At 63.3% G+C, this 55413-nt stretch carries 55 protein-coding genes and 1 pseudogene (1 of these 56 only partly in view); 26 read left to right on the forward strand and 30 right to left on the reverse strand.

Annotation, left to right across the window (positions count from 1 at the left end; translation table 11 throughout):
• Nucleotides 1–146 precede the first annotated feature (146 nt).
• Complete coding sequence (locus ACLFKU_RS27980) at nt 147–278, reverse strand: hypothetical protein (protein WP_410851223.1); 132 nt, start codon at nt 276–278, stop codon at nt 147–149.
• Here ACLFKU_RS27980 and ACLFKU_RS27985 point away from each other — a divergent pair.
• Nucleotides 259–492: a hypothetical protein gene (locus ACLFKU_RS27985; protein ID WP_410851224.1), complete on the forward strand. Its 234-nt coding sequence runs from the start codon at nt 259–261 to the stop codon at nt 490–492. The genes ACLFKU_RS27980 and ACLFKU_RS27985 overlap by 20 nt on opposite strands.
• Nucleotides 493–511: 19 nt before the next feature.
• Here ACLFKU_RS27985 and ACLFKU_RS27990 read toward each other — a convergent pair whose 3' ends face one another.
• A complete protein-coding gene (locus tag ACLFKU_RS27990) occupies nt 512–1015 on the reverse strand; it encodes a flavin reductase family protein (protein WP_410851225.1) in 504 nt (167 codons plus the stop codon).
• 455 nt (nt 1016–1470) lie between these two features.
• Here ACLFKU_RS27990 and ACLFKU_RS27995 point away from each other — a divergent pair, with 455 nt between their 5' ends.
• The 6 genes from ACLFKU_RS27995 (at nt 1471) to ACLFKU_RS28020 (ending at nt 6143) form a co-directional block, all read left to right on the forward strand.
• On the forward strand, nt 1471–1887 hold the full coding sequence (locus tag ACLFKU_RS27995; protein ID WP_410851226.1) for a TadE/TadG family type IV pilus assembly protein: 417 nt from the start codon (nt 1471–1473) through the stop codon (nt 1885–1887).
• 10 nt (nt 1888–1897) lie between these two features.
• Nucleotides 1898–3085, forward strand: coding sequence for a pilus assembly protein TadG-related protein (locus tag ACLFKU_RS28000; protein ID WP_410851227.1), 1188 nt, complete (start codon nt 1898–1900; stop codon nt 3083–3085).
• A gap of 571 nt (nt 3086–3656) precedes the next feature.
• Complete coding sequence (locus tag ACLFKU_RS28005) at nt 3657–4409, forward strand: lipoyl protein ligase domain-containing protein (protein WP_410851228.1); 753 nt, start codon at nt 3657–3659, stop codon at nt 4407–4409.
• A 163-nt stretch (nt 4410–4572) separates the two neighbouring features.
• Complete coding sequence (locus ACLFKU_RS28010) at nt 4573–4746, forward strand: hypothetical protein (RefSeq protein WP_410842367.1); 174 nt, start codon at nt 4573–4575, stop codon at nt 4744–4746.
• Nucleotides 4747–4819: 73 nt separating this feature from the next.
• A complete protein-coding gene (pstS, locus tag ACLFKU_RS28015; protein WP_410851229.1) occupies nt 4820–5854 on the forward strand; it encodes a phosphate ABC transporter substrate-binding protein PstS in 1035 nt (344 codons plus the stop codon).
• A 91-nt stretch (nt 5855–5945) separates the two neighbouring features.
• Entirely contained in the window at nt 5946–6143 is a 198-nt protein-coding gene (locus ACLFKU_RS28020) for a DUF3562 domain-containing protein (protein WP_410851230.1), read from the forward strand.
• Between the two features lie 11 nt (nt 6144–6154).
• Here the strand turns inward: ACLFKU_RS28020 and ACLFKU_RS28025 are convergent, their stop codons facing one another.
• On the reverse strand, nt 6155–7081 hold the full coding sequence (locus ACLFKU_RS28025; RefSeq protein ID WP_410851231.1) for a LysR family transcriptional regulator: 927 nt from the start codon (nt 7079–7081) through the stop codon (nt 6155–6157).
• 130 nt (nt 7082–7211) lie between these two features.
• On the opposite strand from ACLFKU_RS28025, the gene ACLFKU_RS28030 reads away from it, so the two are divergent.
• Complete coding sequence (locus ACLFKU_RS28030; RefSeq protein ID WP_410851232.1) at nt 7212–8606, forward strand: MFS transporter; 1395 nt, start codon at nt 7212–7214, stop codon at nt 8604–8606.
• On the opposite strand, the gene ACLFKU_RS28035 is transcribed toward ACLFKU_RS28030, so the two are convergent.
• The 3 genes from ACLFKU_RS28035 to ACLFKU_RS28045 all read right to left on the reverse strand — a co-directional run bounded on the left by ACLFKU_RS28035 (nt 8587) and on the right by ACLFKU_RS28045 (nt 15509).
• Complete coding sequence (locus ACLFKU_RS28035; RefSeq protein ID WP_410851233.1) at nt 8587–11337, reverse strand: MGH1-like glycoside hydrolase domain-containing protein; 2751 nt, start codon at nt 11335–11337, stop codon at nt 8587–8589. The two genes, ACLFKU_RS28030 and ACLFKU_RS28035, sit on opposite strands and share 20 nt — an antisense overlap.
• Nucleotides 11338–11387: 50 nt before the next feature.
• Nucleotides 11388–12728 (reverse strand): MFS transporter, encoded by a 1341-nt coding sequence (locus ACLFKU_RS28040; protein ID WP_368581258.1) that lies wholly within the window; start codon nt 12726–12728, stop codon nt 11388–11390.
• 111 nt (nt 12729–12839) lie between these two features.
• Nucleotides 12840–15509 carry an ATP-binding cassette domain-containing protein gene (locus tag ACLFKU_RS28045; RefSeq protein WP_410851234.1) on the reverse strand — a complete coding sequence of 890 codons (2670 nt, stop codon included), beginning with the start codon at nt 15507–15509 and terminating at the stop codon, nt 12840–12842.
• A 144-nt stretch (nt 15510–15653) separates the two neighbouring features.
• Between ACLFKU_RS28045 and ACLFKU_RS28050 the strand changes: the two genes are divergently transcribed.
• Nucleotides 15654–15827 (forward strand): hypothetical protein, encoded by a 174-nt coding sequence (locus ACLFKU_RS28050; protein WP_013093753.1) that lies wholly within the window; start codon nt 15654–15656, stop codon nt 15825–15827.
• Nucleotides 15828–15904: 77 nt separating this feature from the next.
• Entirely contained in the window at nt 15905–16318 is a 414-nt protein-coding gene (locus tag ACLFKU_RS28055) for a hypothetical protein (RefSeq protein ID WP_368581260.1), read from the forward strand.
• Here the strand turns inward: ACLFKU_RS28055 and ACLFKU_RS28060 are convergent.
• On the reverse strand, nt 16307–17836 hold the full coding sequence (locus ACLFKU_RS28060; protein ID WP_410851235.1) for a CHAD domain-containing protein: 1530 nt from the start codon (nt 17834–17836) through the stop codon (nt 16307–16309). The genes ACLFKU_RS28055 and ACLFKU_RS28060 overlap by 12 nt on opposite strands.
• A 288-nt stretch (nt 17837–18124) precedes the next feature.
• On the opposite strand from ACLFKU_RS28060, the gene ACLFKU_RS28065 reads away from it, so the two are divergent.
• Both ACLFKU_RS28065 and ACLFKU_RS28070 read left to right on the forward strand, forming a co-directional pair.
• Entirely contained in the window at nt 18125–18682 is a 558-nt protein-coding gene (locus tag ACLFKU_RS28065) for a TetR/AcrR family transcriptional regulator (RefSeq protein ID WP_410851236.1), read from the forward strand.
• A gap of 135 nt (nt 18683–18817) precedes the next feature.
• On the forward strand, nt 18818–19768 hold the full coding sequence (locus ACLFKU_RS28070; protein ID WP_410851237.1) for an alpha/beta fold hydrolase: 951 nt from the start codon (nt 18818–18820) through the stop codon (nt 19766–19768).
• 33 nt (nt 19769–19801) lie between these two features.
• On the opposite strand, the gene ACLFKU_RS28075 is transcribed toward ACLFKU_RS28070, so the two are convergent.
• Together ACLFKU_RS28075 and ACLFKU_RS28080 are read right to left on the reverse strand one after the other, a co-directional pair.
• Nucleotides 19802–20596 (reverse strand): DUF2182 domain-containing protein, encoded by a 795-nt coding sequence (locus tag ACLFKU_RS28075; protein WP_410851290.1) that lies wholly within the window; start codon nt 20594–20596, stop codon nt 19802–19804.
• Between the two features lie 2 nt (nt 20597–20598).
• Complete coding sequence (locus tag ACLFKU_RS28080) at nt 20599–21201, reverse strand: DUF1326 domain-containing protein (protein WP_018436175.1); 603 nt, start codon at nt 21199–21201, stop codon at nt 20599–20601.
• A 336-nt stretch (nt 21202–21537) separates the two neighbouring features.
• Here ACLFKU_RS28080 and acnB point away from each other — a divergent pair, with 336 nt between their 5' ends.
• The 3 genes from acnB (at nt 21538) to ACLFKU_RS28095 (ending at nt 26122) form a co-directional block, all read left to right on the forward strand.
• On the forward strand, nt 21538–24123 hold the full coding sequence (acnB, locus tag ACLFKU_RS28085; protein WP_410851238.1) for a bifunctional aconitate hydratase 2/2-methylisocitrate dehydratase: 2586 nt from the start codon (nt 21538–21540) through the stop codon (nt 24121–24123).
• 365 nt (nt 24124–24488) lie between these two features.
• The gene (locus ACLFKU_RS28090) at nt 24489–24857 is read left to right on the forward strand and encodes a YciI family protein (protein WP_368581265.1); all 369 of its coding nucleotides are present in this window, start codon (nt 24489–24491) and stop codon (nt 24855–24857) included.
• Nucleotides 24854–26122, forward strand: coding sequence for an RNA polymerase sigma factor (locus ACLFKU_RS28095; RefSeq protein ID WP_410851239.1), 1269 nt, complete (start codon nt 24854–24856; stop codon nt 26120–26122). Before ACLFKU_RS28090 ends, ACLFKU_RS28095 begins: the two co-directional genes overlap by 4 nt.
• 48 nt (nt 26123–26170) lie before the next feature.
• Here ACLFKU_RS28095 and ACLFKU_RS28100 read toward each other — a convergent pair whose 3' ends face one another.
• The 4 genes from ACLFKU_RS28100 to ACLFKU_RS28115 all read right to left on the reverse strand — a co-directional run bounded on the left by ACLFKU_RS28100 (nt 26171) and on the right by ACLFKU_RS28115 (nt 28225).
• Nucleotides 26171–26662, reverse strand: a complete 492-nt coding sequence (locus ACLFKU_RS28100; protein ID WP_410851240.1) for a lytic transglycosylase domain-containing protein — start codon at nt 26660–26662, stop codon at nt 26171–26173.
• A gap of 22 nt (nt 26663–26684) precedes the next feature.
• On the reverse strand, nt 26685–27023 hold the full coding sequence (locus tag ACLFKU_RS28105; RefSeq protein ID WP_410851241.1) for a hypothetical protein: 339 nt from the start codon (nt 27021–27023) through the stop codon (nt 26685–26687).
• 4 nt (nt 27024–27027) lie between these two features.
• Nucleotides 27028–27402, reverse strand: a complete 375-nt coding sequence (locus ACLFKU_RS28110; protein WP_026228832.1) for a hypothetical protein — start codon at nt 27400–27402, stop codon at nt 27028–27030.
• 208 nt (nt 27403–27610) lie between these two features.
• On the reverse strand, nt 27611–28225 hold the full coding sequence (locus tag ACLFKU_RS28115) for a TetR/AcrR family transcriptional regulator (protein ID WP_410851242.1): 615 nt from the start codon (nt 28223–28225) through the stop codon (nt 27611–27613).
• An 84-nt stretch (nt 28226–28309) separates the two neighbouring features.
• Here ACLFKU_RS28115 and ACLFKU_RS28120 point away from each other — a divergent pair, with 84 nt between their 5' ends.
• The gene (locus ACLFKU_RS28120) at nt 28310–29440 is read left to right on the forward strand and encodes an MBL fold metallo-hydrolase (RefSeq protein WP_410851243.1); all 1131 of its coding nucleotides are present in this window, start codon (nt 28310–28312) and stop codon (nt 29438–29440) included.
• 11 nt (nt 29441–29451) lie between these two features.
• Here ACLFKU_RS28120 and ACLFKU_RS28125 read toward each other — a convergent pair whose 3' ends face one another.
• On the reverse strand, nt 29452–30303 hold the full coding sequence (locus tag ACLFKU_RS28125) for a LysR substrate-binding domain-containing protein (RefSeq protein WP_026228833.1): 852 nt from the start codon (nt 30301–30303) through the stop codon (nt 29452–29454).
• A 108-nt stretch (nt 30304–30411) separates the two neighbouring features.
• Here ACLFKU_RS28125 and ACLFKU_RS28130 point away from each other — a divergent pair, with 108 nt between their 5' ends.
• Entirely contained in the window at nt 30412–31275 is an 864-nt protein-coding gene (locus ACLFKU_RS28130) for an alpha/beta fold hydrolase (protein ID WP_410851244.1), read from the forward strand.
• Between the two features lie 23 nt (nt 31276–31298).
• On the opposite strand, the gene ACLFKU_RS28135 is transcribed toward ACLFKU_RS28130, so the two are convergent.
• From ACLFKU_RS28135 to ACLFKU_RS28160, 6 genes are all read right to left on the reverse strand, one after another.
• A complete protein-coding gene (locus tag ACLFKU_RS28135; RefSeq protein WP_368581271.1) occupies nt 31299–32006 on the reverse strand; it encodes an ABC transporter ATP-binding protein in 708 nt (235 codons plus the stop codon).
• On the reverse strand, nt 31999–32763 hold the full coding sequence (locus tag ACLFKU_RS28140) for an ABC transporter ATP-binding protein (protein ID WP_368581272.1): 765 nt from the start codon (nt 32761–32763) through the stop codon (nt 31999–32001). Before ACLFKU_RS28140 ends, ACLFKU_RS28135 begins: the two co-directional genes overlap by 8 nt.
• Nucleotides 32760–33749 carry a branched-chain amino acid ABC transporter permease gene (locus ACLFKU_RS28145; protein WP_410851291.1) on the reverse strand — a complete coding sequence of 330 codons (990 nt, stop codon included), beginning with the start codon at nt 33747–33749 and terminating at the stop codon, nt 32760–32762. The genes ACLFKU_RS28140 and ACLFKU_RS28145 overlap by 4 nt, the downstream gene beginning before the upstream one ends.
• A gap of 20 nt (nt 33750–33769) precedes the next feature.
• Nucleotides 33770–34630 carry a branched-chain amino acid ABC transporter permease gene (locus ACLFKU_RS28150; protein ID WP_176111280.1) on the reverse strand — a complete coding sequence of 287 codons (861 nt, stop codon included), beginning with the start codon at nt 34628–34630 and terminating at the stop codon, nt 33770–33772.
• A gap of 96 nt (nt 34631–34726) precedes the next feature.
• Entirely contained in the window at nt 34727–35902 is a 1176-nt protein-coding gene (locus tag ACLFKU_RS28155) for an ABC transporter substrate-binding protein (RefSeq protein WP_410851245.1), read from the reverse strand.
• 788 nt (nt 35903–36690) lie between these two features.
• Nucleotides 36691–37398, reverse strand: coding sequence for a FadR/GntR family transcriptional regulator (locus ACLFKU_RS28160; RefSeq protein ID WP_410851246.1), 708 nt, complete (start codon nt 37396–37398; stop codon nt 36691–36693).
• A 131-nt stretch (nt 37399–37529) separates the two neighbouring features.
• On the opposite strand from ACLFKU_RS28160, the gene ACLFKU_RS28165 reads away from it, so the two are divergent.
• From ACLFKU_RS28165 to ACLFKU_RS28195, 7 genes are all read left to right on the forward strand, one after another.
• Nucleotides 37530–38408: a fumarylacetoacetate hydrolase family protein gene (locus tag ACLFKU_RS28165; RefSeq protein ID WP_410851247.1), complete on the forward strand. Its 879-nt coding sequence runs from the start codon at nt 37530–37532 to the stop codon at nt 38406–38408.
• A gap of 2 nt (nt 38409–38410) precedes the next feature.
• Nucleotides 38411–39196, forward strand: coding sequence for an alpha/beta fold hydrolase (locus ACLFKU_RS28170; protein ID WP_410851248.1), 786 nt, complete (start codon nt 38411–38413; stop codon nt 39194–39196).
• A gap of 149 nt (nt 39197–39345) precedes the next feature.
• On the forward strand, nt 39346–40683 hold the full coding sequence (locus tag ACLFKU_RS28175) for an amidohydrolase family protein (protein ID WP_410851249.1): 1338 nt from the start codon (nt 39346–39348) through the stop codon (nt 40681–40683).
• An 88-nt stretch (nt 40684–40771) separates the two neighbouring features.
• Nucleotides 40772–41791, forward strand: a complete 1020-nt coding sequence (locus ACLFKU_RS28180) for an ABC transporter substrate-binding protein (RefSeq protein WP_410851250.1) — start codon at nt 40772–40774, stop codon at nt 41789–41791.
• A gap of 8 nt (nt 41792–41799) precedes the next feature.
• Nucleotides 41800–43326 carry a sugar ABC transporter ATP-binding protein gene (locus tag ACLFKU_RS28185; protein WP_410851251.1) on the forward strand — a complete coding sequence of 509 codons (1527 nt, stop codon included), beginning with the start codon at nt 41800–41802 and terminating at the stop codon, nt 43324–43326.
• Nucleotides 43323–44333 carry an ABC transporter permease gene (locus tag ACLFKU_RS28190; RefSeq protein WP_410851252.1) on the forward strand — a complete coding sequence of 337 codons (1011 nt, stop codon included), beginning with the start codon at nt 43323–43325 and terminating at the stop codon, nt 44331–44333. The genes ACLFKU_RS28185 and ACLFKU_RS28190 overlap by 4 nt, the downstream gene beginning before the upstream one ends.
• Before the next feature lie 2 nt (nt 44334–44335).
• Nucleotides 44336–45292 (forward strand): ABC transporter permease, encoded by a 957-nt coding sequence (locus ACLFKU_RS28195; protein WP_410851253.1) that lies wholly within the window; start codon nt 44336–44338, stop codon nt 45290–45292.
• A 108-nt stretch (nt 45293–45400) separates the two neighbouring features.
• On the opposite strand, the pseudogene ACLFKU_RS28200 reads toward ACLFKU_RS28195, so the two are convergent.
• Nucleotides 45401–45690 (reverse strand): annotated as a pseudogene (locus tag ACLFKU_RS28200) (methyl-accepting chemotaxis protein); the annotation flags it as partial.
• Nucleotides 45691–45920: 230 nt separating this feature from the next.
• Here ACLFKU_RS28200 and ACLFKU_RS28205 point away from each other — a divergent pair.
• Entirely contained in the window at nt 45921–46292 is a 372-nt protein-coding gene (locus ACLFKU_RS28205; protein ID WP_410851254.1) for a DUF3022 domain-containing protein, read from the forward strand.
• Between the two features lie 43 nt (nt 46293–46335).
• Here ACLFKU_RS28205 and ACLFKU_RS28210 read toward each other — a convergent pair whose 3' ends face one another.
• The 9 genes from ACLFKU_RS28210 to ACLFKU_RS28250 form a co-directional block, all read right to left on the reverse strand.
• Nucleotides 46336–46590 (reverse strand): hypothetical protein, encoded by a 255-nt coding sequence (locus ACLFKU_RS28210; protein ID WP_368581283.1) that lies wholly within the window; start codon nt 46588–46590, stop codon nt 46336–46338.
• Between the two features lie 184 nt (nt 46591–46774).
• Complete coding sequence (locus ACLFKU_RS28215; protein ID WP_176111277.1) at nt 46775–47041, reverse strand: hypothetical protein; 267 nt, start codon at nt 47039–47041, stop codon at nt 46775–46777.
• A 306-nt stretch (nt 47042–47347) separates the two neighbouring features.
• Nucleotides 47348–48091 carry an acetoacetyl-CoA reductase gene (gene phbB / locus ACLFKU_RS28220; protein ID WP_368581284.1) on the reverse strand — a complete coding sequence of 248 codons (744 nt, stop codon included), beginning with the start codon at nt 48089–48091 and terminating at the stop codon, nt 47348–47350.
• Nucleotides 48092–48311: 220 nt separating this feature from the next.
• On the reverse strand, nt 48312–48467 hold the full coding sequence (locus tag ACLFKU_RS28225; protein WP_410851255.1) for a hypothetical protein: 156 nt from the start codon (nt 48465–48467) through the stop codon (nt 48312–48314).
• 886 nt (nt 48468–49353) lie between these two features.
• Nucleotides 49354–50193 (reverse strand): phosphatidylinositol-specific phospholipase C, encoded by an 840-nt coding sequence (locus tag ACLFKU_RS28230; protein ID WP_410851256.1) that lies wholly within the window; start codon nt 50191–50193, stop codon nt 49354–49356.
• A 102-nt stretch (nt 50194–50295) separates the two neighbouring features.
• A complete protein-coding gene (locus tag ACLFKU_RS28235) occupies nt 50296–51147 on the reverse strand; it encodes a carbohydrate ABC transporter permease (RefSeq protein WP_410851257.1) in 852 nt (283 codons plus the stop codon).
• Nucleotides 51147–52016: a carbohydrate ABC transporter permease gene (locus tag ACLFKU_RS28240; protein WP_410851258.1), complete on the reverse strand. Its 870-nt coding sequence runs from the start codon at nt 52014–52016 to the stop codon at nt 51147–51149. Before ACLFKU_RS28240 ends, ACLFKU_RS28235 begins: the two co-directional genes overlap by 1 nt.
• 40 nt (nt 52017–52056) lie before the next feature.
• Nucleotides 52057–53313, reverse strand: a complete 1257-nt coding sequence (locus ACLFKU_RS28245) for an ABC transporter substrate-binding protein (protein ID WP_410851259.1) — start codon at nt 53311–53313, stop codon at nt 52057–52059.
• Between the two features lie 275 nt (nt 53314–53588).
• Entirely contained in the window at nt 53589–54077 is a 489-nt protein-coding gene (locus ACLFKU_RS28250; protein ID WP_410851260.1) for a hypothetical protein, read from the reverse strand.
• 638 nt (nt 54078–54715) lie between these two features.
• On the opposite strand from ACLFKU_RS28250, the gene ACLFKU_RS28255 reads away from it, so the two are divergent.
• Nucleotides 54716–55413: the 5' portion of an ABC transporter substrate-binding protein gene (locus ACLFKU_RS28255; RefSeq protein ID WP_368581290.1), read on the forward strand. 568 nt of this gene lie beyond the right edge of the window; only the first 698 of its 1266 coding nucleotides appear in the window; the start codon lies at nt 54716–54718; its stop codon lies off the right edge, out of view.

Genomic DNA, 55413 nt, shown 5'->3' on the forward strand with positions numbered 1-55413 from the left:
AGCCCAACATGACCGGTTGTAGTACCGCAGTCCTTCACCTTCTCACTTGCACCAGCCAGGCAGCGCAGCAGAAAGCACCAAAAGTCAACGTTGTACTTGCGTCCAACGGGGAAGCCCTTGTAGTACTATCCGGGAGCGGGTGGTTATTACGCCTGCAGCAGCGGTGCGGCCACCGCCACCACGGAATCAGCGACCGGCAACGCGGCTACGCCGGCAAGCGGGACTGCCGGCGCGAATGCGGCGCCGAACGACTTGCCGTTGTCAGGACAGAATTGCACGTATGTCGCGGTTCCTGCGCCCGCTTATTACGGCTATCCCGGGTATTACGGCTATCCGGGCTATTACGGTTATCCGTACGGCTACCCATACGGTTATCCATGGGCGGGCTACTACGGATGGTGGGGGCCGTCAGTGGTGATCGGGGGCTACTGGGGCGGTGGCGGCTATCACTACGGCCACTGGCACGGAGGACATGGCGGGCACTGGCATTGAGCAGCCAGCACGCCACCCATTACGAAAACGTGCTGGGATAAAGGGCCTCGCTCATGTCGAGATTGCCAGTCTGCGCATAGATCAGCGGTTTTCCGCCCGCGCCGGCTAGCGCGCCATCGACGACACGCCCGATCACCACCCGATGATCTCCCGCCGCGACGTCATCGACCACCCGACACTCGAAATGCGCGAGCGCATCGACCAATAGCGGCGCGCCGGTTACGCCGGGACGCCAGCGAGTCGTCGCGAGCTTGTCGACGGCGCGGCCCGACTGCGTGCCGAAGTGCTCGGCGAGTTTCTGTTGATCCGCGCGTAACACGCTGATCGCAAACACCGCTCCGCTGCGCAGCAGTTCGTACGACTGATGCTCGGGACTGATGCCGAGCGCGATCAGCAATGGTGCAAACGAAACCTGCATCACCGAGCTCGCGGTGAACGCATTGCGGCGCTCGCCGTCCGCTACGCCGATTACATACACACCGGAGGTCAGATGCCGGAAAAGCTGCGCGATCCTGTTGCTCATAGGGAATGAACCGTTTCAATGGGTTGTCGTCGATCGCCGCTTCGCCGCTATTGCAGAAGAATTGTGCGGCAGCGCGCAGAATTTCCCGATTTGGCTCGTATGCTTTGTAACCATAAACGGAAGCCAAAATGACAACCAGATGGCTTCCCGAGGCCCTTCGCATTCAGCAATCACATGCGGAGTGTGGCACTCATCGTCGGGGGACATCATGAGAAATCAAGCGAAGAGCACCGTCGCGATTCCATCATTTTTCAAACGCGCCACGTCATCGATGTTACCTCGATGTGTGCTGGCTCGTTGCCGTTCATTCACGCCAACTTCGATTCCCTGGCGCTAGCCGCGCCTTTGCGAAATACCAGATCGCGTCCACCGAATCAGCGTCCAGAGCAGAGCGCAAGCTCTAGCGAACAGGATGCTGTCGGTGAAAGTTGCGTGACCGCCTGCGGAGTCAAATAATGAACCTGAAAAAAAAGCAAAAGGGTGTGGTGGCCGTTGAAACCGCGCTGGTACTTCCGCTTCTGCTGCTCATTGTGTTCGGAATCGTCGAGTTCGGCCTGGCTCTGTACGACCAGGCTGTGATCACCAACGCCGCCAGGGAGGGCGCGCGAGCGGGCATCGTACTGACCAGCCCCAGACCAACGACGACGGACATCACCAGCGTCGTGACCGGCTATACGTCCTCGTACCTGATTTCGTTTGCGACGAAGAACCCCACGCCATCGGTCTCGGTAACCAACGCAGGCGGGTCGTTCGGCACCGCGTTGGCGGTCAAGGTCTCGTACACGTTCACGGGCTTGCTGCTCGGCCCCCTGATCAACCCGTTGACGGGGCCGATCACCTTGAGCTCCACGGCCACGATGAACAACGAATAAGAAGAACATCATGCCTACCGTCCATACCCTGCGTGATCAGCGCCGCGCCAAATCGATGAAGAAGCAGAAGGGCGCGGTGGCCATCATGGTCGCCCTGTTGCTGCTTATGCTCCTGAGCTTCGCGGCGCTCGCAATCGACATTGGCAATCTGATGGTGGCCCGCACTCAGGCACAGACTGCCGCCGACGCCGCGGCGCTTGCAGGGGCACAGTGCCTCTATACCCAGGCCAGCAACGCTAGCTGCAACAACGCGAGCGCCGCCAATCCGGATTGGAACGACTCGCAGACCGTGGCTGTTTCGTTCGGACCGAAGAACAATGTGCAGGGGACAGCCGTGCAGTTGCATACGTCGGATGTCGTTACCGGCTATGTCAATGTGACCAATGTTGCGGCTGGTGTATCCCAGGCCACCGTGCCGGTAGCAAGCGGAAAGATCGTGCCCGCGGTCCAGGTGACGGTCCACAAGGACGGGAGCGACTCCAACGGGAGCGTGCCGGTGTATCTGGCGCAAGTGCTGAACATCGCGTCGCTGAAGACGAGTGCGACGGCGACCGCGGTCGTGGCTAGTCCTGGAACCGCTGAAGTTGGGGCGCTGTTCCCGATCGTGATGTCGCAATGCCTGTACAACTCCTACTGGAATTCGGCGACCAATTCCCCTCTTCTTGCTACCAGTACAACCGACCCTCAAGCGGCCAACAACGGCACGCCTATTCCGCAGACGATCGGCCAACCGTACATCTTCGGGATCAGAGCGTCGTACCAGGCCGCCAATTGCAACGCAGGACAATGGACGTCCCTCTCTTCTGCTAACAGCCAGCTTGGTTCCGACGCCATAGTCGGGTTGATGACGAGCGGAAACGCGAGTCCGATGTCTATCGGCCAACCGATCTATCTGGAAACGGGCCTGAATAGCAATGCGTTCCACAACGTTGCAACGTGTAGTCAGGTCCCGGCGGGTTCGGCGGGTAGTTGTGCCTGGGTGACGGTAGCCGTGGTGAGTAACGTCACGAGTGGACAGGGGAGCACTCCGCCGATCGTCGCATTCGGGTGCCTGCACATTCTGAACGAGACAGGCAGCGGCTCCAACGCAGTCATCACCGTGCAGATGGGCAACGATCCGAACTACTGCAAAAACAGCCAGATGGACGGCATCGGCCCCAACTATGGGACGATCATGATGCCCCGGTTGGTTCAGTAACTTTGCCATCGAGGCGCGCTTCACAGCATGGCAACTCTGCGGCGCAGCAGAAGCCTGCCTCAACGCTGTTCGATCAGGATGCCAATACCCGGTCGGCACGACTCAGCCTGTAGTGGCCGACTCGACTATGCCGTGCGCAGTGTTCCTGGCCACGCCCTGTTCAAGACGCCCCACAAGTGATGGGCCCAATATGTTTCTCAGCAACGCCCGTGCGATCGCCAGGACCGTACCGAACGCGCAGCTCGTGGAAATCAAGGGCTGTGACAACTGGGCGCAGTATGAACAGCCCGAGAGATTCAATCAGGAGAGCATTGCATTTCTGCAAGAAGCCTGAGCGGGTAGGCGCCGAGTGCTAACCATGGCGTCATGGAGCAGGCGGCCTGGCGCCGATGGGAGTTTCGCCAAAGTGACGTTGACCATCGGGTGCTCGTTCTACGCGAACGTTGACTGGCCTCGAAACTGATGTCACATTCCTCGATCCGGTCGGAAATCACGGGATCTTCCTTTTGTCGGCCTCGGCCATTCCGTCTTGCAACCGATTCTGACAGTTGCTCTGTTTCGCGTTTTGACTATGTCATTCGAATTCATCCAACCTGATCCGACCGTCCACGACCCCCTTCAGGCAGAGCACACACTGCTGGACTTAGCGGCGCGTGGCCGCAATGTTGCTCAACTGTGGGAAGCGCCGAAGTCTTTGGTGGTACCGCGCAGCTATCTGCGCTATCCGCAGTTCGAATCTGCACGCTCCGCTTTTCTTCGCGGCGGATGCCCCGTCTGGCTACGCATGTCGGGCGGCGGCCTCGTACCGCAGGGCCCAGGGATTCTAAATTTGAGTCTGGCTTATTTCGTCGAGCAGCAGCCGAGCAAAATGAGCGAGGCGGTGTACCTGCACTTATGCGAAGTCATCGGGAGCGCGCTGCGCTTGGTCGGCGTCACGACCCACTACCAGGCAGTGGACGGTTCATTTTGCGACGGTCGCTTCAATCTGGCTTGGGGAGTCGACACCGACGCGCGCAAGATTGCTGGCACGGCGCAGTATTGGCGACAGGCGCCAGCCGCGATGCGGACGAGCGATGGACGGGGCCATCTGGTGCTCGCGCATGCCGTATTGCTTGTCAGTGCCGACCCGGACGAGGCGAACCGGCGGGCCAACGCCTTCGAAGAGGCGGTGGGCAGTGGCCGTCGATATGACGCGATCAAGATCGTCACTGTGCTGCAAGCGCTGGGAGGGGCTGGGGTCGGCCGCGAGCCACTGATGCCCGCTGTGATGGCTGCGATCAAGGACAGTCTCACCGACACGCCACTACCAACTGATAAGCAGTAACCCGCTTGCCCGGACTCGCTCGGCTCAGCCGGTGTAGTTCGGCGGCGCGCGGAGAGCGATTCTCCCTAACATCGAACAATGCCGCGCCCCGCCCGCGCTGAACGCAGCGCGGCCGCTGTCAACGGAATGTAACTTGAAGTGCTTAAGTTTGAAGGTTCGAGCGATGGGCAGCCGTGCCGGGTGCGTAAAGCCGAACAAAGGGCGCAACCTTCTGGAAACGCTCAATACAGACACGGACGTGCTGGAGCGGATTGAAATGCATCATCGCAAGAACACCGCGCGCCCGCGCAAGTTGCGGGAGTCCAACGCAAGTTCCCTGGGCCCGCAGGATGCGTAGTTGAGCAATTGCGTCGCGGAGCGAAGCTTGCTGCAACCATTGATCCGGTCAGTCAATCTTGTGGAGGCAAACCATGCTGTTCAAACGAGGAATTGCAGTTCTTGCCGTTGCTCTACCGCTCGCGGCCGCGCACGCGCAAACCGTCGACATCACCGGTGCGGGCAGCACGTTTGCGGCCCCGATCTATAACAAGTGGGCCGACGCCTACCATAAGGCGGGGGGCGGCAAGGTCAACTACCAGGGCATCGGGTCAGCGGGCGGCATCAAGCAGATCCTCGCGAAGACCGTCGATTTCGCGGGTTCCGACGCGCCGATGAAGGACGATGAACTGGCGAAGACTGGCCTGTTCCAATTCCCGACGGTGGTCGGCGGCGTCGTGCCGGTCGTCAACCTGCCGGGCGTGAAGCCGGGCCAACTGGTTCTGTCGGGCGCGGTGCTCGGCGACATCTATCTGAACAAGATCAAGAAATGGAACGATCCGGCGATCGCCGCGCTGAATTCGGGCATGAAACTGCCGGACACGGACATCGCCGTGGTACGCCGCGCCGACGGTTCGGGCACGAGCTTCATCTGGACGAACTTTCTGTCGAAGGTGAACCCGGAGTGGAAGTCGAAGGTCGGCGAAGGCACGACGGTGAACTGGCCGACCGGTACGGGCGGCAAGGGCAATGACGGCGTTGCCGCCTTCGTGCAACGGCTGCCTGGCGCGGTCGGCTATGTCGAGTGGGCGTATGCGAAGCAAAACAACATGGTCTACACCAGCCTGAAGAACTCCGCCGGTACGGTGGTTGCGCCGAAGACCGAGACCTTCAAGGCGGCCGCCTCGGGCGCGGACTGGAAGACGTCGTTCTACCAGATCCTGACCAACGAGCCCGGCAAGGACGCATGGCCGGTCGTCGGCGCGACTTTCGTGCTGCTGCACGCGACGCAAGACAAGCCGGCGCAAGGCGCGGCAACGCTGAAGTTCTTCGACTGGGCGTTCAAGAACGGCGGGCAGGCTGCCAGCGATCTCGACTACATCTCGTTGCCGGATTCGGTCGTGTCGGAAATCCGCTCGCAGTGGAAGACCAGAGTCAAGGATGCGTCGGGAAAACCGGTGTTTCAGTGAAGGCCTCGTTGACCCAGATCAAGTAACGGCCGCATTGAGGCGGGTAACGTGCGCGTGACGGTCTTTCATCACCGCACGCTGGGAGCAGGCAATGGTCACGCGCAACGTCGAGGAAGTCATCAAGCAGATTGCCGCCGCCACCAACACGCCAGAGGAAACGGTCTTGCAGATGTACGCGCAGACATGGATCGAATACAGCGAAGGCGCACGAATCACGGACTATCTGACGGTTCTGGTCGCTCGTCGCGTGCGCGAAAATCTACGCAGGAGGCAACAGGATTCGCATTGAGCGCGGGTGGGTCAAGCACCGTTGGGCGATGCCGCTTCCGCGCCGAAGCGTTCGACCATAAATTCAATAAAGCTCCGAAGCTTAGGCGACGTACGCCGCTCACGCAGATACAGCAGGTTCAGCGGCCGCTCGGGCGCGGCAAACGCCGGCAGCACTTCGACCAACCGTTTCGCTCGCAGATCCGCGGCCACGAGGACCTCGGGCAGCATGGCGATGCCCAGGCCGCGCAACACCGCCCGTCGCAGCGCTTCCGAATTGTCGATCCTCAGCCTGCCGTCGACGGGCACGCGCACGCGGCCGTCCGGACCCTCGAGGCTCCATTCGGCCTGCGCCGCGTGCCATTCCGAGCGCGGCGGATACGCGTACGTCAGGCACTGATGCGAGCGCAGTGCGTCGGGCGATGACGGCGTGCCGTGCGCTGCCAGATACCCGCGTGACGCGCACAACACCAGACGGTACGGCTGCAGAGGCCGTGCGACGAGATCCGGATTGCCCAGCGCGCCGATCCGAACCGCCGCCTCGAAGCCGTCGTCGAGCAGGTCCGACAGCGCATCGGTGGCGACGATATCGAGCTTCACCTCGGGATAGCGCTCGTAGTAATCCGCGATCACCGGCATCAGGCATTCGTTGCTGAATACGACGGGCGCGGTTATGCGCAGGCGTCCGCGTGGCGTCGCGAGGTGATCGAGCGCGAGCCGTTCCGAATCGTCGATCAGCCCGAGGATCTCGATGCATCGTTCATAGTAGGCCTGCCCAAACGCGCTGATCTGCTGCTTGCGCGTGGTGCGATGGATGAGTGTCGCGCCTAGCCGCGTTTCCAGCGCCTGAAGATGATTGCCGACCATCGTCGGCGACAGGTCGCAGGCTACCGCCGCCGCCGTCAGGCTGCCGCCTTCGACTACACGCACGAACACGGTCATCGCTTTGAGGAGGTCCATTCCCCAATAATAATTGGTTCTGTTGCCATTTGCCGTGCGTTTATCAATCTTCGCTGTGGGAATACAGTCCGCATACACGGCGCTTGCGGCCCATCCCGGTGCCGCATCGCCGACTTCATGCACGGACATCATGCGCAAACAGCTCAGCTCACCGGCCCGGTCGCCACGTCTTGCCTTGCTCGCGACGAGCCTCGGCTTCGTCATCATCTGTCTCGACGTCACGGTCGTGACCGTCGCGCTCGCACGAATGCGCGATGGCCTCGGCCTCGATTCGACGGCGCTGGAATGGGTCGTCAACGCGTACACGCTGGCGTTCGCGAGTCTGCTGCTGTCCGCTGGCGCATTGGCCGACCGGTTCGGCGCGCGGCGCATGTTCGTCGCTGGGTTCGTCGTGTTTACCTGCGCGTCGGTGGGGTGCGGGCTGTCGGATGGCGCGGCGCTGCTGGTTGGGTCGCGGGTGGTGCAGGGCATCGGCGCGGCGCTGTGCGTGCCGTCGTCGCTGGCGCTGCTCGGCGCGGCGTTCCCGGACCCGCATGCGCGGGCCAAGGCGGTTAGCGTCTGGGCGGGCACCGCGGCGCTCGCGCTGGGGGCGGGGCCGCTGGTCGGCGGCGTGCTCGTCGACCGCTTCGGCTGGCCTGCCATTTTTCTGATCAACGTGCCGATCGGCGTCGCGGGCATCTGGCTGACCATCGCTCATGCGCCCGACACGCAAGGTCACGCGGCGCGTCGCATCGACCTGGCCGGCCAGACGCTTGCCGTCGTTGCGTTGGTCGGGCTGACGTATGCGGTTGTCGAAAGCGGCAGGCTGGGCTGGACCAGCGTGACCGTGTTGACGGGAATGGCCGTCGCGGCCGTTACGGGCGGGCTGTTCGTCATCGTCGAGGCGCGGCAGGCGCAGCCGCTTTTACCGCTCGCGCTGTTCCGCCATGCCGCGGTGAACGTCAGCGCGCTAACGGGGCTGTCGCTGAATTTCGGCTACTACGGACTGATGTTTGCGATGAGTCTGTTTTTCCAGAACGCGCGTCACGACACACCGCTCGAAACCGGCCTCGCGTTCCTGCCGATGACAGCGGTAGTCGCAGTCGCAAACGTCGCGTCGGGTTCGCTCACCGCGCGTTTCGGTTATCGCCTGCCGATGCTTGTCGGCCAGGCACTGGCGGCGCTCGGCTATGTTTCGCTTGCGTTCGCGCGGGTGGATAGCGGTGCGCTAGCAGTCGCGCTGCCGCTGCTCACTGTTGGCGTCGGTGTCGCGCTCGCGGTGCCGTCGATCAACACCGCGGTGCTGGCGCACGTGGAACCGTCGTACATGGGCATTGCATCGGGCGTGTTGAACACCGCGCGTCAGATTGGCGGCGTGCTCGGCGTGGGGTTGTTCGGCGCCCTTGTGCGGCCGGAGTTCGACCATCTTGCCGAGGGTCTGCGTCTGGCCGCGATCATGGCCGCTACTGTGACGCTTTTGAGCCTCCTGAGCATAGTCATGGGCCTCAAGACATCCGGAGCGATGGTCACGGACGGTGCGCGTTGAGAGCATTGTCGCTGCTGCCCGCCTCGTGCGCGGAAGCGCCGGCCATCACGCGCCAGCGGTCGCTGTCGAGTACGGTTCGAGCATCGATCCGCCCGAACATGTCCAACAGAGGTGCGACGAGGCCCGTCCAGCCGGTTTGATGACTGGCTCCGAGCCCCGCACCGTTGTCGCCGTGGAAATACTCGTAGAACAGGATCAGGTCGCGCCAGTGCGGATCGTCCTGAAACTTGCTGGTCCCGCCATAGACGGGACGTCTTCCATCCGCATCGCGCAAGAACGTACCCGTCAGTCGCCGGACGATTTCCTGTGTCACCTCGAACAGCGTCATGTAATGCCCGGACCCGGTCGGGCATTGCACCTTGAACTCGTCGCCGAAAAAGCTGTAGAGGTTCATCAGTGCCCTGACAACGAGCAGGTTCACCGGCATCCATACCGGACCTCGCCAGTTGGAATTCCCGCCGAACATGCCCGTATTGGATTCGGCCGGCAGGTACTGCACTTTGTAATCGGTCCCGCCGATGTTGAGCACATACGGATGATCGAGGTGATAGCGGGAGAGCGAACGGATGCCATGCGGTCCGAGGAACTCATTCTCGTCGAGCAGGTATCCGAGCACGCGTTCGAGCTTGCGTCTGTTCAGGATCGACAGGAGCCTGCGCTCCCGATGGCCGATGAAGCCCGTATCCGTCGGCGCCACGTGCGCGAGCAGTTCCGGGTAGCGTTTGCGGAACTGGGCGATCAGCTCCATCAGTTTCGGATACCGTGTCACCGAATCTGCTTCGAATACTGTCGTCGCGCACAGCGGCAGCAGCCCCACCATCGACCTGATCTTCAGACGCATGGTCTGGCCGTCGGGAAGCCGCAGCAGATCATAGAAGAAGCCGTCATGCTCGTCCCACATGTCGTCCGGATGTTCGCCGCGCCGATCCATCGCGTAGGCGATCCACATGAAGTGCTGGACGAACCTGAAGGCGATCTCCTCGTACATCGGATCGTATTCCGTCAGGATGATCGCCATCTCCAGCATGCACTGGCAATAAAACGCCATCCACGCGGTTCCGTCCGCCTGTTCCAGCGATCCACCCGTCGGCAGCTGCGCGCTGCGATCGAACACCCCGATGTTGTCCAGCCCCAGAAAGCCGCCGGCGAACACGTTGCGTCCTGCTGGGTCCTTGCGATTGACCCACCAGTTGAAATTGAGCATCAGCCCCTGAAACGAGCGCTCGAGAAAGCGCGGGTCGGCCCGTCCCAGCTCTTTGCCGTACCGGTAGAGCCAAAGCGTGGCGGCCGCATGCACCGGAGGATTGACGTCGCTGAAGTTCCACTCGTAGGCCGGAATCTGGCCGCTCGGATGGACATACAGGGTGCGCAACATCAGCAGCAATTGCTCCTGCGCGAAATCGAAGTCGACGAGCGCCAGAGAGATCGTGTGGAACGCCAGATCCCAGGCCGCGTACCATGGGTATTCCCATTTGTCCGGCATCGAGATCACGTCCGCATTCAGCATGTGGAACCACCCGGTGTTGCGCACGTCGAGCCGCTCGCCGTCGAGCAACGGATGACTCCCATGCTCGCGCAGCCACAGTTCGAGATCGAAGTAGTAGTACTGCTTGCCCCACAACATGCCCGCCAACGCCTGACGATGCACCCGGCGCTGGTCTTCCGTCAGCGATTTCGGCGCGATGCGCGCGTAGAACTCGTCCGCATCGGCAATGCGTTCGTTGAAGGTGTTCTCGAAGCCGTCGAACGCGTTGTCGCGGCTCGCCGCGCTCAGGCGCAGCCGGATCGTCACGCTGTCGCCGCCGGGTACGTCGCATACGCAATGGGCCGCCGCCTTGGTTCCCGTTCTGGCGGGATTCACCGCCTCGCGTTGCCCGCCGGTCACATACGCGTGGAACGCGTCCTTCACATACGGCGAAGCATTGGGCTGATTCCACAGACGCCGTGCATTGCTTTCGTTTTCCGTGAACAGCAGTTCCGTCGCGCCTTCGCAATAGAGCCAGTAGTCGCCCAGTTCATGATGGCGCGCCCGAATGACGCCCGGCGCCTCTTCGCACAGCGACGGCCTGGGATCGTCGTGGTTCTCCGACCATGTATTGCGAAACCATAGCGTCGGCAGGATTCGAAGCTGCGCCGCGTCCTGCCCGCGGTTGTGCACGCAAATGCGCACGAAGATGTCTTGTGGATCGCGCTTCGCGTATTCGACGAACACATCGAAATACCGGTCGTCATCGAATACGCCGGTATCGAGCAGTTCGTACTCGAGTTCTTCTCGCGATCGCTTGCGGTTCGTCTCGATCAGGTCGACGTACGGATATTCCCGCTGCGGGTACTTGTACAGATACTTCGTGTACGAGTGCGTGGGCGTGCTGTCGACATAGAAGTAATATTCCTTCACGTCCTCGCCATGATTGCCTTCGCTATTGGTGAGCCCGAACAGGCGTTCCTTCAGAATCGGGTCGCGCCCGTTCCAGAGTGCGAGCGCGAAGCAGAGTCGCTGCTGGTCGTCGGATAGTCCGCCGAGCCCGTCTTCTCCCCACCTGTAAGCGCGCGAACGCGCCTGGTCGTGGGTGAAATAGTTCCAGGCGTCGCCATCTTCGCTGTAGTCCTCGCGGACGGCTCCCAATTGCCGCTCGCTCAGGTACGGCCCCCACTGCTTCCATGGCACTTGCGCCGTATGCGCGTCGTTCAAGCGTTTTTGTTCCGTGACATCGACGTCTGCGCGAGCCATTTCTGCCTCCGTTACGGCCGGATGAACCTGCAACAGGCGGGGCCGTGGCTCTATGACGATCGCCCGGCGAGTCCGCTGGATACGTGTTGCTGCGAAGCAATCCTGATGTGCGAGACGAACCACGCCGCGAGCACGAACCACCCCGCTGCGACGACGAACGCGACGACGTAGGCGGTTCCGGCACCCGCAAGCGCCTTCACCCACGACAGCATCCACCCGGTCGCCGCGGGGCCGAGGATCTGCGGCAGCACCATCGACACTTGCCAGATGCCCATGTCCTTGCCGCTGGATGCATCGTCTGGCAACACTTGCAGCGCGAGCGCCCAGTCGACGGCTTGATAGGTCCCGTAGGCGGCGCAGAAAACGAGTCCGACCGCGATTACCAGCGACAGGTTCGGATGCAGCGCCAGCATGACAAAGCCGATTGCGGCTCCGGCCATGATCCAGCTTGTCAGGCGGACGACGGGGACCGCGCCGTGGCGGTCGGCGAGCCGAGCACCCAACAGGCTGGCCGGGATCGCCAGTACGACGCCGACACCGAGAAGCCCGTTCATCACTCCGGTCGGATGACGAATGCCGATCACGTCCTGCAGGTAGTACAACATGAAGGTGAAGATCGACCAGATTCCCATGTTGCCGAACAGACGGGTTACCAGCACCCAGTAAAAGTTTCGGTGGAGGCGCGGGTCGAGATAGAACGAGCGCAAGAACGCGAGGAGTTCGAACCGTTGATGGGATCTGACAGGCGTCGGCTCGCGCGAGCCGCGAATCGTCAGCCAAAGGCAGAGCAGCATGATCGCAATGAACGTGGCCACCGTCGGATAGAGGCGGCCCGGCGAATAGAGCACGACGAGCACCACGTTGCCACTGATGGTGCCGAGCACCGACATCACGTTGAGCCACGCGCTCGCGCGGTTGGTTTCCCGTTTGGGCACGACATCGGGCACCAGCCCGGCATACGGACCCGCCGCCCAGTTCCACCAGAACTGCAGATTCAGGAACGCGAGTGCATACAGCCATACGCTCGCCCCTCTGTTGAACGAAGCAAGCCATACCAGGGCAACCGCAGTGCCGAACACGCCGGTGACGAGAAACGATCGCCGACGTCCATGTTTTGCGATGGAGCGATCTGAAAGCGCGCCGGCCAGCGGCGCCACGATCATTGCAACGAACGCGCCGGACGCAATGACGGAGCCGGCCACCCCTTCCTTCAATGCGGCATCGCGTCCGAGCATTTCGGCGACCTGTGACGGCACCAGCACCGGAACGACCGTCATCCATTGGGTAAACAGCGCAAACCACAGCGACGCGATCTGTATGTGACTGAGCGTCGTCAGGCGAGGGGCGGGCGGTCTGGTCGACACATTCGAGACTGGACTGGATAGGGGCATGTCAGAGGTCCATGTGCGTCGCGCGTTTTGCTGCCCGCTCAGTGCTTGCTACCTGACGGGCCTGCAGAGAAAGCTTAGAACACTGATCGGTCTTATGCATGCGTCCCCAGCTCAAGCCACGAGGTGTTGCCGCAGATACACGGCCGTGCGGCTTTCCTTCCTGCACGCGACTTCGGCCGGCGTGCCGCTCGCCACGATCGTCCCGCCGGCGTCGCCGGCGCCCGGGCCGACGTCGATGACCCAGTCGCTCTGCGCGGCCACCCGCATGTCGTGCTCGACCACCACCACGGTATTGCCCACCTCGACGAGCCGTTGCAGTTGCACCATCAGCCGGTCCACATCGGCGGCATGGAGGCCGGTCGTCGGTTCGTCGAGGATGTACAACGTGTCCCCGCGCTGTGCGCGTTGCAGTTCGGTGGCGAGCTTGATGCGCTGCGCCTCGCCGCCCGATAGCTCGGTGGCGGGCTGGCCGAGCCGCAGATAGCCGAGGCCGATGTCGCGCAGCGCATTCAGCGCGCGCATCACGCCCGGCTCATCGGCAAAGAAGCTGCACGCGGCATCGACGGTCAGGCCCAGCACCTCGGCGATGTTTTTATCGCGCCACGTGATCTCCAGCGTCGATGCGTTGTAGCGGGTGCCGTGACAGGTCGAACAAGGCGCATACACGCTCGGCAGAAATAGCAATTCGACGCTGACGAAGCCTTCGCCTTCGCAGGTCGGGCAGCGGCCTTGCGCGACGTTGAACGAAAAGCGCCCGGCGCTATAGCGACGCTTGCGCGCGCTGGGCGTGTCCGCGAACAGCTTGCGCACGTGGTCGAAAAGGCCCGTATAGGTCGCGAGGTTGGAACGCGGCGTGCGTCCGATCGGCTTCTGATCGACACGTACGAGCCGGCGCAGCGCGTCCATGCCGTCGGCGATATGGCCGCTCGTGGGCGTCGTCGCGGTGGCGAGCAGCGGGTCCGGTTCGTCATCGTCCGGGCTTTCGATGATCTTTCCCAGCCGCCGCGCGACCAGTTCCGGGAGCGCCTGGCTCACGAGGCTCGATTTGCCGGAGCCCGAGACGCCGGTGACCGTCGTCAGGCAGCCGAGCGGGAACGCGGCGTTCAAGCCGTGCAGATTGTTGCGCGTGATATTGGCGAGCCGCAGCCAGCCGGCGGCGTCGCGCGGTACGCGATCGACTTGCGCGGGCGGGGCGAACAGATGGCGGCGCGTCTGTGACGCCTCGACCGTCGCGAGTCCCTGCGGCGGCCCGCTATAAACCACGTGACCGCCCGCTTCGCCGGCCGCCGGACCGACATCGACCAGCCAGTCGGCGCGCCGCATCATCTGCAAATCGTGCTCGACGACGAACAGCGAATTACCTGCCGCCTTCAGTTCCTGCAGCGCGCTGAAAAGCGCTTCGCCATCGGCGGGATGCAAGCCGGCCGATGGCTCGTCGAGCACGTACACGACACCGAAGAGTTGCGACGACAATTGCGTGGCCAGTCGCAAGCGCTGCAATTCACCCGACGACAGCGTCGGCGTGCCACGTTCGAGCGCGAGATAGCCGAGGCCCAGCTCGACCAGCGTGGTCAGGCGTTCCAGCAGTTCGGCGGCGATCCGCTGCGCGGCGAGGCGTTTCTCCCCGGACAGGTTCGGCGTGCGCCGGACATCGGGCGACGCCTTGTGCGCGGAGCCGCCGGCGGCGACCCGCTTGTCGACGGCGTCACGCATCGCGCTTCTGCTGAGTACGCTGCCCTGGCCGGTGGTCGACGTCTGCGGCTCCGGCCATTCGCCGCGTGCAATCGGCGCGAGAATCGCGGCGAGTTCGGCGAGCGGCAACTGTGAAAACTCGCCGATATCCAATCCGGCGAATTTCACCGACAGCGCTTCTTTCTTGAGCCGTTTGCCATCGCAAGCCGGGCACTCGCTGCCGACCATGTACTGCGACACGCGCTTTTTCATCAGCGCGCTTTGGGTGGTCGCAAAGGTATGCAGCACGTACCGGCGCGCGCCCGTGAACGTGCCCTGATAGCTCGGCTCGTCCTTGCGCCTGAGCGCGGCGCGGGTCTCCTTCGGCGTGAGGCCGGCATAGACGGGCACGGTCGGCTGTTCGTCGGTGAAGAGAATCCAGTCGCGATCCTTTTTCGGCAGATCGCGCCACGGCGTGTCGACGTCGTAGCCGAGGGTCACGAGGATGTCGCGCAGATTCTGCCCGTGCCACGCCGGCGGCCACGCTGCGATCGCGCGCTCGCGGATCGTGAGCGAGTCGTCGGGCACCATCGATTTCTCGGTGACCTCGTACACGCGGCCCAATCCATGGCAGGTCGGGCAGGCGCCTTGCACCGTGTTCGGAGAAAAGTCCTCGGCGAACAGCATCGGCTGTTTCGGGGGATAGTCACCGGTTCGCGAATACAGCATGCGCACGAGGCTCGACAGCGTCGTCACGCTGCCCACCGATGAACGCGCGCTCGGTGCGCCTCGTTGCTGTTGCAGCGCAACCGCGGGCGGCAGCCCTTCGATCGCATCGACTTCGGGCACGCCGACCTGTTCGATCAGGCGCCTCGCATACGGCGCGACCGATTCGAAGTAGCGCCGCTGCGCCTCCGCGTATAGCGTGCCGAACGCCAGCGATGATTTGCCCGAGCCCGACACGCCCGTGAACACGACCAGCGCATCGCGTGGAATCTGCACGTCGACGTTTTTCAGATTGTGCTCGCGCGCGCCTCGCACGCATACGAAGCCGGTGCGACCACCGGACGGCGGCGCGTTTGGGCGGGGTGGGGTGCGGGGAGCGTCCATATCGATCGGTAATAGAAGAGGGCGCTGCCTGCAGGGCCGCGCAAACGGTGATGTGGGACGCACAGACTATGCCAGACACGTCGGCAGATGACATCAGGCGCGCAATGTGCTTAGAGATAGGCCCGTGGATCAAGGAGAACAACGATGACCCTGCTCATCTATCTGGTCGGATGGATCATTTTCATTGGTGGCGTCGCGTGGGGATTGATGGCGCTGCATGTCGCGCAGCACATCATTGCCATCGTGGCCGTGATACTGCTCGGCATCGCGGTGATTACGGGCGCCACGCGAGCGCGTAATCGAGATCGGTCGTCATAGCGAAGTTCCACGCTACGGCGCGCTCGCGATGTACCATTTCCGCGTGGAATCTCACGCCGGACATCGTGGAGCACATCATGGGAAGCGCATGGAAACGCCGCTTCAAACTGCTTGTCCAGCGTTTCTGGCAGCCAACCAGCGCGTGCATGACCTGTATGCCGGGGAGCTGGGGCAACGTGATGAGCCTCACGCACTGGGCGATCGCATTCAAGACCGGGCTGCTCACCGGTGTGCTCGCGCTGCTGCTCACCTTCACGCCGGCGGCGAAGTGGTACGGGAATCGCTATAGCAACGCACTGCTCGTCGGTTGCCTGACCGCCATCGGCGATGCCTATTCTCATCTGAGCCACTACCGCTTTCATGCGCTCGAACACATCGCGACGGGGGTCATGTCAGGCCTGTTTGCGCTCGCTGCGTCGTACCTGTTCGAGGATCGCGCGCGCCGCGTGCGCGCGGCATGGTCGCGTTTGTTCGGACCATCAGTGCGGTGACGAAAGCAGCTTGAAGCGCTTCCACAGCTTCTTCAATGTCCGATGATCGGCAGCGACCCGCGACGCGAGGAAGCCACGTGCGAAGGCCGCGCCCGAGGCCGCCTCGGGCGCCGTCGTCAGCAGCGACTTCAGCAGCTGATCGGCGACGACGGCATCGTTGCGCCAGCCGAGATCGTCCTGAAGCGCGGTGAGCGCCTCGACATAGTGGCGGACGACCCGCCGCGGGCATAGCGACGCGAAGAACTCGGTGGCGTATCGAACTTTCTTCGCCGCGATGCGGGCGCGGTGACGGCTGTGATCGTCGAGATCGGCCAAACCCTTGCCACGTTTGATCAGTTTCTTGTGCCGACGGCGCAGAACATCGGCGGCGAAGGGCTTCACCGGGGTGCTGATCACGTCGCGCTGTTCGTCGGACATCTCATCTCGCCAACCCTTGCGGGTCACCCAGAGCGCCAGCTGGAGCGCGAGCCGCGTATAGCGAACCGATTCGACCGCGGCCGCCGCGCGCTGCCGGTTGTTGACCGCAATCTGCTCGCAAGCCTCTCTGACGGGGCGGATCTCTTCCGTACCGCCGTCGGCGCCGGCATGTTCGAGCGTCGATCCCGCGAGCACTTCCCAGTCGCGCGCGGCGCCGAGTTCCGAGGCAATCCAGCGCAACTCCTCGTCGAAGCCGGGAGCGGCGGGGATGACCTTCGCAAACAGGTCGAGGGCCGAACGCAAGCGGCGAAGCCCCACGCGCATCTGATGGACGCTCGATGGATCGTGGCCCGACACGACGCCCAGCTCATTCGCGTGGACCTGGTCCAGACAGTTGCGCACAATCACGCAGAATGCATCCTCGATCGAATCGCGCTTGTCCAGTCGCACCGGTTGCGCTTTCACCGCCTCGCTGTGCTCGGCTACCAGCAGTGCATACCCGATATCGGCCTTGCTGCGATGATCGATACGCAGCGGCACGGTTTCGAGCATTTCCAGCGCGACGCGGTACAGCATGTCCGGATCGCCCTGTTTCAATTCCAGTTCCACGGCGGCGATCTGCACCGAGCCCGGCTCCGCCTCGATGGTTCCTTCGTCCAGAGCAAGCTCGAGTTCGTATCCGGACGGCTGGCGCAGCGCAAATGCCGAGCGGTTGATCCGCGTGACGAATACGGGCTTCAGTTGGGCGGGAACGGTCTCGTCGCGAATCAGCTTCCCGCAGTCGCTGTCGTCGGGGATCTGGTCGCACAGCAGCTTCAGATCGGGCACGTCGCTCGTCACGGGCATCTCGAACTCGTCCCTGTCGAACAGCCCCGCCTTGGCCGAGCCTTCGAGCTTCAGCGTCTGGATTTTCTCGTTGCCGACGCTGCGCACGCGCAGGGAAGCCCCGCACCAGTGAAATGAAAACTCCGGTGTATCGAAATAGGTGCTGGTCAGCAGGTGAGGCGTTCCCGCTGTGGCTTCCGATTGCGCGAGTATCGATGCGTTGCGCAATTTGCCGAGATCTTCGTTCGCAACGCGCAGCTTTAGCTCCCGTTCCATGCCGCCTCCGAAATGAGCACCATACCGTCAGACTACACCGGATTCGCTGGAGCGCGTCGCGCCCGATCGCCCCGAGTGACCGCGCCGATAGAAGTTGTGCACAGAAAAAGTGGATAAGGCGGTGGACAAGTTTTGCACGACTGCCTCGAAACCGGACCGCGGTTTTCGGAACCCTACGCGACGGGACATCTTGATTAGGAAATGACCATTTCCTATAATCGCGCCATGACCGCACGCCACCATCCTGCCAGACAGCCTCGAGCTCCAGGTCGTCCTCGCGAATTCGACATGGACGTCGCGCTGGACGGCGCAATCCAGATTTTTCGCGAACGCGGCTATCAAGGGACGTCTCTTGGCGACCTCGGTGCCGCGATGGGCCTCACGGCCGGCAGTATCTACAAGGCGTTCACCGATAAGCGGGCGGTGTTTCTTGCCGCGCTCGAGCGCTACATCCGTCTACGAAATGGCCAGTTGCAAAGCCTGCTCGACGCGGAGCAAACCGGCCGCAACAAGGTGCGGGCCGTTCTGCGGTTTTATGCCGAGTCCGCAGTTGGCGACGAGGGCAAGCGGGGCTGTCTCGTAGTCGGAAGCGCAATCGATCTGCTGGCTTTCGATGATGAGGTCGCCGGTCATGTCGCCGCTTCTTTGCAGCGAACGGAGCGTCTGTTGTGCCGTCTGATCCGGCTGGGCCAGACAGACGGTTCGATCGCGTCTGCCGTGGATGCGGACGCTACCGGCCGCGCCCTGCTGAGTTTGACGCAAGGTTTGAGGGTCGTCGGCAAAGTCGGGCGGCCCCGGGCGCACATAATGGCGGCGGCGGAGCAGGCCATGCGTCTGCTGGACTAAGCACAGCAAGATATAGCATCGCATCAGTTACCAGTGCTGCTCGCCAAATTAGGAAATGACTATTTCCTAACGTAACCCGCCGATGAGAAACAGCCGCTCAACGATGTAATCACTCAACCCAAAGGAGTCTCGTTCGTGAAAGCACTTCACTCGCCCATGCCATCTGGGAGTTCCGAAATCGTAATCACGCTGCCAGCATCAAGGCCCGTTCCGGGGTTGGAAGGATTCGAGCACAAGTTCGCAACCGTAGACGGACTGAGACTGCACTACGTCACCGGTGGAAACCCACAGGGTGACGTGATCGTGTTGCTCGCGGGCTTTCCGCAGAGCTGGTTCGCGTGGCGCAACGTGATCGCGCTGCTTGCAAAGACCTATCGAATCGTCGCAGCGGACCTTCCCGGACAAGGTGATTCGGATCGTCCTATGGACGGCTACGACACGCAGACCCTTGCGAGCCATGTCCACGGTTTGCTCCAGCAACTCGGAGTGAGCCGGTACTTTCTCGCCGGACACGACATTGGAGCGTGGGTGGCTTTTCCTTACGCGGTGATGTTCGCCGACGAGGTCCGTCGCCTTGCGCTGCTGGATGCGGGGATCCCCGGCGTGACGTTGCCCGATGCGTTGCCGATCGCGCCCGAGCGTGCATGGCGTACCTGGCATTTTGCGTTTCACGTCCTACCGGATCTGCCGGAAGTGCTGCTTGCCGGCAAGGAGCGCGAATACCTCGACTGGTTTTTGCGGCGAAAGACGGCCAATCCCGACACGTTCACTGATGCCGATATCGATGAATATCTGCGGATTCTGAAGAAAGACGGCGGCTTGCGCGCGGGTCTTGCGTATTACCGCGCCGCGAACGTGTCCGCCCGGCAGAACGCGGAATTGAAGCAGCGAGGCAGGCTCGATTTGCCACTGCTGGCGCTCGGTTCCGATCAAGGCTCCATCGCCGATATGGCGACCCCTCTGCGAGCCTTTTTCACCGACGTCCAAGGCCGCACCATTAGTCACTGCGGGCACTTCATTCCAGAAGAACAACCGCGCGCGGTTGCCGACGAACTCGCGGCATTCTTTGGAAGCGCAGAGCGATAACGGGGCAGGTGCGTGCAGGCCGCCGGGCACGGCTCAGGCAATGAGGGAGGAGTGCTGTACGACGATCCACGCGGACCATGCAAGCAACGCGACGCCGAGCGGCTTGCCGATCGACCTGCCCCAGCGGAAATTCTTCTCGGCCGACATGATCGCGCCCAGCGCCAGCATCCAGCCGACACTGCCGGTGCCGACCGCGAACATCAGCAGCATCAGCGCCCAACAGCAGCCGACGCAGAACGCGCCGTGACTGAGGCCGAGCACGAAGCTCTCGCGGCGCGCGCTTTTGCCCCGCCAATGCCCGGTGATGAACATCAGCGGCGAGCGGCATTTGTCGAGACATCGATGTTTGAGGCTGCTGAACTGATAGAGGCCCGCGAGCGCGACGATCGCCGCGCCGATCAGCCAGCCGTTCGCAAGCAAGCTCGGAACCTGCGCGGCGACCAGATGGAGCGCCGCGTCGAAGCCGTGCGCGACCACGCCGAACAGCGCCCACGTCGTCGCATAACCGACGATCAGAAGCGCCATCAGCGTGCGCCGGTTGTCGCGCGCGACGGTCATCCGCCGGAAGGTGTCGAACAGCGGGAAGGCGCTCGGCAGCATCATCGCCGCGATCATCAGCAGCCATGCGGCGCTGTGCAGCAGCGCCGCGATCGTGACGCTAGCACCGGGCATCGCGCGGCATATCGGGCCGACGAGCGGCAGTTCGTCCCAGCTTGTGTGACGCAGGTAACGCGCATAAGGCCCCGCGTCCCACGCCCATAACGCGATCCACGCGCTGCTCGTCAATGCGACGAAGAGCGGCGCGAACAGCCGCGAGCGTGCGAGCATCTTCACGACGCGAAGTTGAACGATCCCTGAATGGCGTTATGTCCGCTCAACGCGAGATCGAGATCGAGCTTTTCGTGCCGCAGGCGGAAAGAGTTCGCCTTGCCGACGAAAGCAGGGGAGCCCGGTATCGTCGAAAAGATGCTTTCGACCAGCTTGGTCGGCTCGCCGGTCGGGCCGCGATAAGGTTCCAACTCGGCATCGATTGCTTCGCCGACTTTCATCCTGCCCTTGCCGTCGACGACCGTGTATTCGATCGGCACGCGTTCCACCGACACGACTTCGCCGATCAACTGCACGAGATCCGCGAGGGGGCCGCCGCGCTCGCCACGGTGCACGCTCACCAGAGCATCGAATTGCGCGTCGCTCGCGCGCTCGTCGACGAACATCGCGACGCGCCAGCCGCCTTTGAGCACATTGCCGGGAATGAACGCCGCGAACGCGATCGTCAGGCCCGATACATCGACGCCGTCGATCGTGCCTCGCTCGTAGTGGTAAGCCATCGCACTGCGGCACGAGCCGTTGTCGGGATCTTCTCCGATCCAGCAAGGACACAGCACCTTGCATTCGCACACTTCGAGGATGCTGCCCATCAGTTGATAGCTCATTTGCACCTCCGCCGCCGGTTGAATCCGGCCGGGAAGAACATCGCCGGACATCCTCAGTTGTAGGCGTTAAGCGGGCAGTAATCAAAGCATTCGAGCGACGGCGAATGATTGAAACGGCTTACACAGTCGGTGCTTTTGCGATGGCGGGGAAGCGTGCGCACAGCACCCGAAGCGCATCGAGCATCGCCGGTGTCCGCTGGCCAACTCTTATATAAGACATAAGACATTTGACCGTGGAGGGGGATTGCAATTAAAATCGCGATCGAAGCAGTGCCCGGCACAGCTTGGAGTGCCTAAAAAGCCTTTCCCTGAAACGCAAATACCAGCAGGTCCCCCATGCTTGAAAACTTTCGTGCTCACGTGGCCGCACGCGCCGCGCTCGGCATTCCTCCCCTGCCGCTGACGGCTCAGCAGACCGCCGAGCTGGTCGAGCTCCTGACGAACCCGCCCGCTGGCGAAGAGCAGACGCTGCTCGACCTGATCACCAACCGCGTGCCCGCCGGCGTGGACGAAGCCGCCCGCGTGAAGGCAGGTTTCCTCGCCGCGGTGGCCAAAGGCGAGACCGCCTGCGCACTGATCTCGCGCGAGCGCGCCACCGAACTGCTCGGCACGATGCTGGGCGGCTACAACATCCAGCCGCTGATCGAACTGCTGTCCGACGCCGAAGTGGGCACCGTGGCCGCCGACGCGCTGAAGAAAACCCTGCTGATGTTCGACCAGTTCCACGACGTCAAGGAACTGGCCGACAAGGGCAACGCCAATGCGAAGGCCGTGATGCAAAGCTGGGCCGACGCCGAATGGTTCACGAGCCGTCCGGAAGTGCCGCAAAGCCTGACCATCACCGTGTTCAAGGTGACGGGCGAAACCAATACCGACGACCTGTCGCCGGCTCCGGACGCGACCACCCGTCCGGACATCCCGCTGCACGCGCTGGCGATGCTGAAGAACGCGCGTCCCGGCATCACGCCGGAAGAAGACGGCAAGCGCGGCCCGGTCAAGTTCATCGAGTCGCTGAAGGAAAAGGGCCACCTGGTCGCGTACGTGGGCGACGTGGTCGGCACCGGCTCCTCGCGCAAGTCGGCCACCAACTCGGTGCTGTGGTTCACGGGCGAAGACATCCCCTTCATCCCGAACAAGCGCTTCGGCGGCGTGTGTCTCGGCGGCAAGATCGCCCCGATCTTCTACAACACGATGGAAGACGCCGGCGCGCTGCCGATCGAGCTCGACGTGTCGAAGATGGAAATGGGCGACGTGGTCGAACTGCGCCCGTACGAAGGCAAGGCGCTAAAGAACGGCGAAGTGATCGCCGAGTTCCAGGTCAAGTCCGACGTGCTGTTCGACGAAGTGCGCGCCGGCGGCCGCATTCCGCTGATCGTCGGCCGCGGCCTGACCGCCAAGGCGCGTGAAGCGCTGGGTCTCGCTCCGTCGACGCTGTTCCGCCTGCCGCAGCAGCCGGCCAACAGCGGCAAGGGCTTCTCGCTGGCGCAGAAGATGGTCGGCCGTGCTTGCGGTCTGCCGGAAGGGGAAGGCGTCCGTCCGGGCACGTACTGCGAACCGAAGATGACCTCGGTCGGCTCGCAGGACACCACCGGCCCGATGACCCGCGACGAGCTCAAGGACCTGGCGTGCCTCGGCTTCTCGGCCGATCTCGTGATGCAGTCGTTCTGCCACACCGCCGCTTATCCGAAGCCGGTCGACGTGAAGACCCACCAGACGCTGCCGAACTTCATCAGCAACCGTGGCGGCATCGCGCTGCGCCCGGGCGACGGCGTGATCCACTCGTGGCTGAACCGCATGCTGCTGCCCGACACCGTCGGCACCGGCGGCGACTCGCACACGCGCTTCCCGATCGGCATCAGCTTCCCGGCAGGTTCGGGTCTGGTCGCGTTCGCGGCCGCCACCGGCACGATGCCGCTGGACATGCCGGAATCGGTGCTGGTCCGCTTCAAGGGCAAGATGCAGCCGGGCGTGACCCTGCGTGACCTGGTCAACGCGATTCCGCTGTACGCGATCAAGCAGGGCACGCTGACGGTTGCCAAGCAAGGCAAGAAGAACATCTTCTCCGGCCGCATTCTCGAAATCGAAGGCCTGCCCGATCTGAAGGTCGAGCAAGCGTTCGAATTGTCGGATGCATCGGCCGAGCGTTCGGCCGCCGGTTGCACGGTGCACCTGAACAAGGAACCGATCATCGAATACCTGAACAGCAACGTCACGCTGCTCAAGTGGATGATCGCCCAGGGCTACCAGGACCCGCGCAGCCTGCAGCGCCGCATCAAGGCGATGGAGCAGTGGCTGGCCGACCCGCAACTGCTGTCGCCGGATGCCGACGCCGAGTACGCGGCCGTCATCGAGATCGACCTCGCCGACATCCACGAGCCGATCGTGGCCTGCCCGAACGATCCGGACGACGTGAAGACGCTGTCGGACGTGGCCGGTGCCAAGATCGACGAAGTGTTCATTGGCTCGTGCATGACCAACATCGGTCACTTCCGCGCCGCGTCGAAGCTGCTCGAAGGTAAGCGCGACATCCCGGTCAAGCTGTGGGTGGCTCCGCCGACCAAGATGGATCAGAAGCAGCTGACCGAGGAAGGCCACTACGGCGTGTTCGGCACGGCTGGTGCGCGTACCGAAATGCCGGGCTGCTCGCTGTGCATGGGCAACCAGGCCCAGGTGCGCGAAGGCGCGACGGTCATGTCGACGTCGACCCGCAACTTCCCGAACCGCCTCGGCAAGAACACGAACGTGTACCTCGGCTCGGCGGAACTGGCGGCGATCTGCTCGCGTCTCGGCAAGATCCCGACCAAGGAAGAGTACATGGCCGATATGGGCGTGCTCAACGCCAACGGCGACAAGATCTATCAATACATGAACTTCGACCAGATCGAGGACTTCAAGGAAGTCGCCGACGGCGTGACGATGTAAGTGTGCTGTCGGGCTACGGCGTGTTGTTCGCGTCGTAGCACCACGAAATGGCGCCGCGGGCTGAATGCCAGCGGCGCCATTTTTTTTGCGTTGGTTTCGGATGTCCTGGCGTCCGATCCCCGGCCGGCGCTCTCTGCACTGTCCGCCAATCCCGGGTCGACAACCCAGCCAACCCGTCCGACAATGCTTTGCGAAACACGGTCGAACGGGCTGCGATTCAAACGTCTTTTTCCAATGCAGCGTGGGTCCCAGGTGGCCGTCCGCGAATTTTTTTGACGCCGCCTGTCCGTCCGCACGCAGCCCGCGCGTCATTGATATGGCGGCCGATGCAATTCATCCGCCTCAACCCCATGACGGAGGCTCAAATGGAATACCTGTTGATGATCTACTCGGAAGAAAGCAGCTGGAACAAGATGACCGACAGCGAGCGGCAGCAAGGCGTTGCCGCCTATCACGCGTACACCGAATCGTTGAAGAAATCGGGGGCTCTGGTGGGCGCCAACCGGCTGCAGCACTCGAACACGGCCACCACGGTGCGGCTCGTCGACGGCAAGCCGCAGGTGCTCGATGGCCCGTTTTCCGATACGAAGGAGCAACTCGCCGGCTACTACCTGATCGACGTGCCTAACCTCGACGCGGCGATGGCGTGGGCGTCGCGCTGTCCCGGCGCGGCGCACGGCGTGATGGAGGTGCGCCCGGTCTGGACCGCTCCGTACGAAGCGCCGTCTGCATGAGCCCGTCCGGCGACGCCCGAGGCAATGACGGCGTCGCGCGGTCGATCGCCGAGGCGGTCGCTCGCCGCAGCTACGGCAAGCTCGTCGCGCTGCTGGCGATGCGCACGCGCGACGTCGCCGCGGCCGAGGACGCGCTCGCCGATGCTTTCGCGGCGGCGCTCGCGGACTGGCCGGAGCACGGCTGTCCGGCCAGTCCAGAAGCGTGGCTGATGACGGTTGCGCGCCGCCGGGCAATCGACGGCGCGCGTCATCGCCAGGTCGGCGACGATGTGGCGAACCAGCTGCTGATTCTCGCCGACGAAATCGACGAGTGCGCGACAGACGCGTTGCCCGACCGGCGGCTGGCGCTGCTGTTCGCGTGCACGCACCCCGCGCTCGAGGCCCCGATTCGCACGCCGCTGATGCTGCAAGTGGTGTTGGGGCTGGAAGCGAAGACGATTGCGTCGGCGTTCCTGATGTCGCCCGCCGCGATGAGCAAGCGCCTCGTGCGGGCGAAGACCAAGATCCGCGAAGCGGGCATTCCGTTCAGCGTGCCCGAGCGCGAGGAACTGCCCCGCCGGCTCGACGCGGTGCTCGAAGCGGTCTATGCGGCGTATGCGGAAGGGTGGACGGACCCCATCGGCGGCGATACCGAGCGGCGCGAACTCGCCGACGAGGCGCTGTATCTCGCGCAACTGCTCGTCGAACTGCTTCCCGAAGAACCTGAGACGCTGGGCCTGCTCGCGCTGATGCTGTTTGCCCAGGCGCGGCGCGATGCGCGGCGCGATGCGGCTGGCGACTACGTGCCGCTGTCGGCACAAGACCCTGCAACATGGAACGCACCGATGATCGGCACGGCGAACGCACTGCTGCGGCGCGCGAACGCGTTCAACGCCATCGGGCGCTTTCAGCTCGAGGCCGCGCTGCAATCGGCGCATGTGGATCGCTGCCGGACGGGGCGGCCGAACTGGGACGAGATCGTGCAGCTCTACGATGGGCTGCTTTCGATTGCAGCGTCGCCGGTAGTCGCCGTGAACCGCGCGCTCGCGGTGGCGGAACGTGACGGCCCGCAGGCGGCGCTCGACGCGCTGGCGCCGTATGCGGACGATCCGCGGCTCACCGACTACCAGCCCTACTGGGCCGCGCGCGCCAATCTGCTCGCGCGTGCCGGCGCGACGGCACAAGCCCTCAGTGCGTACGATCTGGCGATCGGTCTGGAGCGTGACCCGGCCGTGCGGCGCTTCCTGCAGCGCAAGCGAATGGAGCTTGCATCGGCGGGGAGGTAGCGCAGCGCGATGCGCTGGCAACGACCCGCACGGCCCGCGCTTTGAATCTCACCGCTCCGGCTGCAACAGCCCCCAGCTGACGAGAATCGCCTGAATGCTGCGCGCGTAGGCGTCGCGCTCGCGCGGCGATTCCGAGTGATACGCACCGATCGCGCGCCATGTGTTGCCGTGCCGCACCATCTTCTGCTTGAGCAGCCAGGCGGCCACGAAGATATTCACGCACGGGTCCGTGAGCGCGCGGTGCGGAATGCCCTGGCTCGCCAGTTCCGGAAAGTGGATCGAATTGATCTGCAATTGGCCCACGTCGATCGAACCGTTGGCGTTGCGGTTGATGGCGCTCGTGTCGCCTTTCGATTCGCGCCATGCGACGGCGCGCAGCACGTGCGGATTGACGCCCTGGTAGGCGCCAGCCTTGTCGAAGCAATCGTCGGCGCTCGGGGCGGCTTGCGCGGACGAACTGCCGATGACCACCAGCGCCGCCCAGGCGCAGATGGCCCACGACCGCAAAGGGCGGAAGCCGTTGGTCTTGTGCTGGTCCATGGGTCGGGCTCCAGGTCCCGCTTTACTGCGCCAGCGCGGAATCGAGCTGCCGCTCGATGTCCTTCAGATAGGCGCGTGATTCATCGGAGACGACGAGGCGCGGTGTTGGCATCGCGCAGTGGCAATCGCGTTTTTGCGTCTTCTTCTTGTTGCGCGAGCTCGAGCGCGGCGCGGGGAGGTCGTCATCGTCGCCGGTGGAGGGCGGCAGCATCGCGAGCGTGGGCAGCGGCGGGTAGACCTTGTCCGCGGAGGCCAGGGTGGCAGGGGCGGCGGCGGCTGCCGGTGCGCCGGCGGCGGGCTGGCCCGCCCACGCGGCCGAACTCAAGCATAGCGATGCCGCGGCGAAAGCAATCAGGCGCATCGTGTCAGCTCCCCGCACGTAGCGGCTGGATCGACACGCTGTACGTCTGGTTCGCGCCGGTCGTCAGATTTTCGAGTGCGGGTTTGAGTCCCTGTTGCGGCACGCCCCGCCAGATCGCCTCGTTGATGTACTTGAAGTCCTGGCCCAGCGCCGTCACGCGGATCACCGTGGGCCGCTTCTGCGCGGCGGCGAGCGCGCCTGCCTTGGCGAGCACCGTAGCCAGTTGCGGATCGCGCGCGCCGAGTGCATCGGCGGGAATGTCGAACTTCATGATCACGTTCGACACCGCAGGTTTCTCGGCTTGAGCCGTAGTGGGCTGCTGCACTTGTGCGCAGCCTGTCATGAACATTACGGCAAGTAAGAGCACAACGCGCGTCACATCGGGTCTCCAAAGTTTCGAGGCGATGTACGCGTTTTCGGCTTCTGAAGCTGAGACTTGATACCTCAAAGCAAACGTTTGCGAAAAAGAAAGACTTCACTCCCCCGGTGCTGCTTCACGGAAGGCCGCTGCGCGCACCGCCGCCTTCGAGCAAAGAACTTCTTGCCTCGGCGCGGGAGCCAAAGCGAACGCGACCCGGCAAACCCACTCACGCATAACGCGCGAGAAACATATCCGCCGCTGCCTCCGCGATGCGCTTCTGCTCGCCGGCATCGAGCGGCACTTGACCCATCGCCACTTGCGGCCAGAAGGCAAAGGCCTTCACGAGCCCCTGCAACTGCAGTGCGGCGAAGACGGGGTCCCCGGTCTTGATGCGGCCGTCCGCGGCAGCCGCCCGGACCCACGCGGTCAGATCTTCCTCACGCTCCCCCATGCGAGCGACCATATCGCGCGCGCGCTCCGGCGAATGGATGCCAGCCGCGATCGCCACCCGTGCCAGCGACAAAAAGGATTCGTCGTGAAGCAGCCTCAGCTTGCGCTCCAGCAGATCGAGCAACTGCGCGCGCAACGGTTGATCGGCGCGGTAGTTGGGCGCATCGCCGTCGTGGCTCGCGTCCCGTAGCTGCTGGAGAATCGCCGCGAAAAGCGCTTCCTTGCTCGGGAAATGGTTATAGACCGTGCGCTTCGAAACGCTCGCGCGGGCGGCGATGCGGTCCATGCTGGTTGCGTCGTATCCGGCGGCGAGGAATTCGTCGATCGCGGCGGTGACGATCGCGACGCGCTTTCGGTCAGTCAGACGTTGGGGGCGGGCAGGGGATTCCATCCGTCAATTTTACACTGGTCAGTTTACTTTTCTCGGAAATAAACTACACTGCCGGGTGTACATTTTCTTCGGAAGGTCAACTTCATGACGTCGCTTCCCGCCTATCTCCGCCGAATGCTCGGCGTGAACGCCGTGCAACGCAGCCGCGCGAAGTTCAGCCTGTCGCCGCAGCATGACGGCGAGCGCTTTCGCAACGTCAAGCCGCGTCCGGCGGAAAGCCTGCGCAAAACGCTCGGGCTCGCATGGACGGTGCTGTTCAACAAGCCGCGCGGCACCGTGCCGGCCGACGCGTTGCCCGTCGAAACGCTGACACGCGCGCAACTCGATGCGGCTCCGGACCGAAGCCTCTACCGGCTCGGTCACTCGACGATGCTGCTGAAGTTGCGCGGCAAGTTCTGGCTGACCGATCCCGTATTCGCCGAGAGAGCGTCGCCGTTCCGCAATCTCGGTCCGAAGCGCTTTCATGCGCCGCCGATCTCGCTCGACGATTTGCCGCCGCTGCACGGCGTGATCCTGTCGCACGATCACTACGACCATCTGGACCGCGAGACCGTCCTGATCCTGGCGCAACGTACCGAGGTGTTCTTGACGCCGCTCGGGGTCGGCGACCGGCTCATCGAATGGGGTATCGACGCGGCGAAGGTCCGGCAGTTCGACTGGTGGCAGGGCACGGTGGTCGAAGGCATCGAGTTCACCGCGACACCCGCACAGCACTTCTCCGGGCGCAGCCTGTTCGATGGCAACCGTACGTTGTGGGCGTCGTGGGTGATCGTCGATAACGACCTGCGCGTGTTCTTCAGCGGCGATACCGGTTACTTCGATGGATTCAGCGCGATCGGCGAGCGCCTCGGACCATTCGACGTCACCTTGATCGAGACCGGCGCGTACGACGCGATGTGGCCATACGTCCATATGCAGCCTGAAGAAACCGTGCAGGCGCATATCGACCTGCGCGGCCGCTGGCTCGTGCCGATTCACAACGGCACCTTCGACCTCGCGATGCATCGCTGGCAGGAACCGTTCGAGAGGGTGACCGGGCTGGCGCTCGCGCGCGGCGTCGCGCTGTCGACACCGCGCATGGGCGAGCGCCTCGATCTGATTGCGGTGCATCGCGGTGAACGCTGGTGGCGCAAGGTGGCGGAAACGGTCGCTGCGCCGAAGGCTGCGTGGCGGATGTGTGCGTCGTGCCGAGCCGGCGCGGAGGAGTCTTCCTGAAGTCTTCCGGGTTAATTCTTCAGGTCGGCGAGAATCCGTTCCGCGAGAAAATCGCACACGGGCCGCTTCGAAGCCGCGCTTCGCGCCAGCACGACTTCGAGCGTGCCGATTTCCGGCAGGCCATTCGCGGCCCCCAGCAGCGAGAAGTGAGCCGGTACCGCGCACTTGGCCAAAGGGGTCACCGCGAGGCCGGCCTCGGCCATCGTCAGCAGACCCAGCAGGCTCGGACTCTCATACGACGTGCGATACGTGATGCGCGCGCGCTCCAGGCTCCGGATGGCTTTCTCTCGCGCGACGCTGCCCGGCAAAAACACGGCGATGGGCAAGGGCCTTTCGCGCCAGATCTCGGTCGCGCCCGGGGCGGCGGCCCACACCATCGGTTCGTGACGCAGGAACTCGCCGTGCAATCCTTTCACGCGCGTCGCGCAGACGAGATCGACCGTGCCGTCCTTCAACATCGGCTCTAGAGCGACGCTCGGCAGGCCCACCACCTGAATCTCCACCTTCGGATAGGTCGCCGAAAACTTCTTGAGGATCGGCGGGAACAGTGACGTCGCATAGTCGTCCGGCACGCCGATCACCACGCGCCCGGTCACGTCGGGCCGAACCACCGCTGCCCACGCTTCATCGCGCAGCGCGATCATCCGTCGTGCGTAGGTCAACAGCATTTCGCCGTCCTGCGTCGGCACTACGCTGCGAGGCTTGCGCACGAACAGCGCCTTGCCGAGCGCGGTCTCGAGCGTCTTGATCTGCATGCTCACCGCCGATTGCGAGCGGTGCACGACCTGCGCCGCGCGACTGATCGTGCCGGCGTCCGCGACCGCGATGATCATCGACAGCACGTCCAGATCGAGCGCTTTCATTTCCGTTGCCATGAGGATTCGTATCAGAAAAGTAGATCGATTCCATCAATATTATGCGATTTTCTTTTGCCAGAACACCATCGATAGTGTCGCCAAAGGAGCCCTTTGATGAATGCACGTACCAGCCCATCGATTCTGGCCTCAGCCGATGGCGCGTCCGCGCCGTCGTTCGTGACCACCGCATCGAGTGTTGCCATACCGTATGTCGAATCCGGGAGCGGCGAGCCGATGGTGTTCGTGCACGGCTCGCTTTGCGACTATCGCTACTGGGACGCCCAGATGGCCTCGCTGTCTGGCCGGTTTCGCTGCTTCGCGCCGAGCTTGAGCCATTACTGGCCCGAGATCGATGCGTTTGGACACGGCGACTTCAGCTGGGAGGCGCACGTCGAGGAAATGGCCGGATTCATCACGGCGCTCGACCTGGCGCCCGTTCATCTGGTCGGTCACTCGCGGGGCGGGTGCGTGGCTTTCCATCTCGCGCGCGCCTATCCGCGCCTCGTGAAAGCGCTGACGCTAGCCGATCCCGGCGGCCCGCTGCAAACCGAACCGCGGGGGCAGCCCGCGTTCATGCCGCCGGCGACCAACGTGTTGCGCGCCCGGGTCGCGGAACTGATCGAACGGGGCGAGTACGACGCCGGCTTGTCGATGTTCGTCGACTCCGTGAGCATGCCGGGGTACTGGAACAAAAGCCCGGAGAGCTTTCGTCGCATGGCGCTCGACAACGCGCTCACGCTGCCGAAGCAGTTGCTCGATCCGCTTCCGGCCTATACGCCGGATGCCGCGCGCGATATCAAGTGCCGTACGTTGTTGATCGACGGCCAAAAGAGTCCCCGCATGTTCCGCAATACGGTCGACAAGCTCGAACAGTGGATCGAGTTTGCCGAACGCGAAACGATCGACGGTGCGTCGCATGGGATGAATGTCGCGAGACCGGATGCGTTCAACCGGGCGGTCACGACTTTCGCCGCGTAGCCCGGCCACGCAAAGCGCACAGTTCAGTGTTGAGACACGGCCAGCAAGGTATCGATCTTGTGATCCTGGGCCAGCAGCTCGGCCGCGGTGCTCGAATGAATCACCGAGCCGCGCTCCAGCACCACGGCGTTGTGCGTGATGCTCAGCGCCTTGCGCGCATTCTGCTCGACCAGGATCACCGACAGGCCTTCGTCGCGGATGATCTCCGAGAGGATGCGCATCAAGTCCTGCACGATGATCGGCGCGAGCCCTTCGAGCGGTTCGTCGAGCAGCAGGACCCTGGGATTGAGCATCAGCGCGCGACCGATGGCCAGCATCTGCTGCTCGCCGCCGGAAAGCTGGTTGCCCATATTGGCGCGGCGCTCCTCCAGGCGCGGAAACATCCTGTAGATGCGCGCCAGGTCCCAAGGACCGGGCACGGCGATCGCGGTCAGGTTCTCTTCTACCGTCAACGACTTGAAGATGTTGCGCTCCTGCGGCACCCAGCCGATGCCTGCCAGCGCGCGCTGGTGCGGCTTGAATCCGGTGACGTCCTTGCCATTGAGCCAGATCCGCCCGCTAAACCGACGCGTGTGACCGACGATGCTGTTGATCAGCGTGGTTTTACCCGTGCCGTTGCGGCCAAGCAGCGCGAGTGCCTGGCCTTGATCCAAGGCCAGATCGATACCTGTCAGGATTTTGGCTTCGCCGTAGCCCGCTACGATTCCTTCCAGCTTCAGCAATTCAGACATATTCACCTCCAACCAGCTCCTCGCCCAGATACACGGCCTTCACGCGAGGATCGCGGGCGATCTCCGCGCATGCGCCCTCGGTGAGCAGACCGCCGCTCACCAGCACAGAGATGCGGTTGGCGAAGCTGAACACGAGGTCCATGTCGTGCTCGATCAGCAGAATGGTCACGTCGTCGGGCAACGCGGCGACCGTATTGAGAATCTCGCGGCGTTCGCCGTCGGGAACACCGGCCACTGGCTCGTCCAGCAGCAGCACGCGCGGCTTTGCCGCCAGCGCCAGCGCGATTTCGAGCAGGCGCTGCTTGCCGTAGGGCAGCACGCGCGTTTCGCGACTCATCACGTCGAGCAACTTGCATTGTTCGAGCAGCGAAGCGACCTCGTCCATGATTTCGCCGCGCTGACCGAGCGCGCGCCAGAAGCGCGCGCCCAGACCGTCGCGCTCGGAGATCGCGACAGACAGCGATTCGGCTGGCGTCATGTGCTTGAACAGCTGGTTGATCTGGAACGTGCGCACGAGCCCGGCGCGAGCCCGCTTGTGCACGGACAGCGACGTGATGTCGTGGCCTTCCAGCTCGATGCGGCCCGAAGTCGGCGACAGCACGCCCGTCAGCTGATTGATCAGCGTCGTCTTGCCGGCGCCGTTGGGGCCGATCAGCGCCTGGCGAGCGCCTTTCTCGACCGCGATCGACACGTCATTGGTGGCGACGAGGCCGCCGAAGCGCTTGATCAGATTGAATGTTTGCAGTGCGATCGTCATGCTTTGCTCCCGCTGCGACGGAACCACGTCCACGGACGCACGAGCCGCTCGTGACCGACGATCACGATGATCACCAGCAGCAAGCCGATCCAGAACTGCCAGTATTGCGGCGTGATGTCCGCCAGCCGGTCCTGCATGAACCTGAATACGACCGCGCCGATGATGCCGCCATACAGATAACCCGCGCCGCCGATCATCAGCATCAGCAGCACGTCGGCCGAGCGGTGGAAGTCGAGCACGTCGAGCGACGCGAAGCCGGTGGTCTGCGCGAGCAGGGCGCCGGCCACGCCCGCGTAGGCCGCGCTCAACGTGTAGACGGCGGTGCGGCGCAGGTTGACCGGCACGCCCATTGCCGCCGCGCGAAGCGGATTCTGGCGGATCACCTGCAGCGACATGCCGAACGGCGACTTGACCACCGCGCGGCCGATCACGAACAGCACGAACAGCGTGACGATCGAATACGTGTAGGCCACCTTGCCGAACAGATCGAACTCGATGTGACCGAACAGCGGCACCATCGGCACGCCCGTCATGCCGTCGGCCCCGCCGGTGAGCCAGCCGAGCTTGTTGGCCAGTTCGTGCAGGATCGAGGCCACGCCGAGCGTCACCATCAGACGCGTGAGGTCCGAACCGCGCATCACCAGCACACTGGTGACGAGGCCCGCCAGCGCCGCGACCCCGCACGAGAGCAGCATGCCCAGCAGCGGATCGACGTTGAAGTACTTGGCCAGCAACGCAGCCGAATAAGCGCCGAGACCGAAAAAGGCCGCATGGCCCAGCGACACGATGCCGGTATAGCCGAGGATCAGGTCCAGCGATACCGCGAACAACGCGAGGATCGCCATCTCGTTGAGCAGCAGGAAGTTATTCAGCGGCATCATGCAGACGCCCAGAGCCACGATCCAGAAGATGATTTCCACCGGGCGCCAGCGCGACCACTGCCTGCCGATGCTGCGGACTTCGGGCACGATCGTCGATGTGCCCATTTCGCTAGAAGTTGCCGACTTCATTTGCCCCCCGCCCTGACGAATAGACCCTGTGGTCGCCACATCAGGGTGATGATCATGACGCCGTAGATGATGAATGCCCCCAGATCGGGGATGTAGTACTTGCCCGCCACGTCCGCGATGCCGAGCAGCAGCGAAGCCAGCAGCGGACCGGTCAGCGAGGTCGTGCCGCCCACCGCGACCACGACCAGGAAATAAATCATGAACTTGAGCGGAAAGATCGGATCGAGGCCGAGCATGTTCGCGCCCAGCGCGCCGCCGAGGCCGGCGAGGCCCGAGCCGAACGCGAAGGTGGTCAGAAACACGAAGTTGATGTTGATGCCGAGGCCGCTCGCCGCGCGCGGATCATCCACCGATGCGCGCAGGCGGCTGCCGAAGCGGGTTTTGGTCAGGATCAGCTGCAGCGCGACGACGAGGACGACGCAGACCAGGATCACGAACAGCCGGTAGTAACCGATGCCGATGCCGGCGAACACCGTGCGGCCCTGCAGCCATTGCGGCAGGTTCAGGAACTGCTGGGTCGAGCCCATGAAGTAGTCGACCGTCGCGATGGCCATGAAGGTCAGGCCGATCGTAAACAACACCTGGTTGAGTTCGGACTGCCCGTACACGCGCTTATAAAGCGTGCGTTCGAGAATGCCGCCAAGCACCGCGGACGCGACGAACGCAATCGGCAATGCGCACAGGAAGGGGATGCCCAGGCGCGACATCGCGAGCACGGTGGCATAACCGCCCACCATGGCGAAGGCGCCGTGAGCCAGATTGACGAAGTTCATCAATCCCAGCGTGATGGCCAGGCCGCTCGCCAGCACGAACAGAAGCATGCCGTAGGCAATGCCGTCGAAGAGAATGGTTAGCATGAGTTTTTACCGCCGAAACGCCGCGCCCCTGGCAGTGCGAGGGGCGCGACGGGCAAATCGAATCATCCGGAGACGGCCTGTCTCGCTTTTGCGAGCTTATTTGATCTTGGCCGGATCCTTGACGGCGTCTACCTTGTCGAACGACACGTTGAACAGCTGGCCATTCACGCGTTCCGTCCGGGTGATGTACACGTTCTGGACCATTTCACGGGTCTGCGGATCGAGTTCCACCGGGCCGCGCGGGCTGACCCATTTCTGCCCCTTCATGGCTGCCAGCAGCTTGTCGCCGTTGGTGTCGCCCTTGGTGGCTTGCAGCGCGGCGTAGATCAGGTGCATGCCGTCATAGGCGCCGACGCTGTGGAAGTTCGGGCGCATGCCGGGGTTGGCTTTTTCGAAGGCGGCCACGTAGGCGCGGTTCTCGGGATTGTCGAGAGCGGCCGAGTAGTGCATCGACGTCACCGCGCCCAGCGCCACGTCACCCATGGCGTTCAGGATGTCGTCATCCACCACGTCGCCGGTACCGATCAGTTTGATGCCCTGCTTGCTCAGGCCGCGCTCGGCGAACTGCTTCATGAACGCGGCGCCGGCACCCGACGGCACGAAGATGAACAGCGCGTCAGGCTTCAGGTCGGCGACCTTCTGCAGGAACGGCGAAAAGTCCGGATTGGCGACCGGCACGCGCAATTGCTCGACGACGCTGCCGCCTTCCGATTCGAAGACCTTCTTGAAGGAGTTCTGCGCGTCGATGCCGGGACCGTAGTCGGCCACCAGCGTGACCACCTTCTTGATGCCGTTCTTCGGCGCCCAACGCGCGATGCCCAACGTGTTCTGCGGCAGCGTGAAGCCCGAGCGCACGATGTAGGGCGATTGCTCGGTGATCATCGCGGTGGCCGCGTTCATTACGATCATCGGCACCTTCGCCTGGGTCGCGAGCGGCGCGGCGGCGAGCGCGAGCGGCGTGAGGCCGAAGCCGGCCAGCACCGACACGTGATCCTTCACGATCAGCTCCTGTGCGAGGCGTTTGGTCGTATCCGGAACGTTGGTGTCGTCCTTCAGGATGACCTGAATTTTCTTGCCCGCGACCGTGTCGCCATGCTGGGCCATATACAGCTTGACCGCCGCGTCGACCTGACGACCCGTGGACGCGAACGGACCGCTCATCGGCACGATGAGCCCGATCTTGACCACATCGTCCGCATGGGCGACCACGCTCGAACCTGCCAGCACGAGTGCGGCGGCGGCCATAAGCAAAGTGCGCTTTTTGTTTTGCATTCGATTTCCTTGCTAACGAACCACGTAAACAACGTTGAAAATCGGACCCCTTGTTCATTGCTGCGAGAGCGCTGTGAGCGGGGTCCGGCGTAACGGTTTGCACACCCGGAGCCGAGGGATTGATTGATCGGTTGGGAGTAGCGGCGGTCATGAAATGCGGCAGTGAGCCTGCCAGTGGCTAATGACCGGACGGTGTCTTGTCGTGGGGCGTGGGCACGGCATGGACATGGCCGTGAGGGGATAGGCGTAGGCGCCCCTGGACCGGCGCTCGGGCGCGTGGGCCAGATAATGCGTTGACGTCAATCAGCTTGCATCCGAACATCTTTTGTCCCCTCTACGGCGGCCTCCCGGTTGTGGCCCGCTCGGCTGCGAACCCGTCCGGCCATGCCGGCGGTGCAGGTATCTGTTCGCTTCTGCGTGCGCTTTTCGACTCGCCGATGTGACGGTCGCCCCGGCGCCGCAGAAGACGTTACGCGCCGGCAGCTGCTTGAAGTTGTTGGCCTGCCGCGCGCACCCAGCACGATAAGCACGCGCGCCAAGGGTTGAAAGAGCGGGTTAACCACATACGCATGGTTCCGCATGAATCGCGCATTGCCCGGTCCGTGCGCGGGCGGCGGCGATCTGCGTCGCGCGGAAGCTCGCCCCGGTAGGGCTCGACGAACGTCGCGGGTGAGGCATCCAGGTTGGGTCTGGCGTGGTCTCGCATCGCGTCTGATAAACAGATTCGATACCCCCGGAAGGAAATCGCAACCCTTGAATGCGTGCCGCCGCAAGTGTTCGTAAAGCTGTCAACGTCCGAACAGGTTTTCCCTGATTTGCCGCAGGTGGCCGGTCAATAGCTCGCAAGCCATCTCGGCATCGCGATCGCGAAGCGCATCCACGATCGCGCGATGCTGCGCCTCATATTGACTGCGCCGCTCGGGCGTCAGCGACAGGCGCTTCAGACGTCCCCACTCGCCCTGTTCGCGCACCTCGTTGGTCAATTCGAGCACGCGCAGAAAGAAGGTGTTGTGCGTGGCGACCGCCAACGCGCGATGCAGTTCGCCGTCCCAGTGCTCGAACTCCTCGATGGTTTGCGCCGCCTCGGAACGCTCGATGCAGTCGCTCATCTGCGCGAAGTCGGCCGCCGTCGCATATCGGACGATGAGCCCGGGCATCAGCGGCTCGATCAAAAGCCGCGCTTCCATCAGTTCGGCTGGGCTCGTCTGCACGGCGTGCGGCTTCGCCTCGGGTAGCGGCGGCGCCGGCACGCTTGCGCCAGGCAGCACGAACGTGCCGCTGCCGACCGTCTGCCGGATCAGCCCACGCTCTTTCAAATCGGCGAGGACTCGCCGGACGGCGCCACGTGAAGCGCCGAACTCCTCGCTAAGTTCGCGTTCGGGCGGCAGGCGCACGCCTTCGGCGAAGCGTCCGCTGCGAATCGCTTCCTCCAGATAGCTGGCGAGCTCCCGTGCTCCCTTCGCCCTGACCGTCAGCCTTGTGTCGACGTCACTCATACCCAGTCCCGCTGCGCATTCAAACAAGAACCAATTGGTTCTGATTTTTGGTTAACCCTGGTTCTTTTTGTCCAGATTTGGTCCTACAGTGGTTCCAGATTGACCCACCAGACCTAGATTAAAGGCCCACCATGAAATTAGCAACTTTGCGCCACGACGGGGCGAGGGCGGTCGCCCTTGTCGACCCCGAAGCCGGAGTTTATTGGCCGGTATCGCAGCTCTGCGACGGCTTTGCCGGCGACATGGTCCAATTGGTACAACAATTCGCCGACCTGCGCGAGTCGCTGTGCCCGCGCGGCGAAGGGCGCCCGCTCGCGTCGGCGACGCTCCTCGCGCCGATCGACCAGCCGCGCCGCAACCTGTTCTGTGTCGGCAAGAACTATCACGACCACGCCGAAGAGTTCAGCAGGTCCGGTTTCGACAAGAGCGCGCAGGCAGGCGAGCACATACCTGAAGCACCGGTCGTTTTCACGAAGCCCGCATCGACGATCATCGCGACTGGCGAGCGCATTCCGCGCCATGCCGACGTGACGCGACAGATGGACTACGAAGTCGAGATCGGTGTCGTCATCGGCAAGGCAGGTCGCGCGATCTCGAAGGCGAAGGCGCTCGATCACGTGTTCGGCTACACGATCATCAACGACGTCACCGCGCGCGATCTGCAAAAGCTGCATCGTCAGTGGTTCATCGGCAAGTCGCTCGACGGCTTCTGCCCGATGGGCCCGTATCTCGTGACGGCCGACGAACTGGACGCGTCGAACATCGACGTGCGTTGCTGGGTCAACGGTGAGTTGCGTCAGGAATCGAACTCGAAGCTGCTGATCTTCGATATCCCGACGATCATCGCGACGTTGTCGGCCGGCATGGAACTGCAGCCCGGCGACGTCATTGCGACGGGCACGCCGGCGGGTGTCGGCATCGGTTTCAATCCCCCGAAATTTCTGCAAAGCGGCGATGTCGTGCGCATGGAGATTCCGCGCATCGGCGTCCTTGAAAACGAGGTGGCGTAAACATGGCAACGACGCAAGTGCAAGGCATCTTCATCGAGATCGAAGGCGACGGCGCGCCGGTCGTGTGCATCCACGGTCTCGGCGGTTCCTCGAACAACTGGACGCCGGTGCTGCCGGCGTTCGAAGGCAGGAAGGTCATCCGCATCGATCTGCCTGGCAGCGCGCGTTCGCCGTTGCCCGCGCAGAAGCTGTCGATCGATTCCTACGTGAACACGATCGCCTCCGTGCTGCGCGAGCTGCAGGTGAATAACGCGGACATCGTCGCGCATTCGATGGGCACCATCGTCGCGCAGCATCTGGCGGTCAGGCATCCCGAGCTGGTTAAAAGCCTCGCGCTGTTCGGGCCGCTCGTCGCTCCGCCCGACGCCGCGCGCGACGGCATGCGCCAGCGCGCGCGCATCGCGCGCGAAAAGGGCGTGGCGGGCCTGCAGGAAATCGCCGATGCGATCGTCAAAGGCGCCACCAGCGACGAAACCAGGTCGCAGCGGCCCGTGACGCTCGCGCTCGTGCGCGAAAGCGTGATGCGTCAATCGCCCGAAGGTTACGCGCAAAGCTGCGAGGCATTGGCTGGCGCGCAGGCGGCGGAGATCGAACACATCCATGTGCCGACGCTGCTCGTGACAGGCGACCAGGACGGCGTTGGCAAACCCGATGCGGTGAAGGCGATGGGCGAGCGTATTGCGGGCGCGAAAGTCGTCGTGCTGAGCGGCTGTGGTCACTGGACCACATTCGAAAAACCCGTCGAAACGACGGCGGAGTTGAAGCGCTTCTATCAAGGGGCTCGGTGACGCATTGAACAGGTGGGCGCCGCGTCGATCAGAATAGCCGCGCAGAACGGCGATCGACGGGCCCCCGAGCGGGAAACAGGCACAGTAAGGCAGTAACCAACCGGCGGCGGACGCCCGCGCGCGTTCGGCCCCACGTGGAGGAGACAGACATGAGTTCGATCTTGTTTACCAACGTATCGGTTTTCGATGGTAGCGGTGCTCAGCCCTTCAGAGGTCAGGTGCTGGTGGACGGGCAGCGCATCGTCCGCGTCGCTCGCGACGAAGAGCCGATCAACGCGCCCCAGGCACAGCGTATCGACGGCCGTGGCGCATTCCTGATGCCGGGCATGACCGAAGCGCACACGCATTTCTCGTGGAACGACCAGCCGTCGCTGTCAGCGATCCAGTTCATGCCGCCCGAGGAGCACATGCTGTGGTGCGTGCGCGTCGCGAAGCGTTATCTGCAAATGGGCTGGACCTCGGCACTGGGCGCGGCCGCCGCCAAGCCGCGGCTCGATGTCGTGCTCCGCAACGCGGTCAACGCCGGCGAATTTCCGGGACCGCGCTATCTGGCGGGCAGCCAGGAAATCACCATTCTCGGCGGCCTCGCGGACAACACGCTGCCGCACATGCCGTTCAAGGAACTGAACTTCGGCGCGGTCGTGAGCGGGCCGGAAGAAATGCGCGCGACCACGCGCATGTTCGTCAAGTACGGTGTCGATCATCTGAAGATCAATCTGTCGGGCGAGTACATCGCGGGCATTTCGGCGGAATCGTCGCCGTTTTCCGAGGAAGAGATCGCGATGCTCGCTGCCGAGGCGAAACGCGCCGGCAAGCGCGTGGCCGCGCATGCGCGTTCGAGCGAATCGGTCAAGCAATGCGTGCGGCACGGGCTCGAACTGATCTTCCATGCGAGCTTCGCCGACGAGGAAGCCCTCGACATGCTCGAAGCAAACAAGGAAAAGCACTTCGTCGCGCCGGGCATCGGCTGGCTGATCAGCACGCTGTATCACGCGGAGAAGTGGGGCATCACCGAGGAACTGGCGACGAAGATGGGCTACAAGCGCGAGCTCGAAACCGCCGCGGTGACGCTGCAGAAGATGCATAAGCGCGGCATCCGCATTCTGCCGGGCGGCGACTACGGCTTTGCGTGGATGCCGCACGGCACGAACGCGCGCGACCTTCAATACTTCGTCGACTACATCGGCATGACGCCGATGGAGGTGCTGATCTCGGCCACGCGCTACGGCGGCGAGCTGATGATGATGCCCGACGAGCTTGGCCAGATTCGCGAGGGCTATCTTGCCGACATCATTCTGGTGGACGGTGATCCGCTCGCGGACCTCACCGTGCTGCAGGACCCGAGCAAGATCACGCTGGTGATGAAGGATGGCGACATCTTCAAGAGCACGCACGACGCGCTGCCGCCGCGCGGCGAACTTCATGTAGGCGCGGCGTTGCCGGCCGATCCCGGTGTCGGGACGGCGGCATCCGCGCCTGTGCACTGAAACCGCATCTCCCACCAGAAGATGCGCGGAGCCGGCCGCACGCTGCGGCTGGCGCCTTCGCGCGCACCAAACATCAGGAGACGACGACATGAAACCGCGCACTTTGCTTGCCACCGTGGCGACTAGCCTCGCGTGCGCATCGGCGTTGGCCGCCGCGCCCGATATCGGCCTGTCGAACGGCTATTTCGGCACCGAATGGCGCAACCAGATGATCGACGGCGCCAATCAGCAGTTCCAGACCTACAAAACCAGGGGCCTCGCCGACAAGCTGATCGTGCAGCAATCGGGCGCCAACACTGGTCAGCAGATTCAGGACATGCGCAACATGATTCGCCAGAAGGTGGGCGCGATCATGGTCGACGCGAACTCGGCCACCGCGCTCAACGGCGTGATCTCGGAGGCGCAGCGCAGCAAGATCCCGGTGGTGTCGTTCGACCAGGCGGTGTCCAATCGCTACGCGACGAACGTGACCGTCGATCACTACAAGTGGGGTCAACGCTACGCCGAATGGATCGCGGAGCAACTGCACGGCAAGGGCAATGTCGTGGTGCTCGACGGCATCCCGGGACATCCGGCGGCGGAGGCGCGCAAGAAGGCCGCGCTCGAGACGTTCGCGAAGTATCCGGGCATCAAGGTCGTCTGGTCCGGCTATGGCGAATGGGACGAGGCCAAGGCGCAAGCGGTGATGGCGACGGTGATCGCGGCGCAACCGCAGATCGACGCGGTATTCACCGAAGACGCGATGGCGCTCGGCGTTCTGCGCGCATTCGAGAACGCGAACCGGCGCGTGCCGATCATGACCGGCGAAGCGCAAAAGGGCTTTCTGACGGAATGGAAGAAGCAGCGCGACGCCGGCAATCCGATGAAGGTGTTCGTGCAGGTGAATCCGCCCGATATCAGCCGCACGGCGCTCGGCATCGCGGTACGCCTCGCGCACGGTCGCACGCTCAAGCCGCTGCCCGACAACACCTACTACTTCCCGATCACCAAGACCGTAACCGCCGAGAACCTCGACGCTACGCTTGCTTCGATGAGCGACAAGCCCGACAGCTACTTTCTCGGCCAATGGCTGAGCGAAGCCCAGCTCGACGCGCTGTTCACGCAATAGCGCCGATCATGTCCGTGCTCACCGCGAAGGGACTGGCGAAACGCTATGGCGGCGTGCTCGCGCTCGACGGCGCGAGCCTCACGCTGAACGCCGGCGAAGTGCTGGGGCTGCTCGGCGCCAACGGCTCGGGCAAATCGACGTTGTCGAGCATTCTCGCCGGCGACACGATACCGGACGACGGCACGATCGAAATGATCGGTGCGCCGCTGCGACCCGGCTCGCCGAAGTCGGCGCGCGCGGCGGGAATCGCGATTGCGCATCAGCATCCCGGTCTCGCGCCGGATCTGCCGGTGTGGGAGAACGTGTTTCTTGGCGCGGAGCTGTGCCATACGGGTCGCTTTCTCGATCAGCGGCGCACGCGCGATCGCGCCACGCGGCTGCTGGAGAGCCTGAGACCCGGCTGGGATATCGAAGCGAGCGCAGGCAGCCTCAGCGCCGCCGATCAGCAACTGGTCGAGATCGCGAGGGCGCTTGCGCTCGGGCCGCGCATCCTGATTCTCGACGAACCGACCGCCGCACTCGCCGCCGTTGAAGTCGACAACCTGATGCGCGTCGTGCGTAGCCTGACGGCGCGCGGCACGGCGGTGGTTTTCATTTCGCACCGGATGGCGGAGATCGAAGCGCTGTGCGATCGCGTGATGGTGTTGTGCAACGGCCGCGCGGTCGGCGCGCTAGCGGTGCGCGGGCAACTCGACGAAGCGCGTGTGCTCGAACTGATGGGCGGCGCGGCTGCCACGCATATCCATGACGGCAAGCGGAGACGTGGCGGTGATCCGGCGGACACGGAAAGAACCGTCGCGCTCGGCGTCACCGATCTGCGCGCCGGCGCGCGGCTGCGCGGCGTCAGCTTCGAACTGGAACGCGGAGAGATTCTTGGCATCGCGGGACTGCAAGGCCATGGCCAGGAAGAACTGCTCGACGCGCTCGCGGGCTTTCGCGTGCCAGACGGCGGCGAGGTGAGGCTCGACGGACGAGCTGGAGCGAGGACGATCATGCCGCGTTCGCCGCGTCAGATGATCGCCGCGGGCGTGTGCCTCGTGCCCAACGACCGGCATCGGCAGGGCCTGTGGCTCGATCACCCGGTCGAATTCAATCTGGCGCAGGTCAGCGTGAACTTCGCGGCGAGCCCGTGGCGGCTGCGTCGCGCGCCGATCCGCCGGTTCGTCGACGACGTGGTCGCGCGACTGCGCATCAAGACGTCCGACGTGCGCCAGCCGGTGCGGGATCTGTCGGGCGGCAATCAGCAGAAAGTGGTGATCGGGCGCTGGCTGAACCGGCAGGTCGACGTGCTGCTGCTCAGCGATCCGACCAAGGGCGTCGATGTGATCGCCCGCAGGGAAATCTACGAGACGATCGGTGCATTCGCGCAAGCGGGGACGGCCGTGCTCGTCTATGCATCGGATACCGAAGAATTGCTCGCGGTGTGCGACCGCCTGATCGTCATGTACGAAGGTCGGATCATCGCGCAGCTGGAAGGTGATGAGATGAATGAATCCCGCGTGACGAGCGCGCTGTTCGGCCGGAGCGCGGCATGAAGGCGCAACTGGGAGACGGACTTGCCGACACTGGCGGCTGGTCGCCAGGCAAACGGATCGGCGCGGCGCTGAGGATATCCTGCGCGCGTGCCGCCAGTGCGCTGCCCGCGCTCGTCATGCTGCTCGCGGTCGTGATCGCGAATGCATGGCTGCAGCCGGACTTTCTCACCGCCGATTCGCTCGCGAGCAACATGCAGAACGCCGCGCCGGTGGTCCTGATCTGCATGGCGCAGGCGGTCGTCGTGCTGATGGGAGAGCTGGATCTGTCGATGGGCGCGGGAATCTCGTTGGTCAACTGCGTGCTCGCGGCCGCGCCCGGTCTGATGGGGTGGGGCCTCGGCGCAACCTGTGTCGCCGCGCTGGCCGCTGCGCTGCTTGCCGGTGCGTGCAACGGTCTGCTGGTCGGCTATGCGAAGCAAAGCGCGCTGATCGCGACGTTCGCGACCGGCGCCGTCTGGTTTGGCTGTGCTCTGCTGCTGATCCCGCAGCCGGGCGGCGCGGTGCCCGACGCATTGGGCGAATGGTTCGCGGCGCGTATCTCGGTGATTCCGCTCGCGGCGCTGCCGGTGCTCGCCGCGATCGCGCTGTGGGCGGTCCTGCAGCGGCATCGCTTCGGACGGCGACTGATCGCGACCGGCAGCCACGCCGATGCGATGTTCAAGGCCGGCATCGATGTCCGGCTCGTCAAACTGCTCGGCTATCTGCTCGCGTGGCTCTTCGTGTTTGCGGCGGCGCTCTGCCTGAGCGCGCAAACCGCGTCCGGCGATGCGCGTCTGGGATTGCCATACACGCTGAACTCGGTCGCGGCTGTGGTGATCGGCGGTATCTCGCTGGCGGGTGGGCGCGGCACGATGCTCGGCGCCGTCTGCGGCGCGCTCGTGCTCACGCTGATCGGCAACGTCATCTACTTCGCGGGCATCCCGAGCAACTACCAGGAAGTGTTCAAGGGTGCCGTGATCGTGCTTGCGCTCGGCTTCACGTTCGTGGGCGCGAAAAGGAGAGTGTGACGATGAAACCGAATTCGCGCCGCGCCTTTTTGCTGGCGCTCGCCGTGATCGTGCTCATCAGTGGGCAGTTCGCGGTGCCGGGCTTCGCAAGCCTCGGGCAGGTCGCCAATCAGTTGAAGATCGCGACGTTTCTGGGGCTATTCGGCCTCGCGCAGTCGCTCGTGATGATGGCGGGAGAGCGGGGGCTCGATCTGTCGGTAGGCGCGGCCGCGACGTTGGGCGGCATTCTTGGCGCCGCGCTGCTCGGAGCGGCATCGGCCGGATTGCCGGCCGCGTTCGCCGTCGCGACGTTGGCGGGCGCGCTGGTGGGCGCGCTCAATGGTGTCGGCATCACGCTGCTGCGCATTCCGCCGCTCGTGATGACACTGGCGATGGCGAGTGTCGTCGACGGCGCGTTGATCGTCTGGTCGTCGGTCATGCACGTCAATACGGCCGCGAGTCCCGCACTCGCCGCGCTCGCCGGCAGGACGCTCGGCGGCGTGCCGAGCGTCGCGCTGATCTGGCTCGGCGCCGGCGCGTTGATGTGGCGTTTTCTCGACCATTCAGCCTGGGGGCGTCGCCTGATGGCGACCGGCGCGAATCCGGTCGCTGCCGCCATCGCCGGTACGCGCGTGCGCGCGATCCGCATCGCGGTCTATGTCGCGAGCGGCATCATCGCCGCTGTGACGGGCGTGCTGCTCGTCGGCTATGTCGGCCAGGCGTTTCTCGGGCTCGGAACGACCTATGTGCTGCCGAGCGTCGTCGTCGCGGTGATCGGCGGCGTGTCGCTCGCGGGCGGACGGGGCGACTACATCGCGGTCGCGCTCGCCGCTGCACTGCTGACGGTTCTCACGAGTCTGTTGACCGCGCTGCAGATAGGCGAAGCAGGACGCCAATGCATTTTCGGTGCGACGCTGCTCGTCTTTCTGGCGCTCAACGGTTGGTCGTTCAAGGGGGCGATGCGGCGTCGGCATGCATGAGGCGCTTTTCGCACTTTGCGCAGGCCGCGGCATCGCCGCCCGCTGCGTGGTCATACCAGGCCGCGATGGTGACGAGGCGACCGGTGACGCGAAACCGATGCTGGCGTATCAGTCGACGGCGAATACGGCTACCTGTTGCACCGGCGTGCCTGATTGCTGCTGCAGCGAACTCGCCGCGGCGGCCGCCTGCTCTGCCAGCGCGGCATTTTGTTGTGTGACCTTGTCCATCTGCACGATCGCCTGATTGACCTGCTCGATGCCCTGATGGTCAGGCGACGGACCGCGGACACGACTTCGTCGATGGTGCGGCCCGATTCGTCGACCTGAGCTTGACCGGTCTTGACGCGAGCGACCGACTCGTCTATCAGTTCCTTGATCTCCTTGGCCGCGCGATCTGAACCGGCGATATGTGCGCGGCGTCGTCGTTTTGTCGCTGTGTGAAGCGTGCGGATCACTCCTTACCCGCTTGAATATCTGCTGATGGGGCAACGGTACATATTGCCAGTGAGCGGCAACGGGATTACGAGTCCGGCTCCAGTCGAAGCACTGCGCAGACAGCGACAGCCGGACACGGATTTTGCTCGCGTAATGTTCGAGGCCGGGGCCTCGACCACAAGGAGGACTTTCAATGAAAGACATCGATCTGAACCAGCGCATCGAAGAAATCGAACTGGCTCTTTCCACGCTATTCGAGTCACCGAAAGCGCCCGCGATCAGCGGTTACGACGACGGCCGGAACTTCCTCATCCAGGCTTCCTGGGTGATCGAGTCACATGGCGACACGACGCTGGATGCGCGATGCGTGCTGACACTGCACTTTTCGGCTGCGCAGATTCAGCGTTACGCGCGGATGGACACGGCACAACGTGTGCTCGTGCGCGAACGCCTGTGCCGGATGGTCCGCGATCACTTCCCAGCGGAAGGCAAGGAGTTGCCCTTACAGGGAGAGTGCGCCGAAGATCTGCATGTGGAGGATCGGCTGCTGGATGTCGACGATTAGCTCTGAGCGATCGCGGACGACGTACGTCCGCGTCGACGCGTGACTAACACGTCTCCTCGCTCGGGACCGGGGGATGCAGCGACTCGAGCAGCTTCACCAGCCTTGCCTGCTGCTGCGGAGTCAGTCCTTGGGTAGCGCTCACCTGCTGGACGCGCGCGCGCCAGTAGGTCCGGCTGAACAACGAATCGACGCCATCGTGGGACAGGATCCGTTCGAGATGCGAAATCGCATCTCCAGCGGTCAGCGGTGTATAGGGGCTCTCCCTGTCCGGGGGCCCTCTCTTGATTGTTGTTTTCATCCACTTCTCTCAGGTGGTGACCGGCTGGGTCCGGTCGTGTACGTCCGACTTCAATGGGCCCGCTTATGCCATACAACCTTTGCGAGGCCCACGCGCCCGCCAGCTACCTGGCGAGCCAGGCAGCGTGACGCGCGCCGGTCCTCGTAGCGACGCGACCCATCGCAAGCGGCACGGCCCTCGGTGTTCAGCAAAGCTCCGCGGCGGCCACCCACGGCATCGTCTCGAACTTCTTGAGAACGGTGTGCAGCGATCCCGAGAACCTGTCGGCAAACGCGATCGTCATGTCTTCGACATCATGTTTGCGGTTGCTCGTGATCCGTACGTCCTCGATGGCATCGGCGACCGGCATCAATACCTGCCACACTGCGGCGACCCGCATGCCGCCGCGCCTCGTACGAACCGTGATTTGATGGCCTGTGGCCTTTTGTTGTCCGGTGATTTCCGGTGTCATTCTTCAGCCTCTCGATGTATCTGATTTTTTATTGGCGCGCGGTCGATGCACTTACATTCGCCCGCGCGGTTGATGCCACCACTCATGATGATCCAGATGTCGTAGCAGTCTTGCCCTTCTGCGCTCACGGCGATAGTGATCAATCACCATGAGCATTGCGATGCTGAGGGCCGTGCCCCCAATGATCAGGCCCATCCAGGTCTCACTCATGACACGTTCCTCTCTCATGGAAGCACAGGGGTGTTGCCTGAATGGTTCACGCCGATTCGTCCGGTGTTCCGGCACGTACCGGCGCGGTCTGTCGCGTCACTGCATGTGCTGGCCGCCGTTGATCGCGATATTGGAGCCGGTCACGAAGCCGGCATCTTCCGAGCACAGATAGAGCACGAGCGCCGCGACTTCGTCGGGCTTGCCGAGACGTCCCATCGGGATATGCGGCAGGACCTTCGTGTCGAGGATCTCCTGCGGAATCGCGGTGACCATCTTGGTGGCCAGGTAGCCCGGCGAAATGGTGTTGACCGTGACCCCTTTGCGCGCCACTTCCAGCGCCAGTGACTTGGTAAAGCCGTGCATGCCGGCCTTGGCTGCGGCGTAATTGGTCTGGCCGACCGAGCCTTTCGAGCCGTTGACGGACGAGATATTGACGATGCGCCCCCAGCCTCGTGCGACCATCTCTTCGCACAGCGGCTTGGTCATGTTGAAGACCGAGTCGAGGTTGGTGCGGATGACCGCATCCCAATTCACCTTGTCCATCTTCCGGAGGGTCATGTCCTGGGTGATGCCTGCGTTGTTGATCAGGATGTCGACGGGGCCGACTTCCGCCCGAATCTTGTCCGCGCAACGCTGGCATGAGTCGTAATCGGCCACGTCGACCGGGTAGGCGCGAAAGCTTCGGCCCTGAGTTTCCATATCAGCCAACCATTTGTCGGCACCGGTGTTGCTCGGCGAGTGCGTGACTACCACCGCATACCCTGCGTCGTGCAGTTTCGTACTGATCGCTTCTCCGAGGCCGCCCATGCCGCCCGTTACTACTACGGTTCGTTTCGTCATCCTTTCCATCCGTGATCGAAATGTCTGCGAGGATCGTGAATACCCAATGGCCGCCTCGCACAACCCGCCATTGCTTTGCCACAATGCGCTGCCGCCTCCAGCGTCAACGGAGGAACGGCTTCGGCATTGATTGAACTGCGCGGGTTTTTATAGGCTTGTGGTATTGCGCGAATGGAGCTGGTGCATCAGCTAGCGGCGACGTGCCGCGCCGGCGCACTGCTCAAAGGTTCCAGTTGCCCCGAACGGTGCTCCCCGCCTGCCGGTCCAGGCCAGCGAGTTTCTGTGTTCCTTCAAACGCTTCGGTGGCGGGCGAAAAGCACGTCGACGCATTCGTTCTGCAGAATTTCAGCAAAGCTTCGGACGAATGGTCTTTCATTGCTTCTCCTGGATTGAAGTTCGAACCCGCCTGCTCCGGAGACCGTATCCGCAATCAGTATGCGGAATATTGTCGATGAGGATCCGGAGCAAAAGTCTTATTAGTAAGACTAAATAAACACCGAGAAAACAGTTGTGCCGAATTGCATTTTCATGTCGGTATTCATCAGTCGAAATACGACATGCTGTTTTTCCATCGAGTCACAGCCCACCAACTGGCCCGGACTCGCGCCGGTAGGTCGTTCGGCTGCCCCGACGCTTGGATCTCTCTATTTCAACTGTCATCAAATGAGATAACAATCGATTTTAGAGGGTTCATTCTAACTTCAAAATGTTAAATTTTCGGGAAGAAGGGGTAGGTGAATACCCTTATTCGGAAATCGCCGCCATCGCAGATGAGGCCGAGCCAAGTCGATGTTTTGAGCGTCGAAACAACGGACTGGAACAGCCGGCGGCGAGGAGTAGGCTCGTCGACTGAATGGCAGGGCATCCCAAAATGTCAGCAACGGCCGGAATGACACCATCCCGCACCGGGATCAATCATTGCATGGCGTGCAAGAAATGACAATTCCGCCGACGCTTCCTTGCAACGCGGCTGCCGCCCGACCGCGCGAGCGTAAGATGGAGAAGATCGATCGATGCGTTTCGAGGAGGCGTCATGAAGGCGGTGTGCCCGCTGCACGGCCCAACGACCATCGTCGGCACGAACGCGTATGGATTTCCGATCTATGCGTGTTGTCGCGACGACGTTCCCTATGTCACACCGCCGGACGCCTGTACGCGTGAACCGGTGAGGCGCGGAGCAGAATCGAGGCCGCCACCGCGGCAGCCGCGAGCCAAGGAATCACGCTGAGGTTCGCGGGCAACCTCATGCCCGCAGCGATGCGTTATCGGCGCCGGTTGCAATCAATCAACGCATCAACGAGGCGCCAGTCCTGCCAGTCGCAAAAGTCGAGCAGCATGGTGCTGCATCGTTGCGGACCATCGGCGAGTCGCTCGGCAAGCTGCTCGTGAATACCGCGATGCTGTGTATCGCCGCACGCCACGACGACCGGCGGCGCCGCCATCCCCGTGCCGCTGCAAAAGTTGATGACCCAACGCTCGTCGCACAGGCGAGGCGCGAGATCGAGAAGCGAATCGATGGCGCGCCACTTGTAAGCGATCGATGCCGGCACCGGCACGCGAAATTCGTCCTGGATGGTGAACGGCGCCGGCACGTCGTCGATATCGAACGTCGCGTTGTCAGGCCAGGCCGTTAGGTCGATGCCGAGCGGCTTTGCACTCGCGAAGCGCCGCAGTAGCACGATGCCTCCGCGCACCGCGTCCAGTAGCGGCAGTTCGGAAGCAAGGTGCCAGCGCACCTCCGCGTGCCGCTCCACATACCATTCGAAGGTCGCGGCGAACGCACGGGTGCAGTCGAGCGCGGGCCATTCGTCCTTGACCGACATGACGATCGATTCCCCCGGATGGCGCGCGAGAAACCGAGCACATGTACGTATCACATCATCGAAACTCAGACCCAGCGAGATGCCGCCATGATGAATCGCAAAGCGATCGCGCTGATGACGGCAGCGGATGTCGAGAACCCGCACGCCATGGCGCAACTGATCGTCGAGCGTGGCATGTTGCGTGCGCGCGAGCCGGTCATCGACCGTGTAGGCGCAGGTGTCATGGCTGCCTGGCAAGGTCAGTGCGGACAGCAAGCGGCTGCCATCGATCGCCGACATCCAGTCAGCGGGCGAAACGGACGGACAGGTCACGGCAGGGCGCAAGAAGACCTCTGGATAAGCAAAGCGTCGGCTGCAATGTCGACGCGAAGTTGGAGCCCGTTACTTCAAGCCGCCCGAAAAGCCCTGCAGCAGATAGCGCTGCACATAGCCCGCGAGCACAAGCGTCGGCACCGACGAAATCAGCCCCGCGCTCATCAGTTCGCCCCAGTCGATGCCGTTCTCGGTCACATAACCCGCCATGGTGAGCGGCAGGGTGAAGTGACTCGGCGACGAGACGAACAAAAGCGCCAGCAGAAACTCGTTCCACGCGATGATGAACACGAAGATCGCGGTGGCAACGAGACCCGGCGCGCACAGCGGCACGACGATGAAGACGATGCGCTGCGCGAGGTTCGCGCCATCGAGCGCCGCGGCCTCCTCGAATTCGATCGGCACGTCGCGCACGAACGGCAGCAACATCCAGATCGCCATCGGCAACGCGTACAGCTGATAGGCGAGTACCAGCCCAAACAGCGAATCGAGCAGATGGAGCCACTTGGCCAGCGAAAACAGCGGTACGGCCACGGTGATCGGCGGCATCAGCTTCAGTGCCAGCACGAGCATCAGGAACAGCAGATCAAGTCGCACCGGAAACGCCAGTCGCGCGAGCGCATAGGCGGACGGAAAAGCCAGCGCGAGTGCGAGCAACGTGGCGCCCACCGCGACCCACACGGAGTTCAGCACCGACTGGGCCATGCCGCTTTCCCACACCGCCGCGACATGCTCGAACGTGGGCGCCGAAGGCCACAACGCAAGCGGATGGGCGAGACGTTCCAGCGTCGGCGTGAAGGCCGCGCCAGCCATCCATATGCACGGCAGCAGCAACACCGCCAGCGCAACGAGCCGCAACAGTCCTCGCACCGCGGCACCGGACGAGCGTCGCGCGAAACCCTGCAAGCGGGCGAGCGGCATCAACGCTCGCGCTTGACTGCCGATTTCCATATGTATCCCGAGACCAGCACCGCGCACGTGAGCAGCATCAATACCGAAGCCGCGCTGGCGGGTCCAACGTTGAAGAAGCGGAAACCCGTGTCGTAGATGTACGTTGACAGCGTCTGCGTGGCATTGCCCGGACCGCCGCCCGTCAACGCGTAGACCTTGTCGAACAGCTTGAAGGTATCGATCGAGCGCAGCAGCATCGCGAGTGCGACGTGCGGTGCAACGAGCGGCAGCGTGATGTAGCGCAGGCACTGCCATTCGTTCGCGCCGTCGGTGCGTGCCGCCTCGGCGATTTCAGGCGGAATCGACTGTAGCCCCGCGAGAATGATCAGGAATGCCATCGGCGTCCATTGCCAGACATCGACCAGCATCAGCGACCAAAGCGCGAGGTGCGGATCGGATAGCCAAGGCACCGCCGGCAGATCTATCGCCTTGAGCAGCGCATTCAGAAAGCCTCGGTAGTTGAGCCAGTTGCGCCAGATCGCGGAGCACACGAGCGTCGAGAGCATCATCGGCAGCACGGCGAGCGGCAACGCGATGCGCCGGCCCGCAAACGCGCGGACGAATAGCAGCGCGAGCGCAAGTCCGAACAGCACTTCAGCGAGCGAGGCCACGATCATGAACTGGATCGTATTGACGAAGCTCGTGCCGAACTCACCGTCGGCAATGACCGATCGATAGTTGACGAGCCCGATGAACGAGCGACGCCCCGACGCGTAATCCACCGAGAAAAACGAATCGATCAGCACGCGCGCGACCGGGTAGAGCGCCAGCGCGCCGAGCACGACCGCGGCCGGGCTCATCAGGACGAGCAGCGGCAGATAAGGTCGCAAGCGGCTCATCGATCGGTTTCCACGCTTGCCTGCGCTGTCACTGCCGCTATCACTGCACTGCGGCGTTGGCCTGGGCGATCTTCTGTGCACCCTGATGCAACGCTGCGTCGGGCGTGGCCTGCCCCGTCAGCGCAAGTTGCAACGCGTCGCCGAGAATCGCCTCGATCTGCTGCCAATCTTTCACGCGAGGCCGCGCACGGCCCGCTTCGAGCGCCTTCAGTTGGTCCGGATACCAGCGATATTGCTTGACGAGTGTCGGATTGACGAAGACGCTCTTGCGCGTCGGCGGAATGCCGAGTACAGCCAGTTGTGTTTGCGTCGCCGACGAAGTCAGGTAGGCGAGAAAATCCGCCGCCACCTTCGCATGCGCGGCGTCTTTGGCAATGCCCATTTGCCAGATGCCTAGCATCGGCGCCGGTCCCTTGACCTGGCCGGGCGGCGGTTGCAGCGCGACCTGGCCGACGACGCGCGACTTCGCCGGATCGTCGAGCGCTGGCAGCCAGGCGGGCCACACTTCGATCGCTTGCGCGGCCGTGCCGCCCTGCAATGCGTCGCGCACTTCACCGGCGCCATACACGTCGACATCTTTCGGGGCCCACTTCTTCAGCGCGAGCAGCATCTTCAGCGCGGCCAGCGCTTCGGGTGAATCGATCGTGACCTTGCCGTTCGTGTCGACGACTTCTCCGCCATAGGCCCAAAGGATCGGCAGGAAACCGGTGACGACGGGGTTGCCCTTCACGCCGCGAAACACGACAGCCGAAACGTCCTTGTCGGCGGTCCCGATGGTCTGTGCGATCTTCAGCACGTCGTCCCAGCTGCGCGGCGGCTGCAGGCCGCGACTCGCGAGCAGATCCTTGCGATAGGCGAACATCTCGACATTGCCGACGATCGGCATCGCATACAAGGTTCCGGTCGACGCGCGTCCGAGGGAGATCGTCGAGGTCACCATGTCGGCATCCGCGAGCGTGGCGGGCAGCGGCTGAAGCCATCCGTTGGCGATGAATTCGGGGGACCAGGTGTCGTCCATCATCACCAGGTCATAAGCGCGCGTGTTTTCGCGTAACGACAGCTTCAGCTTCTGATACAGGTCGTTATTCGGCAGCTTCAGCAACTCGATATCGACGCCCGGGTGCTGCTTCTTGTAGCCGTCCACCGCCTGCGCGAGTCCGCGGCCGTAGATGTCGTCCCGGCCTGCGATCACGAGATCGGCGGCGTGCGCGCCAAGTGCGGCGATCGACAGGGAAGCCGCGACAGAAGCCGCGCGAAGACAGGCGAACAGGGTCGTTCGCTGGATCATTGAAGCCATGGCTCTTGAATTCCTCTCGGGGAAAGGCGTATGCGTACGATGAGTCCAGATCAACCCATCCCGCTTTTTTTATCGCGCGCGTAGCGTTGCGAAAAGAGATGCCAGATGCGGCAGCGGGAATTGCAGCAACCTATCATGACGTACATATGTCAGCAAGCAGGGTTGCCGCGTAATGTTCGGACCCGCACGGAGGTACGCTTGCAGAGTGTTCCGGTCCCGCGCCGCGGCCGCCTTCCAACCAACCATGGCGCGGGTTGATGCGCTGCGTCATGCAGCTACTTGAGCTTCCAGCTCACCTTGTGATCGATCTCGACCGCAAACGTGCCGGGTGCGGGCGGGCGCAGCGGACTGGCAGAAAACGTCGCGCTACCGGTGATGCCCTGGTACTTTCCGGTGCCCCCGATCAACGTGTGGGCGCCCGCCACGAACGTGGTGAATACCTTGTCGCCGTCGGCATCCATCTCGGTGCAGGCGCCTTGTGCTGTCTCCTTGCCGCCACGTACCCCGTAGTAGAAGACGCAGTGCACCGACATGCCGTCGAAGGTTTTCTGCCCGCTCGTGTTACGCGTGATACCAAAGCCCTCGATCACCGAATCGGAGCCCTCGTCGCCCATGTCGATGTTCGCCAATAGATGGTTAAGGTAGTAGGTTACATACGTCGTATTGCCCTGATGAGGAGGGGTCTCGACCTTTTGCGCCAACGTTGCGTCGGCACAGATCGAAAACGAAGCTCCCACAATCACCGCTTTGAAGATTGAGGTCATATTCAATACTCCGTTTCGTTATTCCATACGGACGGATCTCACTTGCATGGATTCGGTTTATCGCTGTCGCCACAAGAGTCCTCCTTGAAAGCAGGGAAGCCAGGTCGCGTGATCGGGACGAATCTGGGCCGGACGAAAATTCGCCGTAAAACTGTGGGAGTGGGGCGCTGACGCGATTGCTTCGGCGGAGTTGGTGCGGGGTCAGTCAGATGCGCCCAGTTCGGTGTGGCCGGGGCGGGAAGCGAGAGAAATGTGACTCGCGGACCGTTGCTGCGATCAAATATAGGTCAGATGTTGGCAAATCGGCTGTCCTTCTAAGGCGCTTTAAGCCGGGTACGTTCGAGAGCGTTGCGAGGCAAAACGAGGCGAACACAATGCTTCGGATGACGAATGAGGGAGAAAGAAGACCGCGAATCTTGCAGCCCATAGCCATCGATCCCACTAAGAAAAAACGGCATCCGGCGGTGCGAGCGGCAAGATTTTTCCGCTGTGCACCATGAAGTCCGTAGGGACCCGGTCATCGTTTGTACCGATTGAGCGCGGCAAAACGGGTGAATATTGTTGTGTGCGCATTCTTAAGTTGCTGCAATGTGGCGGGCAATTGTTGCTCAACGATCCATTCGAATCGGAGATGCATGATGTCCAGTAACAATGTGTGGCGAAACCTTCATTGCGTCGTCGCGACGGGGATGGTAGCGGCGGGGCTAGGTCTGGCGGCAGGCGCTCATGCGGCGGCCGAGCCGATCAAGATCGGCGTGATCAGCGAAGAATCCTCGGTGGCGGGCGCTTCGATCAGCAAGGCGGCGCAGCTCGCCGCGGACCAGATCAACGCGAGCGGCGGCGTCGATGGCCGGCCCATCCAGATCGTCGCATACGACGACCATTCATCGGCCTCCGACGGCGTGCGCGCCTTCCAGCGCGCGGCGACCCAGGATAAGGTGGTCGCCGTGATCGGCAGCTACATCAGCGAAGTGGCGCTCGCGATGGAACCGTGGTCGGGGCGCCTGAAGGTGCCCTTCATCACTCCCGGCGCGGCTAGCAACGACATCTCGAAGCACGTTCACGACGACTACGACCACTACAAGTACACGTTCCACGGCTGGATGACGTCCGCATTCATCGCGCAGTCTATCTGCGACTTCTCGCACGACGTTCTGGTCGGCCAGTTCAAGATGAAAACGACCGTCGTCATGAGCGAAGACGCGGCGTGGACCAAGCCGCTGGACGAACGCTACCTCGAATGCCTGCCCAAAGCGGGACTTCAGGTGCTCGATCACATCCGCTTCAATCCTGATACCTCCGACTTCACGCCGATCTTCAATCAGATCGAGGCGAA

Origin of the sequence: Paraburkholderia sp. EG304 (assembly GCF_046543485.1) — a bacterium.
Taxonomy (GTDB): Bacteria; Pseudomonadota; Gammaproteobacteria; order Burkholderiales; family Burkholderiaceae; genus Paraburkholderia; species Paraburkholderia youngii.

What these genes read in the sequence shown, in the direction of transcription:
- ACLFKU_RS27990 (WP_410851225.1), bottom strand. Translation starts at nt 1,015, where the DNA reads ATGAGCAACAGGATCGCGCAGCTTTTCCGGCATCTGACCTCCGGTGTG.
- ACLFKU_RS27995 (WP_410851226.1), top strand. Translation starts at nt 1,471, where the DNA reads ATGAACCTGAAAAAAAAGCAAAAGGGTGTGGTGGCCGTTGAAACCGCG.
- ACLFKU_RS28000 (WP_410851227.1), top strand. Translation starts at nt 1,898, where the DNA reads ATGCCTACCGTCCATACCCTGCGTGATCAGCGCCGCGCCAAATCGATG.
- ACLFKU_RS28005 (WP_410851228.1), top strand. Translation starts at nt 3,657, where the DNA reads ATGTCATTCGAATTCATCCAACCTGATCCGACCGTCCACGACCCCCTT.
- ACLFKU_RS28010 (WP_410842367.1), top strand. Translation starts at nt 4,573, where the DNA reads ATGGGCAGCCGTGCCGGGTGCGTAAAGCCGAACAAAGGGCGCAACCTT.
- pstS (WP_410851229.1), top strand. Translation starts at nt 4,820, where the DNA reads ATGCTGTTCAAACGAGGAATTGCAGTTCTTGCCGTTGCTCTACCGCTC.
- ACLFKU_RS28020 (WP_410851230.1), top strand. Translation starts at nt 5,946, where the DNA reads ATGGTCACGCGCAACGTCGAGGAAGTCATCAAGCAGATTGCCGCCGCC.
- ACLFKU_RS28025 (WP_410851231.1), bottom strand. Translation starts at nt 7,081, where the DNA reads ATGGACCTCCTCAAAGCGATGACCGTGTTCGTGCGTGTAGTCGAAGGC.
- ACLFKU_RS28030 (WP_410851232.1), top strand. Translation starts at nt 7,212, where the DNA reads ATGCGCAAACAGCTCAGCTCACCGGCCCGGTCGCCACGTCTTGCCTTG.
- ACLFKU_RS28035 (WP_410851233.1), bottom strand. Translation starts at nt 11,337, where the DNA reads ATGGCTCGCGCAGACGTCGATGTCACGGAACAAAAACGCTTGAACGAC.
- ACLFKU_RS28040 (WP_368581258.1), bottom strand. Translation starts at nt 12,728, where the DNA reads ATGCCCCTATCCAGTCCAGTCTCGAATGTGTCGACCAGACCGCCCGCC.
- ACLFKU_RS28045 (WP_410851234.1), bottom strand. Translation starts at nt 15,509, where the DNA reads ATGGACGCTCCCCGCACCCCACCCCGCCCAAACGCGCCGCCGTCCGGT.
- ACLFKU_RS28050 (WP_013093753.1), top strand. Translation starts at nt 15,654, where the DNA reads ATGACCCTGCTCATCTATCTGGTCGGATGGATCATTTTCATTGGTGGC.
- ACLFKU_RS28055 (WP_368581260.1), top strand. Translation starts at nt 15,905, where the DNA reads ATGGGAAGCGCATGGAAACGCCGCTTCAAACTGCTTGTCCAGCGTTTC.
- ACLFKU_RS28060 (WP_410851235.1), bottom strand. Translation starts at nt 17,836, where the DNA reads ATGGAACGGGAGCTAAAGCTGCGCGTTGCGAACGAAGATCTCGGCAAA.
- ACLFKU_RS28065 (WP_410851236.1), top strand. Translation starts at nt 18,125, where the DNA reads ATGGACGTCGCGCTGGACGGCGCAATCCAGATTTTTCGCGAACGCGGC.
- ACLFKU_RS28075 (WP_410851290.1), bottom strand. Translation starts at nt 20,596, where the DNA reads ATGCTCGCACGCTCGCGGCTGTTCGCGCCGCTCTTCGTCGCATTGACG.
- ACLFKU_RS28080 (WP_018436175.1), bottom strand. Translation starts at nt 21,201, where the DNA reads ATGAGCTATCAACTGATGGGCAGCATCCTCGAAGTGTGCGAATGCAAG.
- acnB (WP_410851238.1), top strand. Translation starts at nt 21,538, where the DNA reads ATGCTTGAAAACTTTCGTGCTCACGTGGCCGCACGCGCCGCGCTCGGC.
- ACLFKU_RS28090 (WP_368581265.1), top strand. Translation starts at nt 24,489, where the DNA reads ATGGAATACCTGTTGATGATCTACTCGGAAGAAAGCAGCTGGAACAAG.
- ACLFKU_RS28095 (WP_410851239.1), top strand. Translation starts at nt 24,854, where the DNA reads ATGAGCCCGTCCGGCGACGCCCGAGGCAATGACGGCGTCGCGCGGTCG.
- ACLFKU_RS28100 (WP_410851240.1), bottom strand. Translation starts at nt 26,662, where the DNA reads ATGGACCAGCACAAGACCAACGGCTTCCGCCCTTTGCGGTCGTGGGCC.
- ACLFKU_RS28105 (WP_410851241.1), bottom strand. Translation starts at nt 27,023, where the DNA reads ATGCGCCTGATTGCTTTCGCCGCGGCATCGCTATGCTTGAGTTCGGCC.
- ACLFKU_RS28115 (WP_410851242.1), bottom strand. Translation starts at nt 28,225, where the DNA reads ATGGAATCCCCTGCCCGCCCCCAACGTCTGACTGACCGAAAGCGCGTC.
- ACLFKU_RS28120 (WP_410851243.1), top strand. Translation starts at nt 28,310, where the DNA reads ATGACGTCGCTTCCCGCCTATCTCCGCCGAATGCTCGGCGTGAACGCC.
- ACLFKU_RS28125 (WP_026228833.1), bottom strand. Translation starts at nt 30,303, where the DNA reads ATGAAAGCGCTCGATCTGGACGTGCTGTCGATGATCATCGCGGTCGCG.
- ACLFKU_RS28130 (WP_410851244.1), top strand. Translation starts at nt 30,412, where the DNA reads ATGAATGCACGTACCAGCCCATCGATTCTGGCCTCAGCCGATGGCGCG.
- ACLFKU_RS28135 (WP_368581271.1), bottom strand. Translation starts at nt 32,006, where the DNA reads ATGTCTGAATTGCTGAAGCTGGAAGGAATCGTAGCGGGCTACGGCGAA.
- ACLFKU_RS28140 (WP_368581272.1), bottom strand. Translation starts at nt 32,763, where the DNA reads ATGACGATCGCACTGCAAACATTCAATCTGATCAAGCGCTTCGGCGGC.
- ACLFKU_RS28145 (WP_410851291.1), bottom strand. Translation starts at nt 33,749, where the DNA reads ATGGGCACATCGACGATCGTGCCCGAAGTCCGCAGCATCGGCAGGCAG.
- ACLFKU_RS28150 (WP_176111280.1), bottom strand. Translation starts at nt 34,630, where the DNA reads ATGCTAACCATTCTCTTCGACGGCATTGCCTACGGCATGCTTCTGTTC.
- ACLFKU_RS28155 (WP_410851245.1), bottom strand. Translation starts at nt 35,902, where the DNA reads ATGCAAAACAAAAAGCGCACTTTGCTTATGGCCGCCGCCGCACTCGTG.
- ACLFKU_RS28160 (WP_410851246.1), bottom strand. Translation starts at nt 37,398, where the DNA reads ATGAGTGACGTCGACACAAGGCTGACGGTCAGGGCGAAGGGAGCACGG.
- ACLFKU_RS28165 (WP_410851247.1), top strand. Translation starts at nt 37,530, where the DNA reads ATGAAATTAGCAACTTTGCGCCACGACGGGGCGAGGGCGGTCGCCCTT.
- ACLFKU_RS28170 (WP_410851248.1), top strand. Translation starts at nt 38,411, where the DNA reads ATGGCAACGACGCAAGTGCAAGGCATCTTCATCGAGATCGAAGGCGAC.
- ACLFKU_RS28175 (WP_410851249.1), top strand. Translation starts at nt 39,346, where the DNA reads ATGAGTTCGATCTTGTTTACCAACGTATCGGTTTTCGATGGTAGCGGT.
- ACLFKU_RS28180 (WP_410851250.1), top strand. Translation starts at nt 40,772, where the DNA reads ATGAAACCGCGCACTTTGCTTGCCACCGTGGCGACTAGCCTCGCGTGC.
- ACLFKU_RS28185 (WP_410851251.1), top strand. Translation starts at nt 41,800, where the DNA reads ATGTCCGTGCTCACCGCGAAGGGACTGGCGAAACGCTATGGCGGCGTG.
- ACLFKU_RS28190 (WP_410851252.1), top strand. Translation starts at nt 43,323, where the DNA reads ATGAAGGCGCAACTGGGAGACGGACTTGCCGACACTGGCGGCTGGTCG.
- ACLFKU_RS28195 (WP_410851253.1), top strand. Translation starts at nt 44,336, where the DNA reads ATGAAACCGAATTCGCGCCGCGCCTTTTTGCTGGCGCTCGCCGTGATC.
- ACLFKU_RS28205 (WP_410851254.1), top strand. Translation starts at nt 45,921, where the DNA reads ATGAAAGACATCGATCTGAACCAGCGCATCGAAGAAATCGAACTGGCT.
- ACLFKU_RS28210 (WP_368581283.1), bottom strand. Translation starts at nt 46,590, where the DNA reads ATGAAAACAACAATCAAGAGAGGGCCCCCGGACAGGGAGAGCCCCTAT.
- ACLFKU_RS28215 (WP_176111277.1), bottom strand. Translation starts at nt 47,041, where the DNA reads ATGACACCGGAAATCACCGGACAACAAAAGGCCACAGGCCATCAAATC.
- phbB (WP_368581284.1), bottom strand. Translation starts at nt 48,091, where the DNA reads ATGACGAAACGAACCGTAGTAGTAACGGGCGGCATGGGCGGCCTCGGA.
- ACLFKU_RS28225 (WP_410851255.1), bottom strand. Translation starts at nt 48,467, where the DNA reads ATGAAAGACCATTCGTCCGAAGCTTTGCTGAAATTCTGCAGAACGAAT.
- ACLFKU_RS28230 (WP_410851256.1), bottom strand. Translation starts at nt 50,193, where the DNA reads ATGTCGGCGATCGATGGCAGCCGCTTGCTGTCCGCACTGACCTTGCCA.
- ACLFKU_RS28235 (WP_410851257.1), bottom strand. Translation starts at nt 51,147, where the DNA reads ATGCCGCTCGCCCGCTTGCAGGGTTTCGCGCGACGCTCGTCCGGTGCC.
- ACLFKU_RS28240 (WP_410851258.1), bottom strand. Translation starts at nt 52,016, where the DNA reads ATGAGCCGCTTGCGACCTTATCTGCCGCTGCTCGTCCTGATGAGCCCG.
- ACLFKU_RS28245 (WP_410851259.1), bottom strand. Translation starts at nt 53,313, where the DNA reads ATGGCTTCAATGATCCAGCGAACGACCCTGTTCGCCTGTCTTCGCGCG.
- ACLFKU_RS28250 (WP_410851260.1), bottom strand. Translation starts at nt 54,077, where the DNA reads ATGACCTCAATCTTCAAAGCGGTGATTGTGGGAGCTTCGTTTTCGATC.